52 protein-coding genes, 1 pseudogene and 2 riboswitches are annotated in these 56,294 nt (G+C 72.9%); of the genes and pseudogenes, 30 read left to right on the top strand and 23 right to left on the bottom strand.

All coding sequences use genetic code 11. From position 1 onward, the window contains the following. The first annotated feature begins 62 nt into the window (after positions 1–62). From V6V47_RS09770 to V6V47_RS09760, 3 genes and pseudogenes are all read left to right on the top strand, one after another. Positions 63–1,073: an ATP-binding cassette domain-containing protein gene (locus tag V6V47_RS09770; RefSeq protein ID WP_334627770.1), complete on the top strand. Its 1,011-nt coding sequence runs from the start codon at positions 63–65 to the stop codon at positions 1,071–1,073. Further along, positions 1,070–2,080, top strand: a pseudogene (locus tag V6V47_RS09765) (ABC transporter permease subunit); the annotation flags it as partial. The gene V6V47_RS09770 and the pseudogene V6V47_RS09765, both read left to right, overlap by 4 nt. A gap of 155 nt (positions 2,081–2,235) precedes the next feature. After that, positions 2,236–2,676: a DUF3263 domain-containing protein gene (locus V6V47_RS09760; protein ID WP_334627769.1), complete on the top strand. Its 441-nt coding sequence runs from the start codon at positions 2,236–2,238 to the stop codon at positions 2,674–2,676. A 9-nt stretch (positions 2,677–2,685) separates the two neighbouring features. Here V6V47_RS09760 and V6V47_RS09755 read toward each other — a convergent pair whose 3' ends face one another. Beyond that, entirely contained in the window at positions 2,686–2,901 is a 216-nt protein-coding gene (locus tag V6V47_RS09755; protein WP_334627768.1) for a hypothetical protein, read from the bottom strand. Between the two features lie 219 nt (positions 2,902–3,120). Between V6V47_RS09755 and V6V47_RS09750 the strand changes: the two genes are divergently transcribed. From V6V47_RS09750 to V6V47_RS09730, 5 genes are all read left to right on the top strand, one after another. Then, positions 3,121–3,789, top strand: a complete 669-nt coding sequence (locus tag V6V47_RS09750; RefSeq protein ID WP_334627767.1) for a hypothetical protein — start codon at positions 3,121–3,123, stop codon at positions 3,787–3,789. Beyond that, positions 3,786–4,181, top strand: coding sequence for a phage holin family protein (locus tag V6V47_RS09745; protein ID WP_334627766.1), 396 nt, complete (start codon positions 3,786–3,788; stop codon positions 4,179–4,181). The genes V6V47_RS09750 and V6V47_RS09745 overlap by 4 nt, the downstream gene beginning before the upstream one ends. A 22-nt stretch (positions 4,182–4,203) precedes the next feature. After that, positions 4,204–4,803 carry a DUF3618 domain-containing protein gene (locus tag V6V47_RS09740; protein ID WP_334627765.1) on the top strand — a complete coding sequence of 200 codons (600 nt, stop codon included), beginning with the start codon at positions 4,204–4,206 and terminating at the stop codon, positions 4,801–4,803. Continuing rightward, positions 4,772–5,674, top strand: a complete 903-nt coding sequence (locus tag V6V47_RS09735) for a hypothetical protein (RefSeq protein ID WP_334627764.1) — start codon at positions 4,772–4,774, stop codon at positions 5,672–5,674. Before V6V47_RS09740 ends, V6V47_RS09735 begins: the two co-directional genes overlap by 32 nt. 114 nt (positions 5,675–5,788) lie before the next feature. Next, positions 5,789–6,298 carry a GNAT family N-acetyltransferase gene (locus V6V47_RS09730; protein ID WP_334627763.1) on the top strand — a complete coding sequence of 170 codons (510 nt, stop codon included), beginning with the start codon at positions 5,789–5,791 and terminating at the stop codon, positions 6,296–6,298. A gap of 75 nt (positions 6,299–6,373) precedes the next feature. Here V6V47_RS09730 and V6V47_RS09725 read toward each other — a convergent pair whose 3' ends face one another. The 8 genes from V6V47_RS09725 to V6V47_RS09690 form a co-directional block, all read right to left on the bottom strand. After that, positions 6,374–7,300, bottom strand: a complete 927-nt coding sequence (locus V6V47_RS09725; RefSeq protein WP_334627762.1) for an SMP-30/gluconolactonase/LRE family protein — start codon at positions 7,298–7,300, stop codon at positions 6,374–6,376. A 115-nt stretch (positions 7,301–7,415) separates the two neighbouring features. Next, the gene (locus V6V47_RS09720) at positions 7,416–9,653 is read right to left on the bottom strand and encodes an AAA family ATPase (protein ID WP_334627761.1); all 2,238 of its coding nucleotides are present in this window, start codon (positions 9,651–9,653) and stop codon (positions 7,416–7,418) included. A gap of 35 nt (positions 9,654–9,688) precedes the next feature. Further along, positions 9,689–10,189, bottom strand: coding sequence for a hypothetical protein (locus V6V47_RS09715; protein WP_334627760.1), 501 nt, complete (start codon positions 10,187–10,189; stop codon positions 9,689–9,691). A gap of 38 nt (positions 10,190–10,227) precedes the next feature. Then, positions 10,228–10,986 (bottom strand): GTP-binding protein, encoded by a 759-nt coding sequence (locus V6V47_RS09710; RefSeq protein ID WP_334627759.1) that lies wholly within the window; start codon positions 10,984–10,986, stop codon positions 10,228–10,230. Beyond that, entirely contained in the window at positions 10,964–11,434 is a 471-nt protein-coding gene (locus V6V47_RS09705; protein WP_334627758.1) for a DUF742 domain-containing protein, read from the bottom strand. Before V6V47_RS09705 ends, V6V47_RS09710 begins: the two co-directional genes overlap by 23 nt. After that, entirely contained in the window at positions 11,431–11,904 is a 474-nt protein-coding gene (locus tag V6V47_RS09700) for a roadblock/LC7 domain-containing protein (RefSeq protein WP_334627757.1), read from the bottom strand. The genes V6V47_RS09705 and V6V47_RS09700 overlap by 4 nt, the downstream gene beginning before the upstream one ends. Beyond that, the gene (locus V6V47_RS09695; RefSeq protein WP_334627756.1) at positions 11,901–14,633 is read right to left on the bottom strand and encodes a sensor histidine kinase; all 2,733 of its coding nucleotides are present in this window, start codon (positions 14,631–14,633) and stop codon (positions 11,901–11,903) included. The genes V6V47_RS09700 and V6V47_RS09695 overlap by 4 nt, the downstream gene beginning before the upstream one ends. Further along, positions 14,620–15,813 carry a hypothetical protein gene (locus V6V47_RS09690; RefSeq protein WP_334627755.1) on the bottom strand — a complete coding sequence of 398 codons (1,194 nt, stop codon included), beginning with the start codon at positions 15,811–15,813 and terminating at the stop codon, positions 14,620–14,622. The genes V6V47_RS09695 and V6V47_RS09690 overlap by 14 nt, the downstream gene beginning before the upstream one ends. Positions 15,814–16,187: 374 nt before the next feature. Here V6V47_RS09690 and V6V47_RS09685 point away from each other — a divergent pair, with 374 nt between their 5' ends. Together V6V47_RS09685 and V6V47_RS09680 are read left to right on the top strand one after the other, a co-directional pair. Beyond that, positions 16,188–18,998: an alpha/beta fold hydrolase gene (locus tag V6V47_RS09685; RefSeq protein WP_334627754.1), complete on the top strand. Its 2,811-nt coding sequence runs from the start codon at positions 16,188–16,190 to the stop codon at positions 18,996–18,998. Next, positions 18,998–19,903 carry an ABC transporter permease gene (locus V6V47_RS09680; RefSeq protein WP_334627753.1) on the top strand — a complete coding sequence of 302 codons (906 nt, stop codon included), beginning with the start codon at positions 18,998–19,000 and terminating at the stop codon, positions 19,901–19,903. The genes V6V47_RS09685 and V6V47_RS09680 overlap by 1 nt, the downstream gene beginning before the upstream one ends. On the opposite strand, the gene V6V47_RS09675 is transcribed toward V6V47_RS09680, so the two are convergent. Next, positions 19,893–20,528: a DUF4232 domain-containing protein gene (locus tag V6V47_RS09675; protein ID WP_334627752.1), complete on the bottom strand. Its 636-nt coding sequence runs from the start codon at positions 20,526–20,528 to the stop codon at positions 19,893–19,895. The genes V6V47_RS09680 and V6V47_RS09675 overlap by 11 nt on opposite strands. 114 nt (positions 20,529–20,642) lie before the next feature. Here V6V47_RS09675 and V6V47_RS09670 point away from each other — a divergent pair, with 114 nt between their 5' ends. Together V6V47_RS09670 and V6V47_RS09665 are read left to right on the top strand one after the other, a co-directional pair. Then, entirely contained in the window at positions 20,643–21,140 is a 498-nt protein-coding gene (locus tag V6V47_RS09670) for a sigma factor-like helix-turn-helix DNA-binding protein (RefSeq protein ID WP_334627751.1), read from the top strand. Then, positions 21,137–21,736, top strand: coding sequence for a hypothetical protein (locus V6V47_RS09665; protein WP_334627750.1), 600 nt, complete (start codon positions 21,137–21,139; stop codon positions 21,734–21,736). Before V6V47_RS09670 ends, V6V47_RS09665 begins: the two co-directional genes overlap by 4 nt. A gap of 206 nt (positions 21,737–21,942) precedes the next feature. Here the strand turns inward: V6V47_RS09665 and V6V47_RS09660 are convergent, their stop codons facing one another. Next, entirely contained in the window at positions 21,943–22,251 is a 309-nt protein-coding gene (locus V6V47_RS09660; protein ID WP_334627749.1) for an ArsR/SmtB family transcription factor, read from the bottom strand. Positions 22,252–22,342: 91 nt separating this feature from the next. Between V6V47_RS09660 and V6V47_RS09655 the strand changes: the two genes are divergently transcribed. The 4 genes from V6V47_RS09655 to paaN all read left to right on the top strand — a co-directional run bounded on the left by V6V47_RS09655 (position 22,343) and on the right by paaN (position 27,805). Beyond that, a complete protein-coding gene (locus V6V47_RS09655) occupies positions 22,343–23,323 on the top strand; it encodes a DMT family transporter (RefSeq protein ID WP_334627748.1) in 981 nt (326 codons plus the stop codon). A gap of 20 nt (positions 23,324–23,343) precedes the next feature. Next, a riboswitch (SAM riboswitch) is annotated at positions 23,344–23,479 on the top strand. A gap of 10 nt (positions 23,480–23,489) precedes the next feature. Then, complete coding sequence (thrC, locus tag V6V47_RS09650; protein WP_334627747.1) at positions 23,490–24,776, top strand: threonine synthase; 1,287 nt, start codon at positions 23,490–23,492, stop codon at positions 24,774–24,776. A gap of 286 nt (positions 24,777–25,062) precedes the next feature. Further along, complete coding sequence (locus V6V47_RS09645; protein WP_334627746.1) at positions 25,063–26,082, top strand: GNAT family N-acetyltransferase; 1,020 nt, start codon at positions 25,063–25,065, stop codon at positions 26,080–26,082. Between the two features lie 49 nt (positions 26,083–26,131). Continuing rightward, positions 26,132–27,805, top strand: coding sequence for a phenylacetic acid degradation protein PaaN (gene paaN / locus V6V47_RS09640; protein WP_334627745.1), 1,674 nt, complete (start codon positions 26,132–26,134; stop codon positions 27,803–27,805). A gap of 83 nt (positions 27,806–27,888) precedes the next feature. Here paaN and V6V47_RS09635 read toward each other — a convergent pair whose 3' ends face one another. Then, on the bottom strand, positions 27,889–28,404 hold the full coding sequence (locus V6V47_RS09635; protein ID WP_334627744.1) for a GNAT family N-acetyltransferase: 516 nt from the start codon (positions 28,402–28,404) through the stop codon (positions 27,889–27,891). Between the two features lie 222 nt (positions 28,405–28,626). Here V6V47_RS09635 and V6V47_RS09630 point away from each other — a divergent pair, with 222 nt between their 5' ends. The 3 genes from V6V47_RS09630 (at position 28,627) to groL (ending at position 31,927) form a co-directional block, all read left to right on the top strand. Continuing rightward, on the top strand, positions 28,627–28,830 hold the full coding sequence (locus V6V47_RS09630; protein WP_334627743.1) for a cold-shock protein: 204 nt from the start codon (positions 28,627–28,629) through the stop codon (positions 28,828–28,830). A gap of 100 nt (positions 28,831–28,930) precedes the next feature. Next, positions 28,931–30,031 (top strand): hypothetical protein, encoded by a 1,101-nt coding sequence (locus V6V47_RS09625; RefSeq protein WP_334627742.1) that lies wholly within the window; start codon positions 28,931–28,933, stop codon positions 30,029–30,031. 273 nt (positions 30,032–30,304) lie between these two features. Continuing rightward, complete coding sequence (gene groL / locus V6V47_RS09620; protein ID WP_334627741.1) at positions 30,305–31,927, top strand: chaperonin GroEL; 1,623 nt, start codon at positions 30,305–30,307, stop codon at positions 31,925–31,927. A 56-nt stretch (positions 31,928–31,983) separates the two neighbouring features. Here the strand turns inward: groL and V6V47_RS09615 are convergent, their stop codons facing one another. The 3 genes from V6V47_RS09615 to V6V47_RS09605 all read right to left on the bottom strand — a co-directional run bounded on the left by V6V47_RS09615 (position 31,984) and on the right by V6V47_RS09605 (position 35,842). Next, on the bottom strand, positions 31,984–32,229 hold the full coding sequence (locus V6V47_RS09615; protein ID WP_334627740.1) for a hypothetical protein: 246 nt from the start codon (positions 32,227–32,229) through the stop codon (positions 31,984–31,986). Between the two features lie 79 nt (positions 32,230–32,308). Continuing rightward, complete coding sequence (locus tag V6V47_RS09610; protein WP_334627739.1) at positions 32,309–33,244, bottom strand: GNAT family N-acetyltransferase; 936 nt, start codon at positions 33,242–33,244, stop codon at positions 32,309–32,311. A gap of 48 nt (positions 33,245–33,292) precedes the next feature. Beyond that, positions 33,293–35,842, bottom strand: coding sequence for a S8 family serine peptidase (locus tag V6V47_RS09605; RefSeq protein WP_334627738.1), 2,550 nt, complete (start codon positions 35,840–35,842; stop codon positions 33,293–33,295). Positions 35,843–35,945: 103 nt separating this feature from the next. On the opposite strand from V6V47_RS09605, the gene V6V47_RS09600 reads away from it, so the two are divergent. Next, entirely contained in the window at positions 35,946–37,760 is a 1,815-nt protein-coding gene (locus V6V47_RS09600) for a glycerol-3-phosphate dehydrogenase/oxidase (RefSeq protein ID WP_334627944.1), read from the top strand. A gap of 125 nt (positions 37,761–37,885) precedes the next feature. Then, complete coding sequence (locus V6V47_RS09595) at positions 37,886–38,362, top strand: hypothetical protein (RefSeq protein ID WP_334627737.1); 477 nt, start codon at positions 37,886–37,888, stop codon at positions 38,360–38,362. A gap of 18 nt (positions 38,363–38,380) precedes the next feature. Here V6V47_RS09595 and V6V47_RS09590 read toward each other — a convergent pair whose 3' ends face one another. Then, on the bottom strand, positions 38,381–39,781 hold the full coding sequence (locus V6V47_RS09590) for an FAD-binding oxidoreductase (RefSeq protein ID WP_334627736.1): 1,401 nt from the start codon (positions 39,779–39,781) through the stop codon (positions 38,381–38,383). 68 nt (positions 39,782–39,849) lie between these two features. On the opposite strand from V6V47_RS09590, the gene V6V47_RS09585 reads away from it, so the two are divergent. Beyond that, positions 39,850–40,140: a DUF4031 domain-containing protein gene (locus V6V47_RS09585; RefSeq protein ID WP_334627735.1), complete on the top strand. Its 291-nt coding sequence runs from the start codon at positions 39,850–39,852 to the stop codon at positions 40,138–40,140. Here the strand turns inward: V6V47_RS09585 and V6V47_RS09580 are convergent. Continuing rightward, on the bottom strand, positions 40,106–40,768 hold the full coding sequence (locus V6V47_RS09580; protein ID WP_334627734.1) for an HD domain-containing protein: 663 nt from the start codon (positions 40,766–40,768) through the stop codon (positions 40,106–40,108). The genes V6V47_RS09585 and V6V47_RS09580 overlap by 35 nt on opposite strands. A gap of 139 nt (positions 40,769–40,907) precedes the next feature. Here V6V47_RS09580 and V6V47_RS09575 point away from each other — a divergent pair, with 139 nt between their 5' ends. After that, entirely contained in the window at positions 40,908–42,110 is a 1,203-nt protein-coding gene (locus tag V6V47_RS09575) for an FUSC family protein (RefSeq protein WP_334627943.1), read from the top strand. 80 nt (positions 42,111–42,190) lie between these two features. Here V6V47_RS09575 and V6V47_RS09570 read toward each other — a convergent pair whose 3' ends face one another. Continuing rightward, positions 42,191–43,465, bottom strand: coding sequence for an aminotransferase class V-fold PLP-dependent enzyme (locus V6V47_RS09570; RefSeq protein ID WP_442934206.1), 1,275 nt, complete (start codon positions 43,463–43,465; stop codon positions 42,191–42,193). A 46-nt stretch (positions 43,466–43,511) separates the two neighbouring features. Continuing rightward, positions 43,512–43,632: riboswitch (SAM riboswitch) on the bottom strand. Between the two features lie 23 nt (positions 43,633–43,655). On the opposite strand from V6V47_RS09570, the gene V6V47_RS09565 reads away from it, so the two are divergent. Further along, entirely contained in the window at positions 43,656–45,131 is a 1,476-nt protein-coding gene (locus V6V47_RS09565) for a PrsW family intramembrane metalloprotease (protein ID WP_334627733.1), read from the top strand. Between the two features lie 13 nt (positions 45,132–45,144). Here the strand turns inward: V6V47_RS09565 and V6V47_RS09560 are convergent, their stop codons facing one another. Then, on the bottom strand, positions 45,145–45,312 hold the full coding sequence (locus V6V47_RS09560) for a hypothetical protein (protein WP_334627732.1): 168 nt from the start codon (positions 45,310–45,312) through the stop codon (positions 45,145–45,147). A 90-nt stretch (positions 45,313–45,402) separates the two neighbouring features. Continuing rightward, positions 45,403–45,741, bottom strand: a complete 339-nt coding sequence (locus V6V47_RS09555; protein WP_334627731.1) for a GroES family chaperonin — start codon at positions 45,739–45,741, stop codon at positions 45,403–45,405. A gap of 155 nt (positions 45,742–45,896) precedes the next feature. On the opposite strand from V6V47_RS09555, the gene V6V47_RS09550 reads away from it, so the two are divergent. Then, the gene (locus V6V47_RS09550; protein WP_334627730.1) at positions 45,897–47,192 is read left to right on the top strand and encodes an AI-2E family transporter; all 1,296 of its coding nucleotides are present in this window, start codon (positions 45,897–45,899) and stop codon (positions 47,190–47,192) included. A gap of 197 nt (positions 47,193–47,389) precedes the next feature. On the opposite strand, the gene V6V47_RS09545 is transcribed toward V6V47_RS09550, so the two are convergent. Beyond that, the gene (locus tag V6V47_RS09545; RefSeq protein WP_334627729.1) at positions 47,390–49,594 is read right to left on the bottom strand and encodes an ATP-dependent DNA helicase; all 2,205 of its coding nucleotides are present in this window, start codon (positions 49,592–49,594) and stop codon (positions 47,390–47,392) included. 104 nt (positions 49,595–49,698) lie between these two features. Between V6V47_RS09545 and V6V47_RS09540 the strand changes: the two genes are divergently transcribed. Continuing rightward, positions 49,699–50,205 (top strand): DUF402 domain-containing protein, encoded by a 507-nt coding sequence (locus V6V47_RS09540; protein ID WP_334627728.1) that lies wholly within the window; start codon positions 49,699–49,701, stop codon positions 50,203–50,205. A gap of 10 nt (positions 50,206–50,215) precedes the next feature. Here the strand turns inward: V6V47_RS09540 and sigJ are convergent, their stop codons facing one another. After that, complete coding sequence (gene sigJ, locus V6V47_RS09535) at positions 50,216–51,181, bottom strand: RNA polymerase sigma factor SigJ (RefSeq protein ID WP_334627727.1); 966 nt, start codon at positions 51,179–51,181, stop codon at positions 50,216–50,218. A gap of 145 nt (positions 51,182–51,326) precedes the next feature. Between sigJ and V6V47_RS09530 the strand changes: the two genes are divergently transcribed. The 3 genes from V6V47_RS09530 to V6V47_RS09520 all read left to right on the top strand — a co-directional run bounded on the left by V6V47_RS09530 (position 51,327) and on the right by V6V47_RS09520 (position 54,040). After that, entirely contained in the window at positions 51,327–52,268 is a 942-nt protein-coding gene (locus V6V47_RS09530; RefSeq protein WP_334627726.1) for a PPK2 family polyphosphate kinase, read from the top strand. 127 nt (positions 52,269–52,395) lie between these two features. Then, positions 52,396–53,022 carry a DUF47 domain-containing protein gene (locus V6V47_RS09525; RefSeq protein ID WP_334627725.1) on the top strand — a complete coding sequence of 209 codons (627 nt, stop codon included), beginning with the start codon at positions 52,396–52,398 and terminating at the stop codon, positions 53,020–53,022. 10 nt (positions 53,023–53,032) lie between these two features. Beyond that, positions 53,033–54,040 carry an inorganic phosphate transporter gene (locus V6V47_RS09520; RefSeq protein WP_334627941.1) on the top strand — a complete coding sequence of 336 codons (1,008 nt, stop codon included), beginning with the start codon at positions 53,033–53,035 and terminating at the stop codon, positions 54,038–54,040. Between the two features lie 66 nt (positions 54,041–54,106). Here V6V47_RS09520 and V6V47_RS09515 read toward each other — a convergent pair whose 3' ends face one another. Next, positions 54,107–55,075, bottom strand: a complete 969-nt coding sequence (locus tag V6V47_RS09515; protein ID WP_334627724.1) for a Gfo/Idh/MocA family protein — start codon at positions 55,073–55,075, stop codon at positions 54,107–54,109. A gap of 299 nt (positions 55,076–55,374) precedes the next feature. Here V6V47_RS09515 and V6V47_RS09510 point away from each other — a divergent pair, with 299 nt between their 5' ends. Continuing rightward, positions 55,375–56,208, top strand: a complete 834-nt coding sequence (locus V6V47_RS09510) for an NUDIX hydrolase (RefSeq protein ID WP_334627723.1) — start codon at positions 55,375–55,377, stop codon at positions 56,206–56,208. The last annotated feature ends 86 nt before the right edge of the window (positions 56,209–56,294 follow it).

Raw genomic sequence — 56,294 nt, 5'->3', positions numbered from 1 at the left:
GCGAGCGGCTGTATACCGCGTATGGTGTCGCTGTTCACGCCCACCATCGGGGGAGGTGCAGCTTGCCGGCTGTCCTGGAGATCGAAGGTCTACGTAAGACGTACAAGAGTCGTCGACGCGGCACCCGCAACGCGCTCGACGGCTTCGACATGACGGTCGACGCGGGTCAGGTGCACGGCTTCCTGGGCCCCAACGGCTCCGGTAAGACCACCACGTTGCGTACGCTGCTCGGCCTGATCCGTCCGGACGGCGGCCGGATGACACTGCTCGGCCAGGAAGTGCCCGCCGCGCTGCCCACCGTCGCCGGTCAGGTCGGCGCGATCGTGGAGAGCCCACAGTTCTTCCCGCACTTCACCGCCCGCGACACGCTGTCCCTGCTGGCCGGGGCCGGCGAGGTGCCCGCGGCCCGGGTCGACGAGGTGCTCGAGCTGGTCGGGCTGCGCGACCGGTCCGATGAGCGGGTCAAGACGTACTCGCTGGGCATGAAGCAGCGGCTCGCCGTCGCCTCGGCCCTGCTCAAGAACCCGAGGCTGCTCATCCTCGACGAGCCGGCCAACGGCCTCGACCCGGGCGGCATCCGGGAGATGCGCACGCTGATGCGGACGCTCGCCGAATCCGGGATGACCGTGCTGCTGTCCAGCCACATCCTCGGCGAGATCCAGCTGATCTGCGACTCGGTCACGATCATCTCGCTGGGCCGGAGGGTCGCCTTCGGCCCGGTCGACGAGGTGCTCGCCCAGCACTCGACCAGCACGGTGCGGGTCCGGCTGGAGGCGGTCACCGACCTGCCGGCGGCCACCGACGCGCTCACCCGGGCCGGGATCCAGGTCAATGGTCAACCGGACCACCTGATGCTGGCCGGCGTCGACAAGCCGGCGACGGTGACCCGGCTCCTCGCCGAGCAGGGCCTCTACGTCAGCGAGCTGGCGCCGATCGCCGTCGACCTGGAGAGTGTCTTCCTCGAATTGACCGCCACCGCGCCGGTACCCGGCCAGCACCGGCAGGTCGACCAGTCCACGAAGGTTGGTGGCGCGGGTCAGTCCGGTGCCACCGGGGGAGGTTGGGGCGCGTGAGCCTCTTTCGTACGGAGCTGCGCCGGTTGGGCAAGCGGCGCTTCAGCCGCTACATGACGCTGCTCGGCCTGCTGGTGCTGGCCACGGTGGTGATCGGGGTGTTCTTCACGAATCAGAAGATCGACGCCGGTCAGCTCGCCCAGGCCGAGCGCCGGGCCGAGCAGCAGTACCAGCAGCAGATCGTCCGGACCGAGCAGGAGCGGGCCTCCTGCGAGCGGGCCAAGGCAACCAAGTCGGCAGACGCGGCCAACTACCCCGATGACTGCTCGATGATCACGCCGCCACCCCGGGAGTCGTTCGAGGCGCGCTGGTACCTGCCGTCGACGTTCAACTTCCGGGAGACGTTCGACGAGACGCTGATCCCGTTCGCGGCGGTCCTCGCCCTGGTCGGGTTCGTGGTCGGCGCGTCCTTCATCGGTGCGGAGTGGAGCACCGGCGGCATGATGAACCTGCTGCTCTGGCGGCCGAAGCGGCTCACCGTGCTGCTCGCGAAGCTGGCCGCGCTGCTCACCGGCACCCTGGCGGTGACACTGCCGGCCGCGGTGCTCTGGTTCGCCGGTTTCTGGGGGGTCGCCACCTTCCGGGGCACCACCGAGAAGATGACCTCCGGGGCCTGGCAGTCGTTCATGCTGACCGGCCTGCGCGGTGTGGCGCTGGTGCTGGTGCTCACCACCGTCGGCTTCGCGTTGGCCTCGCTGGGTCGGCACACCGCGATGGCCCTCGGTGGCGTGGTGGCGGTGATGGTGGTCGGCCAGTTCGGCCTGGGCATTCTGCTCGCGATGGCCAGCGTGCGGTTCGCCGAGGCGTGGCTGCTGCCCACGTACGCGTTGGCGTGGATGACGAAGAAGGTCACCCTGGAGGACTGGAACGCCTGCAATGCCACCTACTACGGCGAGTGCAAGCCGGCCACCCTGGACATCACCTGGCAGCAGTCGTCCGTACTGCTGTCGGTCGGGGTGGTGGTGATCCTCGGCGCGGCGCTCTGGGCGATGCGTCGGCGCGACATCCGCTGCGCGCGGCGGGGCGGCCGGCCCGGCCGCCGGGGTTCCCGGCGGTGCGGGGCCGGCCGCGCCGGCTGCTGCGAGCCGGGTCGACCCTGGCTAGGCTGGGGATCCCCCCGGTTGGCGTCGCCGGCCGGCCGCCCGCCCCTGCGAGGAGCGCCATGCCCGCCGACGCCACCCCGGCCGCCCCTGAGCCGTCCACTGACGCTCGCCCGGGCGCCGTTGCGGGTGGCGGCGGCCCGGCCGTCCCGTCTCCCCGGCCCGCGCCAGCCGTCGAGGCCACCGAGCACGTCGCTGCGGATCCCGACCAGGAATCCGCGACCGGCGGAACGGCCGTCGAGGCCCCGCCGGAGCTGACCGCCGAGACCGCGCCGGGGCTGACCGAGCGGGAACGGGCCATCCTGGTCTTCGAACAGCAGTGGTGGCGGCACGCCGGGGCCAAGGAACAAGCCGTCCGGGACACCTTCGGGGTCTCCTCGACCCGGTACTACCAGCTACTCAACGGCCTGCTCGACAATCCGGCGGCTCTCGCCGCTGCTCCCCTGCTGGTCGGCCGGCTCCGGCGGCTCCGCTCGTCGCGCGCCCGTAATCGTCGCCGCTGAGCGCTGGTGTCACTTCTTCTCGTACCCCTGTAGCCCGTTGCCGATGGCGAAGAAGGTCGGCGCCCACTCGCCGATGAAGATGCCCCACCGGTCCGCTCGTGCCACGCCGGCCTTCTCCAGGTGCCTGGAGAGGAACCAGCTGGTGAATGAGAGCCCGATGCTGACGAAACCGGCCACGTACATGTGCTCTGCCCTGAGCCCTGACTCGTGCAACCGCTTCAACATTCCGCGTTCCCCCTGTCGCGATGGACGGTTCCGCCCGCTCTCGACGCTACCGTCCGTAACGGTTCAGGCGCTGCCGGTTGACGCCTTCGGTGCCCGTGCTGCCGAGGGGTCTGCCTTCCGGGCCCGGCGGCCACGGCATGTCGGTCGGTCGGCCGGGTAGGCGGGAGGAGTTCCGGGGTCGCGAGGACGCGACCGATTGCCCAGCGGAGGGAGCGGAGCATGACGACAACGAACCAGAGTCAAGCACCGAACAGCACCGGGCAGCAGGCCCGGCAGGAGGCGTCCCGAGTCGGGCAGCAGGCCGCACAGGCCGGCGGTCAGGTCGCGCACGCCGCCGCCGAGCAGGGCGGGCAGGTCGCCGCCGAGGCGCGGCGACAGGCCCGGGAGTTGACCGGCCAGGCCAGCGGACAACTGCGGGATCAGGCGCAGACGCAGCAGCGGCGGGCCGCCGAAGGGCTGCGGGGCCTGGGTCGGGATCTCGGGTCGATGGCCGAGCGCGACGGCGACTCAGGGCTCGCCGGCCAGGCGGTACGCCGGGCGGCCGACGCCGCCCAGCAGGCAGCCGGCTGGCTCGACCAGCGGGAGCCCGGCGAGGTGTTCGACGAGGTACGCACGTACGCACGACGCCACCCGGGGACGTTCCTCGCCGGCGCGGCGGTGGCCGGTCTGCTGGTCGGGCGACTCACCCGTAACCTCACCGGATCCGGCAGCGACGGAGGTGGGGGCGCGGCGGCCGCGCCACCAGCACCGTCTGCCGCAGGGGGGCAGCCTTCGGCCGAGCTGTCGAACAGGACCGAGCGGCAGCCCTATGTCGGAGCGGCACGGCCAGAGAACGTTTCGCCGGCCGGCCGGCCGCAGCCGGACGTGCCCGGCGGGGTGGCACCATGAGTGCCCCCGAGAAGGAGCGGACCCAGACGTCGGTCGGCGAACTGATGGGCGACGTGACGCGGGACCTCTCCACGCTGGTGCGTAAGGAGGTCGAACTGGCCAAGGCCGAGTTGCGCGAAGAGGCGAGCCAGGTCGGCAAGGCCGGCGGCATGTTCGGCGCGGCGGGACTGGCCGGGTTCCTGACTGTCCTGTTCGTGTCGTACGCGGTGTGGTGGGGCCTGTCCAACGCGATGGACCAGGGTTGGGCGGCGCTGATCGTCGCTGTCCTCTGGGCCGCCGTCGCGGCTGGTCTGTTCCTCAACGCGCGGACCCAGATGCAACGGGCCCGAGCGGTGCTGCCCCGGACGAAGCAGACCGCCCGGGAATTGCCGGACGCCCTACGGGGTCGGTGAACGCTCCGGGAGGGAGCAGATCATGTCCAGTGATCCGGATCGGATCCGGCGGGAGATCGAGACGACCCGCGACGAGTTGAGCAATGACGTCGACGCCCTGGCCGACAAGGTCAACCCGCGTCGGATCGCCGGTGAACGCGTCGGGCAGGCCCGCGGCGCATTCACCCGAGCCAAGGAGAAGGTGATGGGCAACTCGAGTCACATGGGGCAACAGACCGGCCAGCGGATGTCGAACGCCGCCGGCTCGGTACGCGCCGAGACCCGTTCGCTCGGGCAGCAGTCTCTCGACCAGGCTCAGGGCAACCCGTTGGCCGTCGGCTTGGTCGCCTTCGGGGTCGGGATGCTGGCCGCCGCACTGGTTCCGCCGAGCGGGCGGGAGCGACAACTCGCTGGCCGGGCCCGAGGCATGGTGAGCGAGCACTCCGATGAGCTGCGTGCCCAGGCGAGCCAGGTCGGCCACCAGGTCCAGGACAACCTGCGCGAGCCCGCGCAGCAGGCGGCGCAGTCGGTGCGGTCCACCGCCGCGCAGGGCGCGTCCACGGTTCGTGACCAGGGCCGCTCGGCCGCCGGGCAGGTCCAGGGGCAGGCGCATGCGGCAGCCGACGACCTTCGGCAGCGGTGACCCGGCCGACGGGTCGGGGCTGGCGCCGGTGATGCGGGTCCACTCCGCGTCCGCGCCAGCCCCGGGCCGCCCGGTCAACGAGGACCTGGTCTTCCGGTTCGGTCCGCTGGTCGGTGTGTTGGACGGCGCGACCGTGCCGGAGGGCTTCGACACCGGCTGCGTGCACGGGCCGGAGTGGTACGTCCGGCACCTGGCCGCCCGGCTCGGCGTGGCCGAGGCGGCCCGTCCGTCGGCCCGGCTGACCAGCAACCTGGCCGCGGCCATCCTCGCCGTCCGCGCCGATCACGGCGACCAGTGCGACCTGGACCATCCCGGCACCCCGTCCAGCACCGTCTGCCTCCTGCGGGACTGCGGCGACCAGGTGGACTACCTGGTGCTCTGCGACAGCCCGCTGGTGCTGGACACCGGCGGCCAGGTCAGCGTGGTGAACGACGACCGGCTGGAGGTGGCGATGGCCGACCTGCGCCGGACGGTCGCCATGGTGCCGGCCGGTGCGGCGGACCGGGCCACCCGATTCCGGCACGCGGTGGGCGTACAGCGGGAGCGGATGAACCGTACGCACGGCTACTGGGTGGCGGCGGCCGACCCGGACGCGGCCTTCCACGCCGTGACCGGGACGGTGCCCCGCCGGGGGCCCACGGCACTGCGCCGGGCGGCGCTGCTCAGCGACGGCGCGTCCAGCGCCGTCGAACAGTTCGGGTTGACCGACTGGGCCGGTCTGCTGGACCTGCTCAGCGCCGACGGGCCGGGTGCGTTGCTCGACCGGGTCCGGGCGGCCGAGCGGGATCACCCTGACCGGCTTCGGCGGCACAAGCCCACCGACGACGCCTCGGTGGTGTTCTGCGACTTCGGGCCAGCGATCATCGGATGACGACGGAGCGTGAGGGAATGCCGGGCCGCCCGACCGGCCGGTACCGTCCGCCGGACCGTCAGTGAATCCGGGATGGGGTGGACTTGGGCCGATGGGGGCGGCAGACTGCGGCACGTGGCGGGTGCGGTCCGGTTGGAGCCGGTGGACGAGGACAACCTGGAGCCGTTGCTCTCCGTAGCGGCTGCCGAGGCGGAGCCGGGTGACGTGATGCCTCCGGTCGAAGCTCCCGCCGGCTGGTCGCTCGCCCGCCGGGAGGCGTTCCGGGAGTTCCACCGGGCGAGCTTCGGCGGCCTGGACGGCCCGACCGGCGCCCAGATGTACGCCATCCTCGTCGGCGCCGAGGTGCTGGGCATGGTCCGGATGACGCGCTGTGACGAGCCCGGCACGGTGGAGACCGGAATGTGGCTCGGCCGCTCCGCACGCGGGCAGGGGATCGGCGCGGCCGCCCTGCGGGAGCTGCTGAATGCGGCGGCCCGGGTCGGCATGCGGGCGGTGGTGGCCGAGACGACCCGGGACAACGTCGGCGCTGTCGCCGTGCTGGAGAAGTGCGGCGCGAAACTGCGCGAGGACGGCGGCAAGGTGTACGCCGAGATCTGCCTCGACTCGACGCCGCCGGCGCTCTGATATTCGCCGAAGCGGGCGCTGCCGCCGAGCGGCCGGCGATGACCGTACGGGCCACCGCCGGCCGACCGGCGACGGTCAGGCGCGCACCCGGACGATGTCGTAGTCGACGTCCGGGCCGGGTTCCACGTCGAACCGGCCGTTCACCACGTACAGCGCCGAGCCGAGCAGGTCACCGGTCGCCGGCACCCGCAGCTGCGGGCCGGTGATCTCCCGCTGCACCACACCGGCGGTGTACCGCGAGTTCAACTGGACCACCGCGATGACGCTGGTCAGGTTCCGGATCACGTAGAGGGTGTGACCACGCAGCACCAGCCCGTCGGCACGCTCCACGGAGTAACCACCGAGGTCGACCAGCCGGCTGCCGCCGGTGCGCGGATCGATGCGTACCAGTCGGCCGGGCAGCATCTGCGCGACCAGCAGGTCTCCGTCCGGCAGTGCCACGATCCCGTTGTGGTACGCGTCCGGCGTCGCGGCCGGACCGGTGAGCGGCAGCACCCGGAAGGCGGTGGCGGCCGGCAGTCGACCACCCGGGCCCAGCGGCACCACGTACAGCACCTGCCGAGCGGAGTCGGTGAAGTAGACCGCCCGATCGGTGATCACCAGGTCGTTGACCAGGCTGCCCGGCTCGTCGGTGAACTGGTAGTGGGCCAGCAGGGCACCGGTGCCCGCGTCGTACACGCTGGCGCCGCCGCCGGAGAAGTCGGCCGTCCACAGCCGGCCCCGCTGGTCGAGCTTGAGGCCGGCCTTGTCCTTGCCCGGTGTGCCCGGAATCAGCACCGAGCCGCGCCCGGTCCGTAAGTCGCCGCGCCATACCGCACCATCCAATATGGACCCGACGAACACCGTGGTGCCTCGGCCGATGGTCAGCCCCTCGGGGGTGAACCCGTTCGGCAGGGCGATCCGGGCCGGGAACGGCGCACCCGGGTGCGCCACCGCCGGTGACCCGACCAGGGAGGCCGCCGCCACCAACGGGACGACGAGGAGAGAGAACAGTTTGCGCAAGGGACACCGCCTGACGTCGTCGTGGATTTCTCCACTGAGGAATGTGACGTCAAGGGAACGCGGTGGGCCGCAGGGCAGGTTGGCGTTCAGGCGAAAACTGTCGATCACCATCCGGTCACGAACGGTCGGCGGCGTACCCGGCCAGCCAGGCGACCTGGGCCGGGTCCAGGGACGGCCGGACCCGCCCCCGCGCGGTGGCCACGTGCGCCGCCGTAACCGTGACCGCGGTCAGCGACTCCCGCATCGCGGCGAGGGCCGCCTCCCGCACCAGCGCGGCGCAGTCCGCCGCCGAGAAGCCGGTCAGCTCCCCGCCCAGTGCGGCCAGGTCGACGTCCGGCGCCAGCGGCACGTGCCGGGAGGAGGCCCGCAGGATCTCCGCTCGGGCCGACCCGTCCGGCGGCGGTACGTAGACGAGCCGTTCCAGCCGGCCCGGCCGCAGCAGCGCCGGATCGACCAGGTCGGGGCGGTTCGTCGCGCCCACCACCACCACGTTGCGCAGTGACTCCACCCCGTCCAACTCGGTGAGCAGCGCGGCGACGACCCGATCGGTGGTGCCCCCGTCCGTGGCCTGACCCCGCACCGGGGCCAGCGCGTCCACCTCGTCCAGGAAGATCAGCGTGGGTGCCGCCTCCCGGGCTCGGCGGAACAGCTCGCGGACCGCCCGCTCGCTCTCGCCCACCCACTTGGAGAGCAGCTCCGCGCCCTTCACCGAGAGCACGTTCGCCCGCCCCGTCCCGGCCAGCGCGGTGACCAGGTAGGTCTTGCCGCAGCCGGGCGGCCCGTAGAGCAACACACCGCGCGGCGGTTGCACGCCGAGCCGCGCGAAGGTGTCCGGGTAGGTGAGCGGCCACAGCACCGACTCGGTCAGCGTCTGCTTGACCTCGACCAGGTCACCCACGTCGTCCAGGGTCACCGAGGCCAGTTCCAGGGTGGAGGCCGCCATCGTGGTCGGCCGGACCACCTCCAGGGCGGCGGTGAAGTCGGCCATCGACACGGTGGGGGTCTCGGCCGCCTTCTGCCGCAGGGCCGCCCGTACCCCGGCCTCCCGGACCAGCGCCGCCAGGTCCGCCGCGACGAATCCGGGGGTACGCCCGGCAACCTCGTCGAGCCGGACGTCGTCAGCGAGCGGCACCTGCCGGGTCAGCACGGTGAGCTGCTCGCGGCGCAGCGCCGGGTCGGGCAGCGGGACGCTGATCCGCAGCGACAGCAGGTCCGGCGCGCGCAGGGCAGGGTCCACCGCCTCCGGCCGACCGGTCGTACAGACCACGGCGACTCCGGCTCGCACGCTCTCCGCGAGGACCTGGCGGAACACCGTCGCCACCGGGCCGGGCTCATCCGCCGGGGCCAGCGCCTCCACGTCGGTGACCAGCAGCACCGCCGGTCCGTCGGCGCGGGCGGCTGTCGCCACCGCCCGTAACCGGTCGGCGGCGGCCTGGTTGGCCAGCGCGGCGACCTCGGGTGCCCAGAGCGGATGCACGCGCGCGCCCACCCGGGCCGCGACCGCCCGTACCAGCGCAGACTTCCCCGAGCCGGCCGGACCGCCGAGCAGCACCCCCAGTGAGATGGTGGTGCCGAGCCGACCCAGCACCTCCCGGTGGTGGAAGCCGAGGTCGAGCAGTTCGGTCAGCTCCTCGGCCTGGGCCCGCAGGCCGGGCAGCTCGTCCACGTCCGGTGCGTCCTCGTCCGGCCGGCCCGTCGTGGGTGCCTTCTGCGTGGGGTCGGGCCCAGCGGCGTCCGTACCGGGCCGCTCGGGCCGGGCTTCGGCGGGGCCGTGGGTGGTCTGGCCGTGCTCCCAGCCGACCAACGTGTCCATGGTGACCAGCGCCCCGCCGACCGGCTCGACCGCGACAACCGTCAGCAGAGTGCTGGTCCAGGCGAACCCGATCGTGTTGGCGAGACTGCGCCGGGCGGCCTCGACCAGGCTGCGTACCGAGGCGTCCGGCAGCACGTCCTGCGGCAACAGGGAGACGTCGTCGCCGGTGGTGACCACCTTGCCCAGCAGGGCGAGCCGGAGCATCTCCGGGCTGACCGCCGCGACCACCTCCACCGGCCCGGTCAGGGTGACCCGACCCGCCGGAGTCAACGGCAGCGGCGTCACCCGCACCTGACCGCCGTCCCGGACACCGAGGTTGCCCAGCGTCAGGTCGTCGGCGTACAGCAGGGCGCCGCTCGTGCCCCACTCGGCCGCCGCCACGATCCCGGCCGTCTCCCGGCGGCCGGAGAGCCGTACCGGATCGCCGGGGCGCAGCCCCAGCGCGGTCAACACCTCCGGGTGCAGCCGCACGATGCCTCGTCGCGCGTCCAGCGCCGCCGGCCGCAGGCTCGCCGTCAGGGTCAGGTCGGGTTGCGCCACCGTCCGACCGTAGCCGCCGACCGCCAGTCGTGCGGTCAGCGCCGGGGATCCAACTCGTCCAGCAGCGACGGGTCGCGCCGGATCAGCTCGGCCAACCGGGCCGCCGGGTCCGGGCTCAACCCGTCCGGGCCGGGGGCCCAGCCCGGCACGGTCCGACCGGACAGCGGCCAGGTCGGCGGTGCTTCCACCGGGGTCGCGGCGGGCTCCGGGCCGACCGTGACGTCCGTGCCGTCCCAGCAGATCCGCAGCGGGTACGTCCGCCCGGCGTGCTCGACGCGGACGGTCACCGCCAGCCCCGGATGGCCGGCGACGACCTGACGGACCGCCTCAGCGACCTCCTCGACGGGGCCCAGCCCGGCCAGGTCGTCGGGGGTGTCCCGCCCGGCGTGGCGGGCGTCATGCCGCCCGGGGCCAGCATTGCGGGGTTCGGCGTGGCCGACATCGGGCCGAGCCAGCTCCACCGTGTCGTCCCGTCGGCGCAGCGCCTCCTCGCGCCGGGCCAGCCGGGCCAGCGACTCGTCCAGGTCACCTCTCACCAGATCACCCCTTCCCGCCACGGCCGGAGCCGGTCGGCTCAGGCCCTCCTGTCCCGGGTGGCCCGCGCCAGCGCTCGGTCCAGGACGACCAGCAGGGCATCCCGCACCGAGAGCCGGTCCCGGGCGTCGAACTGCACCAGCGGCACGTGGTCACCGATGGCCAGCGCCCACCGGATCTCGCCGAGCTCCAGGGCCAGCCGCCCGTCGAAGGCGTTGACCCCCACCACGAAGGGCAGCCCGGCCTGCTCGAAGAAGTCGATCGCCGCGAAGCAGTCGTCCAGTCGGGAGCTGTCCACCACGACCAGCGCGCCGAGCGCACCCCGGGCCAGGTCGTCCCACATGAAGCCGAACCGGGCCTGGCCCGGCGTACCGAACAGGTAGAGCTTCAGGCTGCGGTCGATGGTCACGCAGCCGAAGTCCATGGCCACCGTGGTGGTGGTCTTGGTCGACCGGGCACCCGGGTCGTCCACGCCGATCCCGGCGGTGGTCATCTCGGCCTCGGTGGTCAGCGGAGCGATCTCCGAGATCGCACCGACCGTTGTGGTCTTGCCCACCCCGAACCCGCCGGCGACCAGGATCTTGACCGGGATCGGTGGCGCGCTCGGCGACCGGCCCGTCGGCGTGCCGCCCCCGGTGCCGGCGGGCGGCCGGTACGGCGGTGGTGGCGCGGTCGGTTCACCGGTCCGCCCGGAGGCGGTACCGGCGCCCGACGGCACACCGTAGCGGGCGGCGGCGCTGTTGCCGGCGAGCCCGCCGAGCGGGGCGACCGGCCATTCAGGAGATCGCACGGAGTCCATCAATCACTCGCAGGATGAGGTTCGGGTCGTAGGCGTCGTCGGCGTCGATGACGTGCACGTCCAGGTGCCCGGCGGCACGCAGATCGCCGACCAGCACCCGGGTCACACCGAAGTGCAGCCGGGTCCGGGCCGAGAGCTCGGCCACCGAGATCGGCTCGGCGCAGAGCGCGATGATCGCTTGCAGCTCCGGTGCCAGGACCGCCGGTGCGACGGCCCACCGGCCGCCGTCCGGGCGGACGGTCACCTGCGTCTCCAGCCCGATCGCCGGATCCGCGCCGGCCACCCGCCCCGAGGTGAGCACGAACGGTCGGGGACCGGCCGGCTCGGACTCGGGAGGGGTCGATGCCGCCGGCGTTCCGCCTCCGGTCGAGGGGGGCGTACGCAGATAGGGGCGGATCCGGACCTCGGGTTCCGGGTCCGGTTCCTCGCCGGCGACGTCGGGGGTCACTGCTGGACGGCGTTCTTCAGCTCGGCGATCAGCCGCGGGGTGAGGGCACCGCCCGCCCGCCCGGCGAAGAGCGTCATCTCGTACGCGACGGTGCCCAGGTTGGCCGACCGGTCGGCGACGACCCCGAGCACGGATCCGCTGCTGATCGCGCTGATCAACAGGTAGCCGTCGGCCATGTCGACGATCACCCGGTTCAAACCGCCGAGCGCGTACCAGCTGGCCGCACCGCCGGCGAGGCTGGTCATGCCGGAGACCACGGCGGCCAACCGCTCCGCGTTGGACCGGTCCTTGATCGCCGACATGGCCATCAGCAGCCCGTCCGAGGAGACCGCGATCGCTTCCAGGACCCCGGCGGTGCTGGACGTGAAGGAGTCCAGCAGCCAGTTGAACGTGCGGGCCTCCGGGCTGAGGTCCCCGCCGGTGCCGGACTGGCTCTGGTCGATGTTGTCGTGCAGGAAGGGGCTGGTCACCGTGATGATCCTTCTTCGTTCCGGTGGTCTGGGCTGACTTCGCGGAGAGCGCGGGCGACGCCCGCCTCGAACTCGTTGATGAGGTTGCGGACCTCGGCCGGATCGCCCAGGTGCGGGCTGGCGGGTTGCCGGGGTGGGCTGACGGTGAGGTTCGCCCCGGGCACCCGCTGGCTCAGTCGAGGTTGGCTGCCGGCGGCACCGAAGCCGGCGGTGTCCGGCATCGTCGGACCTCGGCCGCCCGGGGTGGCCGGTAGGTCGACGGTCAGGCTCGGGTCCACCACCGCGGGTTCGTAGTTGGCCACCGGATCGGTGGCGCTCGACATCGACCAACGCCCGACGGGTGCGCCGGGATTTGGCGGCCGGCTCAGTTCAGCCCGGCGTACACCGGACTGGAACGCTTCGACCAGCGCGCGAGCCGCGGCGGGGTCGGCGCCGGTGGCGTCCACCGGCGCGACCGGCGCGGTGGCGGCGGGCAGGCTGGCGCCGGGCACCCGTTGCCGGACCCGTGGCCCGGTCGGGCTGCCGGCGTCGGCGATGCCCGGCTTCTCCTCGGCGGCCCCGCGAGTCGGCCGGCGCGGCAGGCCCGCCTCGGTGGTCGGGAGGTCGAGCGGCACGGTCGACGGCGCGGAGTGGGCCCCGACCGCTGTGCTGACCTCGGTGTCGACCAACTCGCCGGTGCCGAACGCGTCCCAGGGCTCGCCGAAGTCCAGGCTGCGCCTGGCCCGGCTGAACAGCTCCGAGTCGAAGGTGGGGGATGGCGCGGTGGCGACCGCGGCGAGGGGTGGCGCACTGCGACCGGCCTCGATCGCGGCCGGCGAGCGACGGTCCCGGTCCGGCACCGTGGCCCGGGCCACCGTGGCCCCGACCCGGTCGGCGCGGCGCACCACCAGCGACGCCGGCGGGATCTCCAACCGGGCGGTCACCCCGCCACCGGCGGTGGCGGCGAGGTTCACCGTCCACCCGTGTCGGCGGGCCAACCGACCCACCACGAAGAGGCCGAGCACCTCGGTCGGCGCCAGGTCGAGCCGTTCCCGGCGGGTCAGCCGGGCGTTCTCCTCGGCCAGCCGTTGCTCGTTCATGCCGATGCCGTTGTCGACCACGGCGAGGCGGGCGCCGAGCCCGGACGCCTCGCCGGTCACCAGCACCCGGGTGTGCGGCGGGGAGGAGACGGTGGCGTTCTCCATCAGCTCGGCCAGCGCCAGGACGAGGTCGCCGACCACCGCCGGAGCTGCCGAGATGCCCGTCGGCACCTGCACGTCCACCCGGGTGTAGTCCTCGATCTCGCCGAGCGCGAGCCGGACCACGTCGGCCAGCGGCACCGGCGCGGTGTGCGCGTCGGCCCCGGCCGAGCCGGAGAGCACCACGAGGCTGCCGGCGTTGCGGCGCAGCCGGCTGGAGATGTGGTCGAGCCGGTACAGGTGCTCCAGCCGACCCGGGTCGGCCTCCTGCTGCTCCAGCCGGTCGATCAGGGCGATCTGCCGGCCCACCAGGTTCTGGGTACGCCGCCCGACGTGGCCGAACATCTGCGCCACGTTGCGCCGGCCGGCGACCTGCCGCTCGACGAGCCGGGCCGCCGTGCTCTGCACCCGGTCGAAGGCCCGGGCCAGGTCACCGATCTCGTCTCGGGCCCGGATGTCCACCGGATCCAACCGGACCGGCTGCACGCTCTCCGCCTCGTCGTCGGCGACCCGGACCAGCTCGGCCTCGGCGACCCGGGCGACCCGGTCCGCGGAGTGGGTGAGCCGGGTCAGCGGCCGGGCCACCGTGCGGGCGATCACCGCGCTGAGCAGCACGACCACCGCCAGGATCAGCGCCGCCAGACCACCGACCAGGTACGCGGCGGTCAGCGCACGCTGCTGTTCGGCGGTCACCTCGGCGAGTACGTCGGCGACCAGCTTCTTCTCCACGAACTGGCCCAGTCGGATCATCGAGCGGACGGACGGGAAGAGCGCGTCCATCGGCACTGCACGGATCGCCGCGGCCGGGTCCCGGGCGCTGGTCTGCAGGAAGTCGGCGCTCGTACGGGCGGCCACCGCCGCGTCGTTGAGCTGCGCGATCTTCAGTTGCTCGGGCGTGATCAGGCTGCGGTAGCGCTGGTTGTCCACCTCGAGGGCGGCGATGCAGGCCACGTACGCGGCGCTGGCCTGCGGGCTGTCGGTCGCCTTCACGAGCACGATCAGCGTGGCGCAGGCACCCAATCCTTCGTCGGCGCGCAGCAGCCCGTCCAGGGCCAGCACCTGGCGGCCCGACAGGGTCTCGGTGTCCACGCTGAACGCCAGCCGCAGTGACTCGATCATCGCCTTGTTGACCGGGCCGAACGCCTCGATGACCTGCGTCGGGCTCGCGGAGCGGGCCAGTACGGCGGTCCGCAGGTCGATGAGGCTGGACACCCCGTCGAGGGCGTGATCGATCCGGTCGGTCAGCGCGTCGCTGCTCCCGGCCCGCAGGTCGGCCACCCGGTCGTCCACGTCGGCGGTCTTCCGGACCAGCTCGGCGCGTTCCACCCGGCCGAGCAGGAAGCCGATCGAGAGGATGCGCTCCTGCTGGAGGTCCTGGACGAGGCTGCCGACCCGGCTGGCGACCCGTACCCGTTCGGCGATGTCGTCGGCGCGCTGCGCCGCGGCGACCCGGTCCAGGACCACGGGGACGGCGAGGCCGGCCATGCTGAGCAGCGGGATCATCACGAGGAGCGCGAGCTTGCCGCGGATCCGGAGCCTACCGAGCAGCATCGAACTGCCCCCACTGGGCGACGTCCGGGTCGCTGGTCGCGCCGACCGGTTGCAGCGACCGGGGGTCGTCGGTCCGGCTCGCGCCGGATGTCGGCTGCCACAGGTCACCTGGCGGTCGGGTGTCGAGGCCGCTGGCCAGCGGCGCGGGCCCGGCGGCCCGACGACGGGCGCGGCGGCCGGCGCTGACCAGCAGCGCGGTGAGCCACCCCAGCAGCAGTACGGCGGCCACCCCCGCCCCGGTGATCAGCCAGCGCGTCCGGTCCAGCCCGTCGATGCGTTCGACCAGCAGGGCGTCCAACTCGCCGAGGATGACCGGCTGGAGGTGCTTGGCGGCGTTGTGCGCATTGAGGCCGGTGGCGGCCAGTTGACCCGGGTCCAACGCCTCGGCGCCGCCAGCCGGAGCGGAGTACGCGGCCAACGCCTCCACCGAGCGCTGGTAGATGTCCAGCGGGGTCAGCACGTTCGCGCCCAGGTCGGTGCTCTCCGAGCTGTCCACGGCGGCGCGCAGGTTGTCGACCAGGTCGGTCGCGGGGCCGAGGGCGGCCACGCGCAGGCTGGTCAACTGGACCAGGCTGCGGGTTCGCTCGGTGGCGGGCCGGCGACTGGCGAGGGTGCCCAGGTCGGCGAGCCGGCCGGCGGCCACCATCGCCTCGGGCAGTTCCTGCCCGACGCTGTCCTGCAGGAAGAACGAGTCGGCGCCCGCGTCGCGCACCAGCCCGGAGCTCTCCCGGACCTTGCGGTGCAGGGCCAGCAGAAGGTCGGTGACCTCGCTGTACGCGGTGAATGCGGACTCCGCGTCGGCCGGCCGCCGGTCGCGCAGCGCCTCCAGCTTGGCCCGCAGCCCGGCCCAGCGTTCCTGGCTGCGCAGTTCGACACCGATCCGGGCGTCCACCGCGGCGGCCTCGTCGACCGCCCGGGTGAGCGTCTCGCCGGAGATGGAGCGGCCGGCGACCGCGGCGGACTGGGCGTCCACCAGGGCATCGGTGACCGGGGCGAGTGCGCGCAGGTACTGCACACCGAGTCGTTCCCGGACGGCCAGGTCCCGGTCGTCGTCGACCTGCCGCCAGCTCTGGGTGAAGAGCAGGCCCACCGGTGCCAGCAGAGCCGCGATGAGCAACAGCGGCAGTAGCCGGCCCAGCATGGACGGCCGTCGACGGACCCGCGGCGCGGGACTTGTCATGGTGTCTCTCCTCCGGCGTCGGGCGGGGGATCGGCGCGGTGGCGAGGTTCGCCGACGAGTCCCATGCACCGGACCGGAAAACTAACTGACCCGCCCGGGGCCGTGCCGTCGTCAGCGAGTCGGGTTTGCGTCAGTTCGAGCGATGTCACTGTTCGTCCGACTTCCGTGCACGCTCCGTCCCATCGGTGGGAGTGACATCGAGTGATTGAGAGGCATTTCCACCGAAGATCGGAATTCACGGGATCCGAAGTCAACTCGCTGGGCCGCGACGGACCATGAGCGGTCGCAGCCGCCCACGCGCCGATCGGAGCAACCGGACGAACGTACGGCGGATCTCAGGCAATGCTCAGGCTGCGGCCCGTACCGTGTGCCGCATGAGATCGCCGTCGCCGGCCGCGTGGTTCCGGCGTGCCCTGCCCACCCGCCGTCGCGTGATCGCCGCATCGGCGGTCGTCGTGCTGCTGGCGGCCGCCGTGACCTGGGCGGTGTGGCCACGGGGAACGGGCGTACGGACCGAGACCGCGATGCTCACCGTCCGCTCCGGGCCGGCTGGTGACCAGCCGGTGGACCTGGACACGACGTTCTATCTGCCGACGGACGCGTCGCCCGGGCACAAGGTCCCGGCGGTGCTGCTGGCGCACGGGTTCGGCGGCACCAAGGAGTCGGTGCGGTCCGACGCGGAGGAGTTCGCGGGGCGCGGCTACGCGGTGCTCACCTGGACCGCCCGAGGCTTCGGCCGTAGCGGCGGCGAGATCCACCTGGACAGCCCGGACTACGAGGTGCGCGACGCGTCCCGGCTGCTCGACTGGCTGGCCGCCCGGCCGGAGGTACGCACCGATGCCGCCGGAGACCCGAAGGTTGGTGTGGTCGGCGGCTCGTACGGCGGCGGGTTGGCGCTGCTGCTGGCGGCACAGGACCAGCGGGTGGACGCGATCGTCCCGATGATCACCTGGAACGACCTGTCCCGGGCGTTCCTGCCCGAGAGCACCGGCGGGGCACCGACCGAGGGCGTGTTCAAGAAGGGCTGGGCCGGCCTGTTCTTTGGCGGGGCCGGCAACGCGGGCACCGGTCTCGGCGCCGCGCCCGGAGGTAACGCCCCGGCCGGCACCACCTCCGCTGGGATCGTCTCGGCCGGTGCCGCCGACCCGTCCTGCGGCCGGTTCGCCGCCGACGTGTGCGCCGCGTACCTGCGGATCGCCACGGCCGGGCGGGCCGACCAGGCCGCCGTGGACCTGCTGCGGCGGTCCAGCCCGGCTGGCGTACTGGACCGGATCAAGGCTCCCACCCTGCTGGTGCAGGGCGAGGCGGACACCCTCTTTCCGCTCGGCGAGGCGGACGCCAACGCGCGCGGCATCGCCGCTACCGGCACGCCGGTACGGGTCGCCTGGTTCACCGGCGGGCACGACGGCGGCGCGGGGCCCCGCTCGGATTCGGACCGGGTGAAGTTCCTGACCGTGCAGTGGCTCGACCACTACGTCAAGGGCGAGGGCGCCGCACCGGGCGACGACTTCACCTGGTCGCGGATCGCCGGCTTCGACGCGCTCGACCGGGGCCTGGTGGCCACCGGCTACCGGGACACCGACTACCCGGGCCTGAACGGCGATGCGCGTCGGAACGTCGCGGTCACCGGCCCGGCCCAGCCGATCGCCAATCCACCGAACGGCAACCCGGCCGCCATCTCCTCGGTGCCGTTCGCCGGCGGGCTCGCCTCGCTGCTGGACGGGGTCGCCGGTGACATTCCCGGCCAACACGCGCGGTTCGAGTCGGCACCGCTGACCGAGGCGGTGGACGTGGCCGGCTCGCCCACCGTCACCGTGCGGGCCGCGTCGCCGAGCGGCGAGGCGGTGCTGTTCGTCAAGCTCTACGACGTCGACCCGGACGGTTCCGCCACGCTGCCGAATGGTCTGGTCGCCCCGGTCCGGCTCACCGGTCTGCCGCAGCGGGTGCAGGACGCCCGCCCGGTCACCGTGACGCTGCCGGGAATCGTCCGCCGGGTCGAGGCCGGGCACCGGCTGCGGCTGGTGGTGGCCAGCGCCGATCAGGCGTACACCACACCGGCGCAGCCCACCGTCTACACGGTGGCGGTGGACGGCGCGGTCAGCCTGCCCACGGTCAATGGCGAGCCGATCCCCACCGCGGCGACGGTCTGGCGCTGGGTGCTCGCCGGCCTGCTCGCGGCCATCGCGATCGGCCTCGTCGTGGTCGTGGCCGTGGTCCGCCGCCGGCACCGTCGGCAGGATCGCTCCGTGCATCCGGAGTACGCGGGCACGCCGCTGGCCGTGCGCCGGCTGCGCAAGGAGTACGCGGACGGCTTCGTCGCGGTGTCGAACGTGGACTTCGAGGTGCACCCCGGTCAGGTGGTGGGCCTGCTCGGGCCGAACGGCGCCGGCAAGACCACCACGCTGCGGGTGCTGATGGGGCTGACCCAGCCGACCGCCGGGGAGATCTACGTCTTCGGTCGTCGGCTGGTGCCCGGCTCGCCGGTGCTCTCCCGGATCGGCGCGCTGGTCGAGGGGCCGGGGTTCCTGCCGCACCTCTCCGGTCTGGACAACTTGAAGGCGTACTGGCGGGCCACCGGGCGGCCGGCGGCGGACGCCCACTTCGACACGGCACTCGAGATCGCCGGGCTGGGCGACTCGGTGCACCGGAAGATCAAGAACTACAGCCACGGTATGCGCCAGCGACTGGCGATCGCCCAGGCCATGCTCGGCCTGCCGGAGCTGCTGGTGCTCGACGAGCCGACCGACGGCCTCGACCCGCCGCAGATCGCCGAGATGCGCCGGGTGCTCCAGCGGTACGCCACGGACGGCCGAGCGGTGCTGGTCTCCAGTCACCTGCTGGCCGAGGTGGAGCAGACCTGCACGCACGCCGTGGTGGTGAACAAGGGCCGGATCGTGGCGTCCGGGCCGGTGGAGGAGATCGTGGGCGAGTCGCCGAGCGTGCTCTTCGACGTCACCGACCCGGTGGCAGCGCGGGTGGTGCTGGACCGGCTGCACGGGGTCCGGGTGCTGCCGGAGAGCGACGGGCAGTTGGTCGTCGACACCAACGGCACGGCCCGCAGCGAGGTGGTGGCCGAGCTGGTACGCGCCGGCATCGGCGTGGACCGGGTGGTGCCGAGGCGGCGCCTGGAGGATGCGTTCCTCGCCCTGGTGGGCGAGAACTCTCGGGGAAGCGGTGACCGGTGATGACTGGCTCTTCCGTCGAGGCGCCCGTGGGTGCCAACGGCCCGACCGATCCGGCGGGTGCGGCTCGCGGCTACCGGCCGTCGGCGACTCTGCCGTTCGGCGCGGAGTTCCGGCGGCAGGCGTCCCGGCGGCGGACCCAACTGGCGCTCGGGTTCATGGTGCTGCTGCCGCTGATCATCCTGGTCGCCTTCCAGTTCAACTCCGGCCGTGACGACGACAACGGCAACAACGAGTTCGCCAGCCTGGTCGACCTGGCCACCTCCGGCGGGCTCAACTTCACCCTCTTCTCGATCTTCGTGTCGGCGTCCTTCCTGCTGGTGGTCGTCGTCGCGCTCTTCTGCGGTGACACGGTGGCCAGCGAGGCGAGCTGGGGCAGCCTGCGCTACCTGCTGGCGATCCCGGTGCCCCGGGCCCGGCTGCTCACCGTGAAGCTGGTGGTCGCCCTCGCGTACTCCGGTCTGGCTCTGCTGTTGCTGGCCGGCACCGCGCTGGCGGCCGGCACCCTGCGGTACGGCTGGTCACCGCTGCGCAGCACGGTCGCCGCAGAGTTGGAGCCGGGGGAGGGGCTGCTCCGGCTGCTGGCCGTGCTCGGCTACCTGGCGGTCGTACTGCTGGTGGTTGCCGGCTTGGCGTTCCTGCTGTCGGTGACGACGGACGCCGCACTGGGCGCGGTGGGCGGCGCGGTGTTGCTCTGGATCCTGTCCAGCATCCTGGACCAGATCACCGCCCTCGGCGCGGTGCGTGACTTCCTGCCGACCCATTTCAGCACCGCCTGGCTGGGGCTGCTCTCCACGCCGGTGCAGACCGATGACGTGGTACGCGGCTGCATTTCGGCGATCAGCTACGCGACGCTCTTCTGGGGGCTGGCGTTCTGGCGCTTCACCCGCAAGGACGTCACCTCGTAGCTGCCGGGTCCTGTCTCTTCCACGCGCTGACGCCGATTCGGCCGGTGTTGCCCACGTCGACCGGGCCGTCCGGCTCGACCTCCTGGGCCGGCTCTCCGGCGGCCGGAGCGACCAGCAGGTAGGCGCCGTTGACCGCCGGAACGGTGGGATCGGTAACCAGGTTGCGCCAGAGCACGGCGGCGCCAGCCCGCTCACCCGGCTGCAGCACGAACTCCCGGGGTGGCTGGTCGAACCCGGACGTGATCTCCTTCGCCCCGTTCAGCACCTGGAGGGTGATCGACGCTCCGTCCTCGTCCAACATCCGCAGCGCCGGGTAACCGTGCAGCGGGTAGGGGCGGTTGCCGCAGTTGACCAGCTCCAGGCCGAGCGCGCGTAATCCCATGGCGGCGTTCGACCCGGTGGACCGGATCCGGACGCCCGACTCCGGGCACAGGATCTTCGGACCACCGCTCGCCGTCGGCGTCGGCGGCGTTGGCGTTGGCGTTGGCATGTTTGCGGGCCTCGGGCCGTCACCCCCGGCCCGGCTCGGGTGATGCTCGTCCAAGGAGGTGCAGGCGCCCAGCAGGAGGGTCACCGTGAGCGCCGTGCTGGCGCTCCACCATCGTGCCGTGCCAACCGAAGCCATCCGCCGATCCTGACTGATGCCCGTTCGTCCCGTGGCCCCGACCCCATGGATGGTTGCTCCGTGCGAATCTGAGCCGTGGGTAAGCGGCCCGGCGGGCTCAGGCGTGTACGAGATGTGGGACGTGAGCAAGCACAGTTCGCAGAGTTCTACCGGGTGCACCGCACCGCCTGCGTCAGGGCGGTAGCGGCCGGCACGGGTGATCCTCAGGGCGCCGAAGACCTGGTGGCGGAGGCGTTCACCAGGGCATGGGTGTCCTGGCGGAAGGTCAGTCAACACCCGGCTCCCCAGGCCTGGGTGGTGCGTACCGCCCTGAACGTGCGGGTGTCGGCGTGGCGACGACGTCGTCGCGAGGTCACCCTCGCCGACGGTCACGACGTGCTGGTCGGCCCGGACGTGGGTGGCGTGGACGCCACGCTGATGGCAGCGCTTCGGCGGCTGCCCGCCCGCCAACGCGAGGTGATCGCGCTGCGGGCGTTCCTGGACCTGGACACCCAGACCACCGCCCAGATGCTCGGCATCGCGGCGGGAACTGTCACCGCGCACCTGTCCCGGGCCGTCGCGGCGCTGCGCGGCCAGCTTGTGCCCGCCGAGACCCAGGAGGTCGTGCAGTGAGAGACCAAGACGTGCTCCGCGCGGTGTCGGACGGCCTCTCCGGCCTGGACATGGCGAAGCCGGTCGAGGAGATCATCTCTGCGGGCACCTCGCGTCGTCGGCGACGGGTGGCCGCAGTGACCATGGCCGGGGTGGCGCTCGTCGGCGGCGGGCTGGCTGTGGGCGTACCGGCGCTCACCAGCCCCGGGCCCGTCACGGCGCCGACCGCACAACGGTCGGCCAGCGTCGCCCCGGTGCCGGCGACTCTGCCCCCGGCGCACCTGGTCGCCTTCACCGTGGTGCGCAACCCCGATGCCACGGTGACCCTCACGTTCTCGCGGGAGCAGCTCGCAGACCCGGGCGAGGTCCGCAGGGCGCTCGCCGAAGCCGGCGTGCCGGCGGAGGTCAGGGTCAACTCGATCTGCTTCTCTTCCCACCCCGCCCCGCCCGGCCTGGATCGGGTACTGTCCGCCAGCGAGAGCGCCGTCCTGGTGATCACCCCGTCCGCTCTGCCGAAGGGCGCGGTGGTGAGCATCGGTTACCACGACCCTTCGCGTAGTGGGCCGGTGGCGTTCGGTCTCGCCTGGAGAGATCGGCTGACCTGCCGCAAGATGTGATCGTTGCCCACTACCGAAACTGCACCGCGCGGGGTTTCCGGTAGGAGCACCACAACTCCATGATCGACCGGTCTGGGGTCCCCGGCCTGCGCGATCTTGCAGTTGTTGTCTCAACATAAGGGGCATTCCGTGCAATCCGGCGACCTAAAGTGCAAGATCGCGGGGGTGCGGCGGGAGTCTCGGTGTGGCGGCCAGCCCGGCCCGGTTCAGGCGGGCGGGGTGGGGGCCGTGAGTACGGCGTTCAGTAGGCCTGGGTAGAGCCGGTCCAGCTCGTCGCGGCGCAGCCGCACGTAGCGGGTGGTGCCGGCGGCCCGGGTGCGGGTCAGGCCGGCCTCGCGCAGCACTTTCAGGTGGTGGCTGCGGGTCGCCTTGGAGACGCCGAACTCGAAGCTGCCGCAGGCGGACTCCCCGCCCTCGGCGAGCGCCCGCACGATCTGCAGCCGGACGTCGTCGGCGAGCGCGGCCAGCACGGCGGTGACCGGAACGTCGGGTAGGTCGGGTTCGTGCAGCTCCATGTGAGCAGTGTAACCCTTGTTCGACAATCGTCGAACATCCCCCTAGGGTCAGGAGCGCTGGTTCGAAGATACTCGAACATTGGAGCTGACGATGCGATCCCGCGCCGCCGCCTTTCCACTGCTCGCCGTGCTCAGTTGGGGACTGATGTTCCCGATCCTGGCCAGCGCGCTGACCCGCGTCGACCCGCTCAACCTGACCACCGCCCGCTATCTGCTGGCCGCCGTCATCCTGGTCGCCCTCCTGCTGCTCCGGGAGGGCACCGCCGCGTTGCGCTCCGGCGGGCGGGCCGTCGAGCTCGTGGTGCTCGGCGTGGTCGGCTTCGCCGGCTTCAACCTGCTCACCAACCTGGCGCTCGAGCACGCCGCCCCGCAACAGGTCTCCCTCTTCGTGGCCACCACCCCGGTGATCACCCAACTGGTCCGTTGGGCGCGTGACGGCGTACGGCCGAAGCCGCTCCTGCTGGCCCTGTCGCTGGTGGCGCTCCTCGGCGTTGGCCTGGTGATCACCCGCGGGAGCCTGGCCGGGCTCGGTCAGTTCGGCCTCGGCGGGCTGATGATGATCGGCGCGGTGCTCGGATGGGCGATCTACACCCACGGCGCCAGCCGGTTCGGCGCCTGGTCGCCGCTGCGCTACACGACGCTGACCGCGCTCGCCGGCACGGCCGCCATGCTGGCTGGGAGCATCCTGGCCGACGGCATCGGCTGGCAGCACGCGCCGGCCGCCGCCGACCTCGTGGCGGTCGCCCCGCAACTGGCGTACGCCGTGATCGTGGCCGCCGTGATCGCGGTGCTGGCCTGGAACACCGGCGTGCAGCGCCTCGGCGCCGCCAACGCCGCCCTCTTCATGAACCTGGTCCCGGTGACCACCTTCGCGGTGCAGATCGCCCGCGGCTACCGGCCCGAGCCGGTAGAGCTGATCGGTGCGGCGGTCACCATCGCCGCCCTGGTCGCCGCGAACCTCGCCACCCGGGCTCGTACCCCGTCTCCCTGGCGGCCCGAAGCGACCGCGGTCGTCGACCAGGTCGCGGTGGTCGACCCGGTCGCGGTAGCCACGACGCGCGGCGTTGCCTAGACTCGACCGCACAACTGAATACCTCATCCAGAGGGGCTGAGGGATACGGCCCGACGACGCCCCGGCAACCACCCCGCGCGCTCACCGCTGAGCGACCCGCGGGGCAGGTGCCAATTCCGTCCCCGCCGCACGGTGCGATGCGGGGAAAGATGAGAGGACTCTCGACATGACGTCGTCGCTCGTCGCCTCCGGGATCGACACCACGGCCAGCCCCGCTCGCGCCCTGGTCTGCCGCGCCTGTTCGGCCCGCTATCCACTCGCCGCCCAGCACGCCTGTTACGAGTGTTTCGGCCCGCTGGAGGTCGACTACGACACGGCGGCCCTGGCCACCGTCACCCGCGAGCAGATCGAGGCCGGTCCGAACAACATCTGGCGGTACGCGGCGCTGCTGCCCGCCGGCCAGGACCCGGCCACCCGGGTCACCCTCGACCCGGGGCTCACCCCGCTGGTGGCGGCCCCGCACCTCGCCGCCGAGCTGGGCATCACCGCGCCGCTCTGGGTCAAGGACGACAGCGCCAACCCGACCCACTCCTTCAAGGACCGGGTCGTCTCGGTGGCGCTCACCGCGGCCCGGGCGCTCGGCTTCACCCGGTTCGCCTGTGCCTCCACCGGCAACCTGGCCAACTCGGTGGCCGCGCACGCCGCCCGCGCCGGGGTGCCCTCGGTGGTCTTCATCCCCAGTGACCTGGAGCAAGGCAAGGTCATCACCACCGCGGTCTACGGCGGCGAGCTGGTCGCCATCGACGGCTCGTACGACGACGTCAACCGGCTCTGCGGTGAGCTGGTGGAGACCGACGAATTCGAGGACACGGCGTTCGTCAACGTCAACGTCCGGCCGTACTACGCAGAGGGCTCCAAGACCCTCGGCTACGAGGTGGTCGAGCAGCTCGGCTGGCGGATCCCCGCCCAGGTGGTCATCCCGATGGCCAGCGGCGAGCTGCTCACCAAGATTGACAAGGCGTTCTCCGAGCTGGTCGAGATCGGTCTGGTCGATGCCCCGGAGGGCGGCTGGAAGGTCTTCGGCGCCCAGTCGGCCGGCTGCAACCCGATCGCCACGGCCCTGCACGCCGAGACCGACACGATCACCCCGGTCAAGCCGACCGGCATCGCCAAGTCGCTCAACATCGGTGACCCGGCGGCCGGTCTCTACGCCCTGGAGGCGGTCCGCCGGACCGACGGCTGGATGGAGTACGCCGACGACGACGAGATCCGCGCCGGCATCCGCCAGCTCGCCCGAACCACCGGCGTCTTCGCCGAGACCGCTGGGGGGGTCACCGTGGCGGTTCTGCGCAAGCTGGTCGAGTCCGGGCGGCTCGACCCGACGGCGGAGACCGTGGTGTTCAACACCGGCGAGGGTCTGAAGACCATTGACGCCGTCGCCGGTGAGGTCGGCCCGACCCACCGCATCAAGCCCTCGCTCCGCGCCGCACGCGACGCCGGCCTCCTCGGCTGACCGCACTCCGCGGGGGATGGGGGATCGTACGGTCGGGGGATCCGGGCGATCCGGCGGGTAACTGGATTTTTGCTGTGCGTATGGAAAACCCGCCGCTTTGGACTTGACGGCCGCAACGGGACGGCGCAAGATGCTCCGTGCGGGAGGGCATTTCGCCGAAGACTTTTGAAGTTCATACGACCCAGCGCCGAAGGCGTTGTGCGAGTGTCCCTCCCGACCACGTCCGATAGGGCCAGCGGAGTTATTCGCTGGCCCTATCGCTTTGTCGAGGTGCACGCTCGGCAGCATGAGCATCACCATCGCGTCGTTCACCGGCGCCGACCGGGCCGCTGTCGACGAGGCGTACCGGATCGGCGCGGCGGCCAACGACGTCGACGTGCCAGACTTCCCGCCCTTCTGCCGCCGACGCTTCGACGCGTTCTTCCACACGCCGATGCCGGGCAACGAACGGCTCTGGGCGTTGGCGCGGCTGAACGGCGTACCGGCCGGCTATCTCGCACTGGACCTGCCGCAACTCGACAACACCGACAACGCCATCGCCGAGTTGGTGGTGCACCCCGAGCTGCGGCGGCGCGGCGTCGGCCGGGCGTTGCACGCGTACGGGGTGCGGCTGCTGCGCGAGCACGGTCGCAAGCGGGTGGTCGGCATGGCCGTCTCCGCGCTGCCCGACGGGCCGGCCCGAAGCGTGGCGGGCGACGCCTTCGCCTCCGCGACGGGCGCCCAGCCCGCGCTCGCCGAGGTGCGCCGCCGGCTGGACGTGGCCGAGATCGACCGGACCGCACTGCGGGTGGCGCTGGCGGAGGCCCGTCCGCGGGCCGAGGGCTACCAGTCGGTCTGCTGGCGCGACACCACCCCGCCGGAGTACGTGGCGGACATCGCCTACCTGGATGGCCGCCTGCTGATGGACGCGCCCATGGGGGACGTGCAGTGGGAACCCGAGCAGGTGGATGCCGAGCGCGTCCGCGGCAACGAACGGGCGCTGGACGCCCGGGGGCGGCGGCGCTACCACCTCGGAATGCGGCACGAGGCGTCCGGTCGGCTGGTCGCCTGGACCTTCCTGGACGTGGGCGCCTCGGCCGACTGGCACGCGTTCCAGCAGATCACCATCGTCGACCCGGATCACCGTGGGCACCGGCTGGGCCTGATCGCCAAGGCGGAGAACCTGCACCACCTGCTCACCCACGAGCCGGCCGTACGCGTCATCGACACCTTCAACGCGGCCAGCAACAGCCACATGGTCGCGATCAACGAGCAGGTGGGCTTCCGCCCCGTGGACGCCTGGACCGACTGGCAGCTCACCCTGTGACGGCTATCGGCGCTACTGCTCGGCGGCCGGGCTCAGGCATGATGGCGGCATGACGGAGACCCCGCATCCCCTGTACGACAGGCACGCCGACACCCTCAACCGTGCGCTGACCGCGATCACGGAGCGGGGCTACTGGTCCGCCTACCCCGAGTCCCCCAGCCCCCGGGTGTACGGCGAGACCGCCGCCGCCGACGGCAAGGCCGCCTTCGAGGCGTACCTGGGCGGCGACTTCCCGCTCGACCAGCCCGGCACCGGTGACCGGATCGCCACCGAGATCAGCCCGTTCGGCGTGGCCCTCGGGGTGCGCTACCCCCACCCCGGCGTCGACGAGCTGGTCGCCGTCGCCACTGCCGCGCTGCCGGCCTGGCGCGACGCCGGGCCGCAGGCGCGGGTGGGCGTCTGCCTGGAGATCCTGGACCGGCTGCACAAGCACATCTTCGAGCTGGCCAACGCGGTGCAGTTCACCAGTGGGCAGGCGTTCGTGATGGCCTTCCAGGCCGGCGGCGCGCACGCGCTGGACCGGGCGCTGGAGTCGCTGGCGTACGCGTACGCCGAGATGACCCGGCACCCGGGGACGGCCGGCTGGGAGAAGGCCGCCGGCAAGGGCGACCCGCTGCGGATGACCAAGACGTTCCACGTGGTGCCCCGTGGGGTGGCGCTGGTGATCGGCTGCAACACGTTCCCGACCTGGAACTCGTACCCCGGGTTGTTCGCCTCGCTGGTCACCGGCAACCCGGTGATCGTCAAGCCGCACCCCCGTGCCGTGCTGCCGCTGGCCGTCACGGTGAAGTACGCGCGGGAGGTGCTCGCCGAGGCCGGCTTCGACCCCAACCTGATCACGCTGGCCGCCGAGGCACCGGGCGAGAAGCTCGCGAGTGACCTGGCGCTGCACCGGTCCGTGAAGATCGTCGACTTCACCGGCTCCACCGAGTACGGCGACTGGTTGGAGACCCACGCCCGCCAGGCATCGGTCTACACCGAGAAGGCCGGGCTCAACACGGTGGTGATCGACTCCACCGACGACTTCGCGGGCATGTGCCGCAACCTGGGCTTCACGCTGACCCTCTACAGCGGCCAGATGTGCACCACCTCGCAGAACATCCTCATCCCGAGCGGCGGCATCGAGACCGACCAGGGGCACAAGAGCTTCGACGAGGTCGCCGGTGGGATCGCCGCTGCGGTCGGCAAGCTGACCGCCGATCCGGCCCGGGGCGTGGAGCTGACCGGCGCGATCGTCAACGACGGGGTGCTGGAGCGGCTGGCCGAGGTGACCAAGGTGGGCGAGCCGGTGCTGGAGTCGCGGACCGTGGCGCACCCGGCGTACGCCGACGCGGTGGTGCGTACCCCGACCATCGTGAAGCTGGCCGCACACGACGCCGAGACCTACGGCCGGGAGTGGTTCGGGCCGATCTCGTTCGCCATCGCCACCGAGTCCACGTCGCACAGCCTGGAGCTGCTGCGCCGGACGGTCGGCGAGAAGGGTGCGCTCACCGCGGGCGTGTACTCCACCGACGAGGCGGTGCTCGACGCGACCGAGGCGGTTGCGGTCGAGGTTGGGGTGCACCTGTCCTGCAACCTGACCGGCGGGGTCTTCGTGAACCAGTCGGCGGCCTTCTCCGACTTCCACGGCAGCGGCGCGAACGCGGCAGCCAACTCGGCGCTGACCGACGGCGCCTACGTAGCCAACCGGTTCCGGATCGTGCAGTCCCGGCGGCACGTCTGACAGCGCGGTGATCAAGAGGTTTGCGTCAGGAACGGTGTTCTCCTTGACGCAAACCTCTTGATCACCGGACCTGGGCTCGGGTTCTAGGCGGGTCTGCGCATTTGTAGTTCGGTCAGGGCTGGGATGGTGGGGTGTGGGACGCGGACGTTGGTGTCGGTGAAGCCCAGCCGCTGGTAGGCCCGGTAGGCGCGGTCGTTGCCGACCACCACCTCCAGCAGCAGCTCCGGGCGGCCGCAGGCCCGCGACCAGGCGGCCACCTCGTCGATCAGCTCGGCGAGTAGACCGCTGCCCCGCCAGGCGGGCGTGACGTAGACGGCGTAGATCACGGTCAGCCCCGGCTCGTGCGGGTTGACCGTGCCGCCGGCGTGCCCGACGAACCGTCCGCCGGGATCCGCCACGAACTGGGCGGTCGACGTGCCACGCGAGGTGTACGCGACCCGGGCCGCGTACTCGGCGTGCGGGCGGGCGGCCGCGTCGGCGATCGTCTCCAGGAAGGCCAGCGGGGCGTCCGCGAGCATCTCCAGCCGTAGCGCCCTCATCCGGGCTGCGTCCACCGGGCGTACCCGACGGATCGGCGCCCGTCGCGTCGCGCTCTTCATGTCGCATACCTATCACAGCGATGGTGGACAATGCGGTGGCACCCGGCCCAACTCCGAAAATATGCCCGATTTGCGGTCGTGCATGGCCGTGACTCCTCGTGTAGCGTGCGATTTCGGTCACTCGTTTCAGTGGTCTTCATCGATTGCTGAAGCAGTCGTCCGGGGCGCCCGGCCGTGCCGTGCGCTGGGCAGGGATCGCCGCGCAGAGTGAGGATGTGCACCGTGGCACAGGGCACCGTGAAATGGTTCAACGCCGAAAAGGGTTACGGCTTCATCGCCGTCGACGGCGGGCAGGACGTGTTCGTCCACTTCTCCGCGATCGAGATGGACGGCTACAAGGCGCTGGACGACGGTCAGCGCGTCGAGTTCGAGGTTGCCCAGGGCCAGAAGGGCCCACAGGCGGAGCGCGTACGCCTCATCGCCTGAGCGTTTCCCCGCCCGTTCGGGTCGCCCTGGGCCGGGGCAGCGGTCCGGTCCCGTACCCGGGAAGATCGTGAGCCGTTCCAGCCGATGCTGAGGAGGGTTCATGACCGACCAGCCGCCCCCGCCCACTCCTCCCCCCGGGCCGGGGGAGCAGGGCCCGTCCGACCCGACCGCACCCGGCTACGGCCCGCCGCCCGGCTGGGACCCCGGGCAGGCTGGGTGGGGTCCGCCCGGCCAGCCGCCGCAAGGGTGGGTGTTCCCGCCCACCGGCGGCTATCCGCCCGGGTCCGGTCCGTACGGCGGGCAGCCGTGGTATCCGGGTGCGCAGCTCGGCTGGTACCCGCCGGGTCACGGGTTCGATCCGACCGACGCCCTGGTGACTCCGCCCGGCGCCGGCCTGGGCGGCTGGTTCGAGCGGTGCTCGGGTGCGCTGCGCCGGGGTTGGCGGCTGCTGGTGCCCATCATGCTGCTCACGCAGGTGTTGCCGGCGGCGGTGGTGGCCGTGATCCAGCTCGGTCTGGATCCGACGGCCGGCTGGGCGCCGGAGGCCGGGGTGAACTCCTCCGCTGACCTGCCCGACTCGTTCGTCGCCGACGTCGCGACCCTCGTCGCCGTGCTGATCGGCGGCAGCCTGCTCCTGGGGTTGGTGCAGGCGCTCGGGTGGGCCGCCGGCAGTTGGGTGATCACGCGGCAGGCGGTCGGCGAGCAGGTCGACCTCGGCTCGGCGCTGCGCTACGGCCTGCGGCGGGCGCTCGGGTTGTGGGGCTGGAGCCTGCTGATCGGTCTGATCATCGGCGTGGGTGTCTGCTTCTGCGTGCTGCCGGGCATCTACCTGGCGTTCGCGCTGAGCATGGCCGGGCCGGTCTACCTCTTCGAACGGCAGAACCCGATCGGCCGGTCGTTCCGGATGTTCCACGACCGGCTCGGGCTGCTGCTCGGCCGGGTGGCGCTGGTGGCCGGGGCGGTGATCGTCGGCACGATCGTTCCCACGGTGCTGGAGGGGGTGGGCTCCGCGCCGTTCGGTACGGACCCGCTGGCGTCGCCGGGCACCGCGGTCGGTGTGGTGGTGGTGACCGGGGTCACCGCGGTGCTGACCCTGCCGGCGCACCTCGCCCAGTTGATCGGTCTGCTGGTCACGTACGCCGAGCAGCGGGCCCATGAGGCGCCGGTGAACAGTGCCGGGCTGGCGGCGGAACTCGGCTGACCGGGGTCATCGTGCTTGCACTCGGCAGGGGAGAGTGCTAAACAAGTCATTGGCACTCGCATACCGCGAGTGCCAATGGTCGGGACGGTGGGGCCAGGGTCGCGCCGGCGTGGAGACGCCGGGGTGGCACATGGCCGGTCGTCGCGGGCTATCCGGCCCGGCCGAAGGACGTCGTCGTCGCCAGGTGGCGACGTCCCAAGGTGCGTACACCAGGCGGCCCATCCGGGACACAACACTCGGGTGGCCCGTGAGTGTCCAGGAGGACAACGCCGTATGGCCAAGATGATCGCGTTCGACGAAGAGGCGCGCCGCGGCCTCGAGCGGGGCATGAACCAGCTCGCCGACGCCGTAAAGGTGACCCTCGGCCCCAAGGGCCGCAACGTCGTGCTCGAGAAGAAGTGGGGTGCCCCCACCATCACCAACGATGGTGTGAGCATCGCCAAGGAGATCGAGCTCGAGGACCCGTACGAGAAGATCGGCGCTGAGCTGGTCAAGGAGGTCGCCAAGAAGACCGACGACGTTGCCGGTGACGGCACGACGACGGCGACTGTCCTGGCCCAGGCCCTGGTTCGCGAGGGCCTGCGCAACGTGGCCGCTGGCGCCAACCCGATGGCCCTGAAGCGGGGCATCGAGGCCGCGGTCGCGAGCGTCTCGGAGGAGCTGTCCAAGCTCGCCAAGGACGTCGAGACCAAGGAGCAGATCGCCTCCACCGCCTCCATCTCCGCTGGCGACAGCACCGTCGGCGAGATCATCGCCGAGGCGATGGACAAGGTCGGCAAGGAAGGCGTCATCACCGTCGAGGAGAGCAACACCTTCGGGCTGGAGCTGGAGCTCACCGAGGGTATGCGCTTCGACAAGGGCTACATCTCGGCCTACTTCATGACCGACCCGGAGCGCATGGAGGCCGTCTTCGACGACCCCTACCTCCTGATCGTCAACAGCAAGATCTCGTCGGTCAAGGACCTGCTCCCGATCCTCGAGAAGGTCATGCAGTCGGGCAAGCCGCTGCTGATCATCTCCGAGGACATCGAGGGCGAGGCCCTGGCCACCCTGGTCGTCAACAAGGTCCGGGGCACCTTCAAGTCCGTCGCCGTCAAGGCGCCGGGCTTCGGTGACCGCCGCAAGGCCATGCTCGCCGACATCGCCATCCTCACCGGTGGTCAGGTCATCAGCGAGGAGGTCGGCCTCAAGCTGGACGCCGTCAGCCTCGACATGCTGGGCCGCGCCCGCAAGGTCGTGGTGACCAAGGACGAGACCACCATCGTCGATGGTGCCGGCGACGCCGACCAGATCCAGGGTCGGGTCAACCAGATCCGGGCCGAGATCGACAAGAGCGACTCCGACTACGACCGCGAGAAGCTGCAGGAGCGGCTGGCCAAGCTGGCCGGTGGCGTTGCGGTGATCAAGGTCGGCGCGGCCACCGAGGTCGAGCTCAAGGAGCGCAAGCACCGCATCGAGGACGCCGTTCGCAACGCGAAGGCGGCCGTCGAGGAGGGCATCGTCCCGGGTGGTGGCGTCGCGCTGGTTCAGGCCGGCAAGACCGCCTTCGACAAGCTCGACCTGGTCGGCGACGAGGCGACCGGCGCGAACATCGTCAAGGTCGCGCTCGACGCCCCGCTGCGGCAGATCGCCGTCAACGCCGGCCTCGAGGGCGGCGTCGTGGTGGAGAAGGTCCGTAACCTCGAAGCGGGTCACGGTCTGAACGCCGCCAACGGCGAGTACGTCGACCTGCTGGCCGCGGGCATCATCGACCCGGCCAAGGTGACCCGGTCGGCGCTGCAGAACGCCGCTTCCATCGCGGCGCTCTTCCTCACCACCGAGGCCGTCGTGGCGGACAAGCCGGAGAAGACCCCGGCCGCCCCGGCTGGCCCGGGTGGCGGGGACATGGACTTCTGAGTCCAGTTCCGACACAGAACGGGGCGGGCCGCTGACGCGGTCCGCCCCGTTCGTCGTCAGGTGGGTAGCGGGCGCTGGTTGCGCCGCTTCTGCGCCCGGCCGTACGGCGGAATCAGCTGGATCGGTGCGTCCACCATCTCCTGCGGCTCCTCGACCAGCGCCCCGCCGTCAGTGGTCATCTCCGCCAACTGCTCGGCGTCGCCGTAGTCGAGCCGGTCGAACGGCAGTTGCCCGGGGAGTTCGCCGACCGGTTTCCAGGTGACGGGCGGGCCGTCCTCGGTCTGGTCGTCATCGGTGGTCATGGCTGCCTCCTCTACCAAAACGGTAGGGGGCGTCGATGGCCCACGCGGGCGAATGGATCAATATCCCATTTGCCCGTTATTACGCCGGAAGGGTCCGCCGGTACAGGAAGAAGACCCGCTCGATCCGGGCGCCCGCGCTGCCCGAGTAGAACGGCACCGGCCCGACCCAGCCGATCTGCGCCCGGTCGAGCCCGGTCGCCCGCTGGTCACGCAGGCAGCGACGCAGCAACACCCCACCGATGCCAGACCCCTCGGCTGCCGGCGCGGTGCCCATCGGCCCGAACCAGCTCGGCCGGGACGACCCGTAGGCGGCGAAGCCGAGCAGCTCGCCGTCGCGCTCCGCCAGGTGACAACCGGCCTCGGGGGAGCGGCCCACGGATTCGGCCAGCTCGCCGTCCCAGGTGCCGCTGAAGGTGGAACGGGCGAACGCCTCCAGCGCCGGCAGATCCACCGGCTCCGCCCGACGTACCGTGACGCCCTGGTCGGCCAGGCGCTGTTCCGCGGCCTCGGTGGACCGCAGCGCGGGCGACCCGTCGTACGACAGGTCAGCCGTCATGTTCCAGGCCGTCCGGTCCTGCTGGTAGCCGAGCGCCAGGGCGGCGCAGACCGCCGGCGTGTAGCGCACGTCGATGCCCGGCCAGGCGTAGTACGGCGGGTTGCCGGCCAACAGCACCTCGGCCGCCCCCTGCTCGGCGAGCACCCGCTCGGCCCGCGCCAGCAACGTCCGGCCGACTCCCTGGCGGCGCTGCTCCGGCAGCACCGCGACCAGGTCCACGTGCCCGAGACCCGGGTCGCTCGACGACACCGAGCACAGCAGCACGCCGACCAGCTCCGCCCCCCGGTACGCGCCCAGCCCGACCACCGGCCGGTTGGCGGCGGCCCGCGGCCAGAGCGCGTCCACCACGGGCCCCGCCTCGGTGGCGTCCTCCGGCAGGTCGAGCGCCCGCTCGCACAGCCGCACCACGGCAGGCAGCAGGTCGAGGGTCAACTCGGTGACGGTGATCTTGGCGTCCATGGTCGCCGACCATAGATCACCGGGTACCCGTCCCGGCAAGACCCGCCCTCAGGAACGGGCGGCCCGGACGGCGGCGTAGGCGTCCACCTGGCCGGCGCCGGTGACGTTCGCCGGGCCGCCACAGGCGTCGGACGGGTTGCGGGAGCGGTACGTCGGCTCGGCGGGCGTTGCGGTGTCCCGCAGGATCTGCCGGGTCCGCGCCAGGTCGCCGACCAGCGCCGGGTTCGCCGACCACATGAGCGCGACCACCCCGGCCACCTGCGGGGTGGCCATCGAGGTGCCGTCGAGCGCGGCGTAACCGCCGCCCGGCATGGCCGAGACGACACCGACGCCCGGCGCCAACACGTCCGGCTTGCCCGCTCCGCCCGGCACCGGCCCCCGCGAGGAGAACTCGGCGACCCGCCGCTGCGCGTCCACCGCACCGACGGTCAGCACGTCCGGGTACGGCGCGGGAGCGTCGTCGATCGACCCGCACCACGGGCCGGTGTTGCCGGCGGCGGCGACCACGAAGATCCCGGCGGCGTCCAGCGCGGCGGTGGCCGGCCGCAGTGCGCGATCGTCGCAGCCCTCGATCGGCGGGCAGCCCCAGGAGTTCGTCAGCACCTGCGGGGCGCGTGCCGGCCGACCGTCGGTGAAGGGGTCACCCCCGGTCGGGAAGGGGGCCAGCATGAACTGGAGGCAGTCCAGGTAGTGCGCCGGGCTGCCCAGGTTGCGGTCCAGGTTGACGCAGCCCACCCACTGCGCATCCGGTGCCACCCCGATGCCGCCCCGGCCCACCGCGCTGCCCACCGTGTGGGTGCCGTGCCCGCCCTGGTCGGTCGGGGCCCGGGTGCCGTCCCACGGGTCGTACCAGGAGTCGTCCCCGCCGCGGAACCCGGCCCGCAGCGCCGGATGGGTGCCGTCCACCCCCGAATCCGAGCTGCCCACCACGACGCCCGAGCCGGTGACACCGAGCTGCGACCAGACCCGGTCGGCGCCGAGCTGACGGATGTTCCACTCCGCGCCGGTGGGGGCGGGCGTGTCGCCCCGGCTCTGCCCGGCTGGCGCCGGCAGTGGCCGCAGGCGTTGGCTGACCAGCACCCGGTCCACCTCCGGTCGGCGGGCGAGCCAGGCCCGTACCGCCGGGCCGCCGTCCACCTCGACCGCGTTCACCAGGTAGTAGGGCACCGGGTCGAGCCGCAGCCGGGTCAGCTCCCGGCGGAGGTCGGCCTGGCTCCGGTCGGCCGTCGCCACCAGCCGCCGGTAGACCTCCGTCGCGCGGGCGTCCCGCCCGGCCCGGCCCGGTACGCCGGCCGGCAGGCCCGTCAGGTCGGCCTGCTCGCGCAGCACCACCAGCAGTCGATCGCCGTGCAGGCCGGGCTGGCCGGGCCCGACGTCGACCACGCCCACCGCGACCAGCAGCACCGCCGCGCTCAGCGCGGCCACCCACCGCCTGGGGGTACGCGCCGACGGACGGGCCAGCAGCACCGCGTACCCGATGGCGACCAGGACCGCGACGGCGAGTCCGGCGACGGCGGCGGCCCCCACCCAGAACGGCACGTCCCGGGTGCCGACCAGCAGCAGGCTGATCTCCTCCGGGTCGGTCCAGGCCAGCGGGCCGAGTGCGGCCAGCCCCAACAGCCAGCCCGTCGCGGCCCGGCCGGCGCGGGCGGAGTCGCTCTCCCGGGCCGGCATGGTCGTCGTCTGGGCGAGTGCGTTCGACGCCTCTCCGCCGGTCGGACGCCAGGTCGCGGCCCACAGGGCGGCCACCGCGTAACCCACCGGCGGCAGGGTCAGCAGGGCGGGCAGTTGCGCGCCGGACTGGCCGGTGCCGGCGGCGAGCAGCAGGAGCGCCACCCCGGCTACCAGGCCGCCGACCAGCACCAGACGGGCCGGCCGGGGCGGTCGACCGATCGCGAAGCGGGACCAGAAGGCGGCATCCAGCAGCGTCGCGGCCAGCAGCCCGAGCGCGGCTGCCGCCAGCACCGTGAGCGCGGTCTCCAGCAGCCCGCCGAGCGCGCCCAGCCAGGCCCAGGGGAGCAGCAGCGCCAACCCGGCGGCGACCGCGAGCAGTGGCACCGGGCCGGGCCGGAACAGTCCCCGCCCCCGTCCGGCCGGCCGGGGGCCGCTGGCGGTCTCGCCGCCGGGCACCGCGCCGTCTCCGCCGGTCGCCGCCGACCGGCGGGCCCACCAGCGCAGGACGAGCGTGCTGAGGGCGGCCGTGCCGGCAAGCGCGGCGAGGTACGCCTCGTGGTGCACCGGCGGCACGACCCGCAGCGCGGTGAGCACCCCGAGCACGAGCACCCCACCCAGCCATGCCCGCCCGGTGGCCCGGACCGCGGCCGAGCGGGGCACCAGGGCCAGCAGCAGCGTGGGCGTGCCCACGAGCACGACGGTGGCCAGGCCCAGCACCGGCCAGAGCCAACCGACCCGGTCCCGCCCGAAGCCCAGCAGCACCTGGTCGGCGACCCAGCCGCCGGCCTGGGTGCCCACGATGATCGCCAGCGTCCAGCCGCCGGTCAGCACGGCGGCGACCACCGACCAGGGGTTGACCCCACCAGGAGGTGACGGCTGCCGGTGCGGTGGTTGACCAGCGGGTGACGGAGGGCCGACCTGCATGCCTCGCACAGTACGGGTCGGGCGCCGCACCACCGGACCGGGCGGGCGCGCATGTCGACATGCCGGCCGCGACGGTTACGGTGGACGGGTGCGCGACCCCAACATCTCCCGCTCTGTCGCTGGGCAACTCTCGCCGGTCCGCCGTGCGGCCGACCTGCGCCAGCTCCGTGCCGAACGTTTCGACGTACTGGTGATCGGGGGTGGGGTCACCGGTGCCGGTGCCGCCCTGGACGCGGCGTCCCGGGGCCTGAAGGTGGCCCTGGTCGAGGCGCGTGATCTCGCCTCCGGCACCTCCAGCCGGTCCAGCAAGCTTATCCACGGCGGCCTGCGCTACCTGGAGCAGTTGGAGTTCCATCTGGTCCACGAGGCGCTCACCGAACGCGGCCTGCTGGCCACCCGGCTCGCGCCGCACCTGGTCCGGCCGGTGCCGTTCCTGGTGCCGCTGCCGGCCGGCCGAGGTCTGCGGGACCTGCCCGCCCGGATCTTCCGCCGCGCGTACTACGGCGCCGGCGTGGCCACCTACGACGCGTTCGCCGGGGCCGTCGGCGGCGGCCGGGGCATGCCGCTGCACCGGCACCTCACCCGGGAAGGGGCCCGACGGATCTTCCCGAGCCTGCGGGCCGACGCGCTGGCCGGAGCGATCCGCTACTACGACGGGCAGGTCGACGACGCCCGGCTGGTCGTCACGCTGGCCCGCACCGCCGCCAGCCTCGGTGCCACGGTGGTGAGCAGCGCCCGCGCCGTCGGGCTGATCCGGCAGGCGCGTGAGGTGACCGGCGTCCGGGTCCGCGACCTGGAGGCCCCCGCCGGCTCCCCGGACGCGGAGTTCGAGGTCCAGGCCCGCACCGTGATCGGCGCCACCGGCGTGTGGAGCGACGACATGTCGCGGATGCTCAACGACGTGGGTCTGCGGCCCGGCATCCGGGTACGCGCCTCCAAGGGCGTGCACCTGGTGGTGCCCCGCTCGGCGATCACCGGCGAGACCGGGCTCATCCTGCGGACGGCCACCTCGGTGCTCTTCGTCATCCCGTGGGGCGGGCACTGGATCATCGGCACCACGGACACGGACTGGCGACTGGACCGGTCCCATCCCGCCGCCTCGGCCAGCGACATCGATTACCTGCTGCAGCAGGTCAACGTCGTGCTCGACCGTCCGCTGACCACGGCCGACATCGAGGGCGTCTACGCCGGGCTGCGACCGCTGCTGGCCGGCGAGGCCGACTCCACCTCGAAGCTCTCCCGCGAGCACGCGGTCTTCGAGCCGATGCTCGGGCTGCTGCTGGTTGCTGGCGGCAAGTACACGACGTACCGGGTGATGGCCTCCGACGTGGTCGACCGGGCCGCCCGCCGGCTGGGCGGCGCCCGCCAGTCGCGTACCGCCGACCTGCCGCTGCTCGGCGCCGACGGGTACCAGGCGATGTGGCGGGACCGGGCCGACCTGGCGCGCCGGCACGGCGTACCGGTGGGTGTGGTCGAGCACCTGCTGGAGCGGTACGGCACCCTCACCCTGGAGCTGCTGGCGCTGATCAACGCCGATCCACTGCTCGCCTCCCCGCTGGCGGGCGCCCCGGAGTACCTGGCCGCGGAGGTCACCTACGCCGCGCGGGCCGAGGGCGCGCTGCACCTGGAGGACGTGCTGACCCGGCGGACCCGGATCTCCTTCGAGACCAGCCACCGGGGCTTGGAGTCGGCGGAGCACACGGCCGAGCTGATGGGGGCGGTGCTGGGCTGGGACGCGGCCACCCGTGCCCGTGAGGTCGAGCACTACCGCGCCCGGGTGGAGGCGGAGCGGCAGTCCCAGTTGATGCCGGACGACGCCGCGGCGGACGCGGCCCGGCTGGGCGCCCCGGATGTACGCGGCTACGCGGCCGACCGGGGCGACGATGATCCGGCGAAGTTGCCGACGTCCTCCCGGTAAAACGTTACCGAAGAGTAACCATCAATACCGGCCCGGTTGGTGGTACCGGACGCTACCTACGGTGGGGTAGGTTTCCGCGCGTGCTGTTCCGCGCGCCCTCACGCCTACTGACTCCCCTCCTCGCCGTGGCGCTCGCGAGCGCCCTGAGCGGTTGTTCGCTGTTCGACCGGGACGGTGAGACACCGGCGCCGCCACCGGCCGCCGGGGGGCAGGCGCTCGAGGTCCCGGCCACGGTCGGCGCGGGCCAGGTGAGCCTGATCCAGCGCGTGGGCGCCGACGGCCCGCTGCGGACGTTGAGCGTCGAGCGGGACGGCGCGTGGAAGTGCGACGACTGCGCCGGCGACGGCGTCGCCTCCCGTGGCACGCTCGCCGCCGAACAGACCGAACGCCTCCAGGTGCTGCTCGCCGACCCGAAGCTGCCCGAGGAGACCGATCAGGTCCGGCACTACCGGACGACCTGCATCGACGCGCTGACGTCCAGCCTGCTCACCGTCGCCGGTCTGATCACCACGCAGGACTGCCCGGGTGAGGAGCGCCCGCCGGTCGCCGGTGAGATCCTCCTGTTGCTCACCCAGGCGACCCCCGCCGAGGTCGTCGGCTGACCCGTCGATCGGGTCGGGTCAGAGCACCTTGCCGGGGTTGAGCAGGCCGTCCGGGTCCAGCGCCGACTTGATCGCGTGGTGCACCCGGACGCCGACCGGGCCGATCTCCCGGGCCAGCCAGTCCCGCTTGAGCAGCCCCACGCCGTGCTCGCCGGTGCAGGTGCCGCCCAGCTCCAGGCCGAGCCGCATGATCTCGTCGAACGCCCGCCGACCCCGCTCGAGGCTCGCCGGGTCGGCGCGGTCGACCACGATGTTCGGGTGCATGTTGCCGTCCCCGGCGTGCCCCACCACGCCAATCGGCACGTCGCAGTCCACCGCGATCCGGGCCACCCCGTCCAGGAGCGCCGCGAGCGAGCCGCGCGGCACCGCCACGTCGTCGATCACCAGACCACCGTTGCCGCCCGGGTACGCGTCGGCGGCGAACTTCTCCATCGCCGGGTGGGCCAGTCGCCGGGCCTGCAGCAGCGCGGCCGCCTCCACCGCGTCGGTCGCCGCGTAGACCTCGTCCGCACCGGCCGCCTCGCACACCTCGGCCAGCCCGGCCAGGTCGTCGGCGGCCCGGGTGCCGGTGTCCGCAGCGGCCAGCAACAGGGCCTGCGCGTCGGTCCGCAACCCCATCGGCTGGTACGCCTCGATCGCCCGCAGGTGGGTCTGGTCGAGCAGCTCCAGCAGGCTGGGGGTGAGCCCTCGGGCGGCGATCTCGGCGACCGCCGCGCCGGCCGCCGCGGTGGAACCGAAGACCGCCACCAGGGTCAGCGACTCGGCCGGGGCGGGTCGCAGCGCGACGGTCACCTCGGTGATCACCCCGAGAGTGCCCTCCGAGCCGACGAAGAGCCGGGTCAGGTCGTAGCCGGCGACCCCCTTGGCGGTACGTCGGCCGGTGCGCAGCACCTCGCCGGAGGCGAGCACGACCTCCAGGCCGAGCACGTACTCCGTGGTCACGCCGTACTTGACGCAGCACATGCCGCCCGCGTTGGTGGCCACGTTGCCGCCGATGGTGGAGGACTCCCAGGAGCCGGGGTCCGGCGGGTACCAGAGCCCCTGCTTGGCCACCGCGGCCGCCAGTGCCGCGTTGACCACCCCGGGCTGGACCACGGCGATCCGGCTCACCGGGTCGATCTCGCGGATCTCGTCCATCGCGACGGTGCTGAGCACCACCGCGCCGTCCACCGCGTTCGCCGCGCCGGCCAGCCCGGTCCGCGCGCCCTGCGGCACCACCGGTACGCCGTGCCGCGCCGCCGCCCGCACCACCGCCGCGACCTGCTCGGTGGTGCGCGGACGGGTGACCACGAGCGGGGTGCCGGCGGCGCAGAGGTCGGCCTCGTCCCGCTGGTGCATACGCAGCAGGTCCGGGTCGGTGAGCACGGCGTTCTCGCCCAGCGCGGCCCGCAGGTCGTCGAGGAGTGGGGTGGAGGCCATGCAGCAGAGGCTAGGTCGCTGACCACCGATCATCAACATGATCAACTTGGCGGGTTAGCTTGGGCGTCATGCTCTACCTGGACCGGCCTGCCTGGCCGTGGCGCGGTCGGCTCTGGTCGCACCTGATCAGCGACCTCTCGTACGCCGAACTGCACGCCTTCGCGGAGACGCTGGGCGCGCCCCGGCGCGGCTTCGACCGGGACCACTACGACATTCCCGCCGACCGGTTCGCGGCGGCGGTGTGGCTCGGGGCCCGCGTGGTGCCCAGCCGCGAGCTGGTCCGACTGCTCCGCGACGCTGGCCTACGCCGCCCCAAGCACCTGGTCAGCCCACGCCCGTCGGCGGCTCCCCAGCGGTGAGCGTGGCCAGCTCGCGGCGCAGGTTGGCGCGGGCCGGCTGCTCCCACCGCTCGGCCAGCGGCGGCAGCCGGAACAGGGCGGGCAGCGCCAGCAGCCCGTTGAGCACCGCGGCCCGACCGACCCGGAAGGCCTGCTCCGGCACGTGCGCGTACTCCCGTCGAATGGCCGCCGCGTAGCGGTCGTAGCCGGCCTTCGGCGCGGCCAGCACGGCGAGGTCCGCGTCGCAGAGCAGAGCGCCGTCGCGGTCGCCCGGCCCCACCGCGTGGCCGGCGGTGAGCAGCACAAGCCGGGACACCTCGGCCGCCGCGGCCGCTGGCACCCCCAACCCGTCGAGCACGCTCTCGGCCAGCGTGGCGCTGTCCCGTTCGTTGGCGTCGCCGGCGGCCCGTGGGTCGTAGACCGCGTCGTGACACCACGCCGCCAGCCGGACCAGGTCGGCCCGGTCGGCCAGCCCGGCGTGCCGGTCCACCACGTCGAGTACGGCGGTCAGGTGGGTCACCGTGTGGTATTGCCGATGCGGCTCCCGCCACCGGGTGAGCAGCCGCTCCCCGGCCCGGGTCGCGTTCGCGTCGGGCCGCGCCCCGGCATCGCGGGCGGCCGTCCGCCAGCGGTCCAGCAGATCGGTCACCGCCCGAGTCTGCCGTATCCGACCGGAGCGTGCGGAACGGGAGGATTCAGCGGGCGTGCCACGGGTAGTCGCGCCCATGGCCGTGGATCGGGACAAACGACCCGCGCTGGTGCGACGTACCGCGCTGCGCGAGGGACTGGTGGACGTCGACGGCGCGCGGATCGCCGAGGCCACCGAGCAGCTGCGGCATCGGAGCCGGGCCACCCTGCAGGACCGGCTGCACCGGGTCCGGATGGCCGGTGGGTTGGCCGTGCAGGCCGGGCTGGCCGCCGGGCTGGCGTACCTGATCTCGCACAAGGTGCTCGGCAACCCACAGCCGGTCTTCGCGCCGATCTCCGCGGTCGGCACCCTGGCCGCCTCGGTGGGCCAGCGGTTCCGTCGGACCGTGGAGCTGATCGCCGGGGTGGGAATCGGGGTGGGTATCGGCGACTTCCTGATCTACCTGGTCGGCACCGGCGCATGGCAGCTCGGCCTGGTGGTCACGGTCGCGATCCTGGTCACCATCTTCGCCGGGGCCAGCGTGGCCATCGTCATCCAGGCGGCGGCCACGGCTGTCCTGATCGTCACGCTGAGTCCGTCCACCCAGGACCTGGAGATCCCGCGCTTCGTCGACGCGTTCCTCGGCGGTGGCGTCGCGCTGCTGGTGACGGCGGTGCTGCTGCCGTTGAATCCGCTCCGGGTGATCAACCGGGCCGCCCGGCCGGCACTGGACCTGCTCGCCACCCAGCTCGACGCGACCGCCGAGGGGCTACGCACGCGGGACCGCGCCAGCGTCCAGCGGGCGTTGGAGCGGCTGCGCAACAACAAGACCGAGCTGCAGACGTTCTCCGAGGCGATCGAGGGGGCGAAGGAGACCGCCACCCTCTCCCCGGCCCGCTGGCACCGACGCAGCGAGCTGATCCACTACGTGGCCGCCGCCGACCCGATCGATCGGGCGATGCGCAACACCGGCACGCTGATTCGTCGGTCTGTCACGCTGATCGAGGACGAGGAGCCGGTGCCGGACCCGATGCCGGACGCGATCGCCCACCTCGCCGAGGCGGTCCGGCTGCTCAAGCACGAGTTCGCGGTCGGCGAGGAACCGCAGCAGGCCCGGGAACGGTCCCTGCGCGGGGTCAGTGAGGCCGGCCGGGCGTACGGCGCGGGGGTGGGTTTCTCGGGCAGCGTGGTGATCGCCCAGGTCCGGACCACGGCAAGTGACCTGCTGGTGGCCTCCGGCGTCGAGCAGGAGGAGGCCAACCGGTGCATCCGTACCGCCTTCGGGGAGCAGGAGCGGCCGGTCGGTGAACCGGCGGAGCCGGGCGACACGGCGAAGCCCCCCACCGCCCCGCCGGTCGGCTGACCGAGCCGCCCGGCGAGCGCGGCGCCGCAGCCCGGCACGGCGAGCGCGGCGCCGCAGTCCGGCGCGGCGAGCGCGAAGCCTCAGCCCAGCGCGGCGAGTGCGGCGAGCAGCCGGTCCACCTGGGCGGCGGTGCTGCCCAGGCCGATGCTGGCGCGCAGTGCGGTGGGCGGCAGGTCCCGCCGGCCGGAGCGCCCCGCCGCCTCGGCGAGCAGCCGCCGGGCCAGCGGATGTGCGCAGAACAGCCCGTCCCGGACGCCGATCCGGTGCTCGGCGGCCAGCCGGGCGGCCACCTCGGCGGAATCCTGCCCGGCGACCACGAACGACACGATGCCGACCCGGGGCGCGTCCGGGCCGAAGGTGCGCAGCTCCACCACGTGCGGCAGGGCGGCGATGCCGGCGCGGAGGCGGGCCAGCAACGCCTGCTCGCGGGCGGCCAGCGCGGCCCGGTCCGCCTCGGTCAGCGCCGTGCACACCGCCGCCAGGGCCACCGCCCCGAACAGGTTCGGGGTGCCGCCCTCGTGTCGTGCCGGGCCGGTCGCCCAGGTCACGTCGTGGGTGGCGGGGCCGACATGGCTGGTGGCGCCGCCACCGGCCAGGTACGGCGGAGCCGCGTCCAGCCAGTCCGCGCGGCCGATCAGCACACCCGCGCCGAACGGCGCGTACAGCTTGTGGCCGGAGACGGCCACGTAGTCCACGTCGAGCGCCAGCAGATCGACCGGTACGTGCGGGGCGAGCTGTGCGGCGTCGAGGGCGATCCGGGCGCCGTGCCGGTGCGCCACCCGGGCCAGCTCTGCGACCGGCCATTGCTCGCCGGTCACGTTGCTCGCTCCGGTCACCGCGACCAGCACCGGCAGCGCCGGATTGCTGGCCCGGCGCAGCTCGGTGAGGGCGGCGGCGAGGGCGCGTACCGCCCCGTCGGGGTCGGCGGGCACCGGCAGCCGGACCGAGCCCCGTGGCCAGGGCAGCAGGTTGGCGTGGTGCTCACCGGCGAAGGTGACCACCGTCGTGCCGGCGGGCAGCGACCGGGCCAGCAGGTTGAGCGCGTCGGTGGTGTTGCGGGTGAAGATCACTTCGTCGTCGGCGCGGGCCCCGAAGAAGTCGCCGACCGTCTGCCGGGCCCGCTCGTACGCCAGCGTGCAGCGCCGCGACAGCGCTCCCGCGCCGCGATGCACGCTGGCGTACCAGGGCAGCAGCTCGGCCACCGCGTCGGCGGCGGCCCGCGCGCACGGCGCGGTGGCCGCGTAGTCCAGGTTGATCTCGCCCGGCACACCGAGTACGTCGAGCGGCCCCGACGGAGCCGGGGTGGGCGCGGGCGCGGTGATGGTGGGCAACGAGGGTACGAGGGTGACGGGCACGCCGGAACCTCCCGGGTCAGGGACCCCGGGTGTGGCATCGGGACGGGGTCCGCGCTTGCCCAGCACGCCGATCGGGCTGGGCCCGGTCATCACCCGGGGCACCCCACCGCGAACTCGACGAGGGTTGCCGGCCAGCAAGCCGGGGCTGAACGCTGGCACTCGTGACCTGGACGCAGCATAGCGGCTGCCGATGCGACCGGACCAGCCGGCGGCGGATGGCTACGCTGACCGCATGGTCGACACCCCGCCCGGTGCATCCCTGCCGTCGTCGCCGCCCGCGCCCGCCGATCCGGCCGCCGTCGTGGCGCCCCAGATGCCGGTACGCAGCAAGGGCTGGCGGTTCCTGGTGCTGGGATCGGTGGCGCTGTTCATCGCCGCGTGCGCGGGCTACATGGTCTTCAAGCTCAACCAGTCGCTCGGGCTGGAGGCGCTGCTGATCGGCCTGGCCGCGGCCGTCCTGCCGGTGCCGGTGCTGGTCGCCTGCTTCCTCTGGCTGGACCGGTACGAGCCGGAGCCGCTCAAGTATCTGATCTTCTGCTTCGCCTGGGGTGCGTTCGTCTCGACCGCCGCCGCCCTCACCGTCAACGAGTTCGCCGCCGACCGCTTCGCCGACTGGGGGCTGCCGTCCGCGCTCACCGGCGTGCTGGTGGCGCCGTTCATCGAAGAGCTGACCAAGGCCCTCGGCCCGATCCTGTTGCTGGTGTTCCGCCGCCGGGAGTGGTCCGGGATCACCGACGGCCTGGTCTACTGCGGGCTCTCCGCGGTCGGCTTCGCCATGGTGGAGAACATCCTCTACCTGGGCGGGTACGGCTACGCGGCCGGTGCCGACCGGTACGGTCCGGCGACGGGCACCCAGCAGGTCATCGCCATCTTCATCGTCCGGATCCTGCTGTTCGGGTTCGCCCATCCGCTCTTCACCTCGATGACCGGTGTGGGGCTGGGTATCGCGGCCCGGACGGCCGACCGGCGGGTCCGGGTGTTCGCCCCGGTCGCCGGACTGCTGCTGGCGATGATGCTGCACGGCACCTGGAACCTGCTGCCCACGTTGACCCAGGCCACCGGCCAGGCGGTGATCATGCTGTACGGCTTCCTCGGCGTGATGGTGCCCATCTTCTTCGGCACGGTGGGGCTGGCCGTGTGGCTGCGCGCCTGGGAGGGGCGACTCACCGAGCGCACGCTGCCCGACTACGTCCGCGCCGGCTGGTTGAGCCCGCCCGAGGTGGCCGCGCTGAGCAGCTTGGGCCGCCGGCACGCGGCCCGCAGTTGGGCGCGTCGGGTGGCCGGGGACGCCGGGGTGAAGGCGATGCGCGGGTACCAGTTCGCCGCGACCCGACTGGCCCTGCTGCGGGACGGGACGCTGCGCGGCCTGGACCGCAAGCCCGCCGATCAGGCGCGGACCGCCCGGGAGGAGTGGGAGCTGCTGCAGGCGATCAGCGCGTACCGGTCGTTCTTCGTGGGTCGAGACCCGCAGGCCCCGGTCGGGGTCTGGGACGGCAGCCAGTACCACCTGCGTTTCCCGGACGGCTCGCAGCGGGTGGTGGCCGCGCCGGACGAGCCGGTGGTGCCGATCCCGGTGGTGCTGGCCGCGCCGCCGCCGGTGGGCTACGCCCCGCCCGGCTGGCCTGGCCTTCGGCCGGCGGCGCCCTGGCCGCCCGGTCACCCCTGATCGGCGCGCCGGGTCAGGTCATCAGGGTGGTGAGGAAGTCACCGAGCCCCTGTGCCAGCGCCATCAGCGCGGCCCCGATCCCCTTGAAGATCTGCGCGGCGCCGTCCGGCCGGAAGGCCATGAAGTAGATCAGGAACGCGACACTGCCCCAGGTCAGCAGCTTCTTCACGAATACCGGCATCGTCCCTCCCCAGGGCAACGGTCGCCGGCTGGCTTCCCCCCGTACGGCCCGGCAAACGACGCTCGGTGCGCGGCCGGGGGAGGGGACGCGTCAGAGGTAGAGGCCGGTGGAGTTGTTGTCGACCCGCTCGGCGGCCACGGCGTGCACGTCCCGCTCCCGCAGCAGCACATACCCGCGGCCGTGCAGTTCGACCTCGGAGCGGTCGTCCGGGTCGAACAGCACCCGGTCACCGGAGACGATGGCGCGGACGTTCGGCCCCACCCCGACGGCGGTGGCCCACGCGAGGCGCTTGCCGACGGCGGCGGTCGCCGGGATGACGATGCCGGCGGTGGAGCGGCGCTCGCCCTCGCTGCCCTCCATTCGCACCAGCACCCGGTCGTGCAGCAGGCGGATCGGCAGGCCGGCGTCGAGATCCTGGTCGGCGGTCACCTCGGAGACGCTACCGTGTCGCCGGAGGCCGCCCGCCGGTGGTTACACCTGAGGTCACCGGGGCAATGTGTGGCGCACGGGCCCTACGGTGTCACGAACGGACGTATGCTGTCCGACCTGTCGCCGTGGGCGGATCGTTCTGCCAGGAGGTGCGCTTGAGCCGCTTCGAGCGGGTACGCGGGCGGCTTCGCCGCGCCTACCAGTCACGACGGGCATCGGCGGTCGCCGGCCAGAGCGCCGCGAGCGACGCGCCGGAGCCGGCCCAGGTGGCCTCGCCCGCCGCGCCGGGGCCGGTCGCCCCACCGACGGCCACGGTCGTGGGCGCGGAGCCGTCGACGGCGCACATCTCGACCTCCAGCCAGGACGACGCCGACGTGCCGCACGGCCTGCGGATCGCCGCCGCCTGGTGCTGGCGGCTGATCGTGATCGGCGTGGTGGCCTGGGCGCTGCTCCAGATCGTCGGCACGATCAAGATCGTGATCATCCCGCTGGCCATCGCCCTGCTGCTCTCGGCGCTGCTTGCGCCGGCGGTGGGCTGGCTCCTGCGGGCCCGACTGCCTCGGTCGCTGGCGACCGCGGTGGTGCTGGTCGGCGGGCTGGCGGCGGTGATCGGCACCCTCACCCTGGTGGTGAACGAGTTCATCCGGGGGGTGCCGGAGCTGAGCGACAAGTCCACCCAGGGCGTCCGGCAGATCCAGAACTGGCTGCGCACGGGTCCGCTGCACCTCTCCGACACCCAGCTCGATCGCTACATCGACGAGGCGCAGGCCTGGATCAACGACAACACCGCGAAGTTCACCAGTGGCGCGCTCAGCACCGCGGCCACGCTGGCCGAGGTGCTGACCGGTGCGCTGCTCGTGCTGTTCGCCACGTTCTTCTTCCTTCGCGACGGCAGCCGGATCTGGCGCTTCGTGGTCCGGCTGCTGCCGGTGGCCGCCCGGTGGAAGGTCGACGACGCCGGCCGGGCCTCCTGGCACACGCTGGTCGCATACGTCCGGGCGACCGTGCTGGTGGCCTTCATCGACGCCGTCGGCATCGGCATCTTCCTGGTCATCTTCGACGTCCCGTTCGCCTTCCCGCTGGCCGCGCTGGTCTTCCTCGGCGCGTTCATCCCGATCGTCGGTGCAGCGCTCTCCGGCGGCGTGGCGGTGCTGGTGGCCCTGGTCGACAGCGGCCCGGTCACCGCGCTGATCATCCTGGGTGTGGTGATCGGTGTGCAGCAGGTGGAGGGGCACATCCTCCAGCCGCTGATCATGGGACGGGCGGTGGCCATCCACCCGCTCGCGGTGATCATCGGGATCGCGTCCGGGGTGGTGCTCGCCGGGATCACCGGCGCGCTGGTCTCCGTACCGTTGATCGCGGTGCTCAACACCGCCGTCCGCCGGCTGGCGGCCCGGACCGTCCCGGACACTCCGCCCGACGCCGTGGTCGTCGCCTCGCAAGCACCCTGACCCCCGCGCCGCCCCCGGCCCCGCGCCGCCGGGCGGCCCGCGCCGCCGGGCCCAAGATCGACACAACTACCTGGAAATAGTGGCCTCCGCGCTGGCGGAGGCCACTATTTCCTTGTCGTTGCGCGGATCGTGCCCTGCGCGGTGGCGCGGATCGTGCCCTGCGCGGTGGCGCGGATCTTGCCCTGCGTGGTGGCGCGTCAGGTGGCGGCCAGGCGTTGCAGGGCGCCGCGGGCCACCTCGGGACGGGTCGTGTACCAGAAAGGCGGCAGCGAGCGACGCAGGAAGGGCCCGTAGCCGCGGGCGGTCTCCAGCCGCGAGTCGAGCACCGCGACCACCCCCCGGTCGCCGGTCGCCCGGATCAGCCGGCCCACCCCCTGAGCCAACCGGACCGCCGCGATCGGCACGCTGACCGCAGCGAAGCCGGAGCCGCCGCCCGCGTCCACCGCCGCGGCACGGGCCGCCGCCAGCGGCTCGTCCGGTCGGGGGAAGGGCAGCCGGTCGATGACGACGAGCTGACAGGCGTCACCCGGCACGTCCACCCCCTGCCAGAGCGACATCACCCCGAACAGGCAGCTGGCCCGCTCCTCGCGGAACCGGCGGACCAGCAGCGGCAGCGCCTCCTCACCCTGGAGCAGCACCGGCAGGTCGGTCCGCGCACGCAGCAGCTCCGCCGCCTGCTGCGCGGCCCGCCGGGAGGAGAAGAGCCCGAGGGTACGGCCACCGAGCGCCTCGACCAGCCCCAGCAGCTCCTCCCCGGCAGCCTCGGGCAAGCCGGAGACACTGGGCCGGGGCAGGTGCGCCGCGACGTACAGGATGCCCTGCCGGGCGTAGTCGAACGGCGAACCGACGTCCAGTGACCGCCATCCCGGGCCCTCGGTCGCCGGCACGACGACGCCCGCCGTGGCATCTCCGGCCAATCGGCGACCCGGTGCCTCGGCGGCCGGACGGCCCGGGCCGGTACGCGCTGCCTGCGCGGCGGCGGCCGGAGACGGTGGAGCGGGCGGCGGCGCGTCCAGCCCGAGGGCGCGCGCCACCGTGTCGAACCGGCCGCCCAGCGCCAGGGTCGCCGAGGTGGCGACCACGGTGCGCTCGTCGTAGAGGTGGTTGGCGAGGGTGCCGGCCACCGACAGCGGGGCGACCACCAGGGCACGCCGGCTGCCGCTGTCGTTCTTCTCCACCCAGGCCACGTCGTGGTCGGCCTCCTCCAGCAACCGCTGCGCGGTGGTGGACAGCTCGTCCAGCACCGCCTTGGCCTGCTGCTTGCGGACCGGGTCGGGATCGTCGGACTTGACCTCGCCGATCGCGTCCAGCGCGGCCCGGGTGGCCGAGTCGAGCAGGGTGCACGCCTCGCGCAACGGCGTCGGCAGCCCGGCGGTGATCCGGCCGGCCGGGGCCTCGGCCAGCCCGACCGCGAGGGCGTCACCGGCCGCGGTGAGCGACTCGGCGATCTCCGGGCGCAGCAGTGGACGCGCCCGCCGCGCGGACCGGTCGACCTGCTCCGGCACCAGCTCGGCCTGGGCCGCCGAGGAGACCCGGTCGGCCAGCTCGTGCGCCTCGTCGACGATGAGCAGCTTGTGCGGCGGCACGATGTGCCGGTCGGCCAGCATGTCGACCGCGAGCAGGCTGTGGTTGGTCACCACGATGTCGGCTTCCCGGGCCCGCGCCCGGGACGCCTCGGCGAAGCACTCCGCACCGAACGAGCAGCGGGTTGCGCCGACACACTCGCGGGACGGCATCGACACGAGCCGCCAGGCCTGGTCGTCGACGCCCGGGTCCAACTCGTCGCGGTCGCCGGTGGCGGTCTTGTCGGCCCAGTCGCGCAGCCGCTCCACCTGCTTGCCCAGCCGGCCCGCCTCGCCGAGCCATTTCGTCCCGCCACCGGGGCGGGCGGCCGGGGCGTCGAAGAGGGTGTCCTCCGGCTCCTCCTCGGTGGAGTTGTCCAGCCGGGCCAGGCAGAGGTAGTGGTGGCGGCCCTTGAGCACCGCGAACGTGGGCCGCCGGCCGAGCAGCGGCTCGACCGCGTCGGCCAACCGGGGCAGGTCGTGGTCGACCAGCTGGGACTGCAACGCCAGCGTGGCGGTCGAGACCACCACCGGACCGTCCACGGTGAGCGCCGGCGCGAGATAGGCCAGCGACTTGCCGGTGCCGGTGCCCGCCTGGACGAGCAGGTGCTCGCCGTTGGTCACACAATCCTCGATGGCGGTGGTCATCTCCTGCTGGCCCGGCCGCGCCGCGCCGCCGGGCACCGCCCCGACCGCGGCGGCGAGCAGCTCCGCTCCACTGGGCCGGGCACCCCGCCGCCGCTTCCCGGCGCGGGCCGACGGGGTGGCGGAACCGGTGGCGGTGCGGGGCGGAGTCACCGTGCGACGGTACCCGTCCGGGCGGACACCGACCGCGCCCATCCACCCGCGTGGCGGGTCGCCGGTCCGGGGCGGTCGGTCCGGCCCGTGCCGTCCCGTTACGGCCGCACTACGAGCAGTGGGCAGTATCGGTTAGGGTGCGAATCATGCCGAGCGACATGGTCCGAGTGATCTACCGCAAGTACGACGGCAGCGCCCACCGCGACTACCCCGCCCGCCGGCTCGCGGAGGACGACCTGGGCATCTGGTTGGGCGTCCACACCGGCACCGAATCGGTCTACCACGGCCGCCCATCGGTGGAGAAGATCCCGTTCGTCCTGCTGGTGCCGCACCAGGGCTGGTGGACGGGGATGTTCAACCCGCCCCCACGGACCAGCGAGGTCTACTGCGACATCGCCACCCCGGCCCGCTGGGAGTCCGACGACACGGTCCACCTGATCGACCTCGACCTCGACGTGGTCCGCCGCCGCACCACCGGCCTGGTCGAGCTGCTCGACGAGGACGAGTTCGCCGAGCACCGCGTCCGGTACGGCTACCCGGAGGACGTGGTGGTCCAGGCCGAGGCGGCGGCCCGCTCGCTGTACGACGCGCTCGGCGACGGCACCGAGCCGTTCGCCACCTCGTACCGCAAATGGTTGGCCCTGGTGGTCTGAGCCGGCTCGCTCACCAGCGCGGCGGCCACGTCTCGTCGTCGCCCAACGGCGGCAGGTCGGCGACCTTCTCCGGGTTGAGCTGGTTGAAGATGCCGGTGACCCGGCCCTGGTCGACGGCGAACGCGGTGACCATGCGGAGTGGCCGACCGTCGGCGTACACCGTCTCGATCTGCAGGCCGAGCACCCCGTCGACCAGCACCGGCCGCGCCCGCACCGCGTTGGTGTAGCGGCCGGCCCGGCCGAACAGGCCGAGCGCGAAGCGACCCACCGCGTCCGCGCCGACCACCGGTCGACGGGCCGCCGGGAAGTGCCCGTTGGAGTCGCCGATGAAGACCACGTCCGGCGCGAGCACGCGGAGCAGCGCGTCCAACTCGCCGGACTCGGTGGCGGCGACGAACGCGGCGATCACCCGGCGCTGTTCGGCCGGTTGGGCGGTGTGCCGAGGCAGATCCGGTGCGCTGACCGCCCTTCGCGCCCGGGAGGCGAGCTGCCGGGCGGCCACCTCGGTGGTGCCGAGCACCTCGGCGACCCGGGCGAACGGCACCGCGAACACGTCGTGCAACACGAACGCGACGCGCTGCTCCGGCGCGAGCTGCTCCAGCACCACGAGCAGCGCCGTGCCCACCTGGTCGGAGCGCACCGCCCGCTCCGCCGGGTCGGGGGCGTACCCGTCGGTCGGCGGTACGGCGTCCAGCGGACTCACGATCGGCTCCGGCAGCCACTGGCCCCGGTACGCCTCCCGGCGAACCCGGGCCGAGCGGAGCACGTCCAGACAGATCCGGGCGCAGGTGGTGGTCAGCCATGCGGACAGCTCGCGGATCTCGGCGCGGGCCGCCGGGTCGGCGAGCGCACCGGCGTAGCGCAGCCACGTCTCCTGCACCGCGTCCTCGGCCTCGCTGCGGCTGCCCAGCATCCGGTGGGCCACCGCGAGCAGGCGGCCCCGTTCGGCCTCGAACTCCGTCGCCAGGTCCCGCACGACCCACCACCCCTCCCGGCCGGCACCGCGTCCCGGCGTACATCCTCCCGCCAACCGGACGCGTCGCGCCGCCCCGGGTGGGTCCGTCCGCCCGTCGGGCGGCGCTCAGCGGGCGGATGGCCGGCCGGTGGGTGATGATCCGGGGATGAGCGCACCCCAGGAAGCGCAGATCGTGGCACCGCACGGCGGATCCGCACGGGAGTTGCTGCGGGTCACCGCACCGGTCGACCTCGGCGCGATCGACCCCCGGTCCATGCCCGGCCTCCCGTCGACGAAGGTGACCGGCGGGCAGCGCAAGGAGTGGGCCCGCGCGCAGGTGGAGTTGATGGGCGAGGAGTTGGGCCGGCAGCAGGAGATGCTCTTCGCGATGGCCAAGGCCGACTCGGACCGGCCGGCGCAACGGGTGCTGCTGGTGCTCCAGGCGATGGACTGCGGCGGCAAGGACGGCACGATCAAGCGGGTGGCCGGCGCGATGAACCCGCTGGGTCTGCACATCCGCTCGTTCGGTCCGCCGACACCGCAGGAGCTGCGGCACGACTTCCTCTGGCGGATCCGTCGCGCGCTGCCGCCGCCCGGGTACGTCGGGATGTTCAACCGCTCGCACTACGAGGACGTGCTGATCGCCCGGGTCGGCTCGCTGGTGCCGGAGGCGACCTGGCGGGCCCGCTACGACGAGATCAACACCTTCGAGCGAGAGCTGGCCGGGGACGGGGTGACCCTGGTGAAGGTGATGCTGCACATCTCGTACGCCGAGCAGGGCGAGCGCCTGCTGGAGCGTCTGACCGACCCGCACAAGCACTGGAAGTACAACCCCGGGGACGTCGATGCCCGGGCCCGCTGGGACGACTACCAGGCGGCGTACGCCGAGGCGCTGAGCAGGTGTGGGACGGACGCCGCGCCCTGGTTCGTGGTGCCGGCGGACCGCAAGTGGTACCGGGACTGGGCGGTGGCCCACCTGCTGCGAGAGACGTTCGACACGCTCGATCTGGGGTATCCGCCTGCCGATTTCGACGTGGCGCACGAGCGGGAACGGTTGCGTGGTGGGGGAGTGGGGGCGGATGGGGCGCCCGAGATGAACAGCAGGTGAACGATCAGTGAATGCGGCTTGGCCAGGGGTGGGCCGGCGAATTCGTGGTTCTGCCGTTTCCTAGCATTCCCCTGCAGGCGTCTCCCGGGCGCCGCCACCCTTCCACCAACGCGACGAGGTCTGTGCTGTGAAGTTTTCCTTCCGCCCCACCGAGGGCGCCTTCTACGAGCTCTTCACCAGGGCCGCGCAGAACCTGGTCCGGGGCACCGCGCTGCTGAACGAGCTGGCCCTGCCCGGCGTGGACGTGCAGTCGGTCAGCGAGCGGCTGACCGAGGTCGAGCACGACAGCGACCAGATCACCCACGAGCTGTACAAGAAGATCAACTCTACCTTCATCACGCCGTTCGACCGGGAGGACATCTACCGGCTGGGCTCGCTGCTGGACGACGTCATGGACCACCTGGAGGCGGTCGGCGACCTGCTCTACCTGTACGGGCTCACCGAGCTCCCGGCACTGCCCCGCGAGCTGCACGAGATGGTCAACGTGCTCGACCAGCAGGCCAAGCTGACCGCCGACGCGATGCCCCGGTTGCAGTCGATGAAGGATCTCGAGGACTACTGGATCGAGTGCAACCGGCTGGAGAACGAGGGTGACCGGATCAACCGGCAGCTGCTTGTCCGCCTCTTCTCCGGCGAGTACGACGCCTTGACGGTGCTGAAGATGAAGGAGGTCGCCGACGAGCTGGAGGCCGCCTGCGACGCCTTCGAGCACGTGGCCAACACGGTCGAGACCATCGCGGTCAAGGAGTCCTGAACCGGTGACCCTGACCCCCGAACTCATCGCCGTGCTGGCGGTGATCGTCGCCGCCATGGCGTTCGACTACACGAACGGCTTCCATGACGCGGCGAACGCGATCGCCACCAGCGTCTCGACCCGGGCGCTGACGCCAAGGATCGCCCTGCTGCTGGCCGCGGTCGGCAACTTCATCGGTGCGCACTTCGGCGCCGGGGTCGCCAAGACCGTCGGTGACGGCCTGGTGACGCTCCCGACCGGGGTGGCCAGCCTCGGGGTGGTCTTCGCCGGAGTGCTCGGTGCGATCGCCTGGAACCTCGTCACCTGGTATTTCGGTCTGCCGTCGTCCTCCTCGCACGCCCTCTTCGGCGGCCTGGTCGGTGCGACCCTGCTGGCCAGCGGTGGCGTGGTGCAGTGGGCCACCATCGGCGAGAAGGTCCTCCTGCCGATGGTGCTGTCCCCGATCGTCGGTCTCACCCTGGGCTACCTGCTGATGCTGGCCATCCTCTGGCTCTTCCGGAAGGGGCAGCCGGGCAAGCTCAACCGGGGCTTCCGCTGGGCGCAGACCCTCTCGGCGGCGGCCATGTCGGTCGGCCACGGCATGCAGGACGCCGCGAAGACCATGGGCATCATCGTGCTGGCGCTCTACACCGGTGGCTTCCAGAGCGACAAGACGCACATCCCTGGCTGGGTGTTCTGGACCTCCGCGACGATGCTGGCGCTCGGCACCTACTCGGGTGGTTGGCGGATCATCCGGACCCTGGGTCGCAAGATCATCGACCTTGGGCCGCCGGAGGGCTTCGCCGCCGAGACGGTCGCCAGCGCGGTGCTCTACTTCAACGCCCTGGTGCTCAAGGCGCCGATCTCCACCACCCACACGATCACCTCGGCGATCATGGGCGTGGGCGCGACCAAGCGGCTCTCCGCCGTGCGCTGGAACGTCGCCGGCAACATCGTGCTGGCCTGGATCATCACGTTCCCGGCCGCCGCGCTGATCGCCTGCATCGCCTACCTGCTGGTGCGCCCGCTCTTCGGCTGACCGCACCCAGCACGTCGACGGCCCCGGCCACCGCATGTCTGCGGCGGCCGGGGCCGTTCGTTCGTCTCACTCGTACCGGACGCCGATCTGCTCGCGTACCGCGTCCAGCAGCGCCATCACCTCGAGCGTGGTGGCGTGCGACACCAGTGGGCTCTCGGTCAGACCGGCGGCCAGGCAGCGCTGCACCTCGATCGCCTCGTACTGGTAGCCGTTGCCGGCTCCCTCACCATCGATCGTCTCCGGCTCGGCGCCGTCTCGATGCAGGGTCAGCGACCCGGGCCGGAAGAACGGCTCCGGCAGGTCGATCCGGCCCGTGCTGCCGGTGATCGAGGCGGAGACGTTGCTCGACCCGAGGATGCCGCAGCTCAGGGTGGCCAGCGCGCCGCTGTCGTAGCCGAACAGGATGCCGGTGTTCTCGTCCGTCCCCTCCGGGCCGAGCTGCGCCCAGGACCGGATGTGCTGCGGAACGCCGAGCAGCAGGTGGGCCAGGCTGATCGGGTAGACCCCCAGGTCGAGCAGAGCGCCCCCACCCAGCGCCGCGGCGCGCATCCGGTGCTCCGGCGGGAACGGCCCGGCAACCCCGAAATCCGCGCGTACGCCGCTCACGGTGCCGATCGCCCCGTCCGCGATCAGCTCGACTACCCGCAGGATCGTCGGGTTGGTCCGCATCCACATGGCCTCCATCAGGAAGACCCCGGCGGCGCGGGCAGTGTCCACCAACTCGGTGCTGGTGGCCAGGTCGAGGGTGAACGGCTTCTCCAGCAGCACCGCCCGCCCGGCGGTCAGACAGGTCATCGCCGCCTCGTGGTGCGCGGCGTGCGGCGTGGCCACGTAGATCGCGTCGACCTCGGGATCGGCGGCCAGCTCCACCCACGAGCCGTACGCGCGCTCCGCCCCGTACGTCTCGGCGAAGCGCCGCGCGCTCTCGACCGAGCGGGAGCCGACCGCGACCAGCTCGGCGTCCGGCACCAGCCGGAGGTCTTCGGCGAAACGGCTGGCGATGTGGCCGGTGGCCAGGATGCCCCAACGAGTCATGGTCGGCACGCTAGCCGAGCGAGGTGAATTACCTACCCGCCGGCCCGACGGCCGCGTGCTGCGGCCCGCCGGCCCCGCCGGCCGCGTGCTGTGGCCCGCCGGCCGCGTGCTGTGGCCCGCCGGCCGCGTGGTGTGGCCCGCTGGCCGCGTGGTGTGGCCCGCTGGCCGCGTGCTGTGGCCCGCGTGATCAACACGAGGTCGGCGATGTCGCGGTATTCCCCGCGCCGGATGCCCCGACATCGCCGATGTCGAGTCGATCACGAAGCTCGGCCCGCGCCTTCGGGAACTAGGCTCGCGTCATGACGATCGACAGTGACGGCTTCGCCGCCCCGGCCGCCCTGGTCGAGCACGCCCGGCGGTTCCAGGCCGAGGGTGGCGTCCCGGCGGTGCCCCGGGTCGCGGCCACCGTGCTGCTGCTCCGCCCTGCGGGCGTCGACTTCGAGGTGTACGTCATCCGCCGGGTCGCCGCGATGACCTTCGGCGGGATGTACGCCTTCCCCGGCGGCGGGGTGGATCCCTCCGACTCGGCTGCCCACCTCCAGTGGGCCGGCCCGCCACCGAGCGACTGGGCTGGGCGACTCGGCGTGGGCCCGGCTGCCGCCCAGGCGGTGGTCTGCGCCGCCGCCCGGGAGGTCTTCGAGGAGGCCGGCGTGCTGCTGGCCGGCCCGGACCCGGCGACCGTGGTGGGCGACGTCAGCGGTGACGACTGGGAGGCGGCCCGGCAGGACCTGGAGGGGCGTCGAGTGGGCTTCGCGGCGCTGCTCGCCGACCGGCGGTTGACGCTGCGATCGGACCTGCTGCTGCCATGGAGCCGGTGGATCACCCCGGAGTTCGAGCCGCGCCGCTTCGACACGTACTTCTTCGTCGCCCTGCTGCCGGCGGGCCAGCGGACCCGGGACGTCTCCGGCGAGGCCGACCACACCATGTGGATCCGCCCGGCGGACGCGCTGGCCCGGGCCGAGGCGGGCGAGCTGCGGATGCTGCCGCCGACCCTGGTCGCCCTGGCCCAGGTGGCGGCGGCCGGCGACCTGGCCGGCGTGGCGCGGGCCGCAGCCGACCGGGACGCCGCCACCCCGATCACCCCGCGCCTGGACCTGCCCCCGGACGGCGAACCCCGCTTCGTGCTCACCTAAACGCCGCCCCGCCTCCCGCCCTGCCCCGCGGCCCCCGCCCCCGCCCCCGCCGCCCTTGCCTCCGCCCGCCCCTGCCGTCCCGCCCC

Origin of the sequence: Micromonospora sp. CPCC 205539 (genome assembly GCF_036906815.1) — a bacterium.
Classification (GTDB): Bacteria; Actinomycetota; Actinomycetes; order Mycobacteriales; family Micromonosporaceae; genus Micromonospora.
The sequence above is the reverse complement of the archived record's forward strand: the minus strand, read 5'-3'. Positions and strand labels throughout refer to the sequence as shown.

Coding starts and splice junctions, on each gene's coding strand:
- V6V47_RS09760 (WP_334627769.1), top strand. CDS start 2,236: ATGCCCGCCGACGCCACCCCGGCCGCCCCTGAGCCGTCCACTGACGCT.
- V6V47_RS09755 (WP_334627768.1), bottom strand. CDS start 2,901: ATGTTGAAGCGGTTGCACGAGTCAGGGCTCAGGGCAGAGCACATGTAC.
- V6V47_RS09750 (WP_334627767.1), top strand. CDS start 3,121: ATGACGACAACGAACCAGAGTCAAGCACCGAACAGCACCGGGCAGCAG.
- V6V47_RS09745 (WP_334627766.1), top strand. CDS start 3,786: ATGAGTGCCCCCGAGAAGGAGCGGACCCAGACGTCGGTCGGCGAACTG.
- V6V47_RS09740 (WP_334627765.1), top strand. CDS start 4,204: ATGTCCAGTGATCCGGATCGGATCCGGCGGGAGATCGAGACGACCCGC.
- V6V47_RS09735 (WP_334627764.1), top strand. CDS start 4,772: ATGCGGCAGCCGACGACCTTCGGCAGCGGTGACCCGGCCGACGGGTCG.
- V6V47_RS09710 (WP_334627759.1), bottom strand. CDS start 10,986: ATGGACTCCGTGCGATCTCCTGAATGGCCGGTCGCCCCGCTCGGCGGG.
- V6V47_RS09695 (WP_334627756.1), bottom strand. CDS start 14,633: ATGCTGCTCGGTAGGCTCCGGATCCGCGGCAAGCTCGCGCTCCTCGTG.
- V6V47_RS09690 (WP_334627755.1), bottom strand. CDS start 15,813: ATGACAAGTCCCGCGCCGCGGGTCCGTCGACGGCCGTCCATGCTGGGC.
- V6V47_RS09685 (WP_334627754.1), top strand. CDS start 16,188: ATGAGATCGCCGTCGCCGGCCGCGTGGTTCCGGCGTGCCCTGCCCACC.
- V6V47_RS09680 (WP_334627753.1), top strand. CDS start 18,998: ATGACTGGCTCTTCCGTCGAGGCGCCCGTGGGTGCCAACGGCCCGACC.
- V6V47_RS09675 (WP_334627752.1), bottom strand. CDS start 20,528: ATGGCTTCGGTTGGCACGGCACGATGGTGGAGCGCCAGCACGGCGCTC.
- V6V47_RS09660 (WP_334627749.1), bottom strand. CDS start 22,251: ATGGAGCTGCACGAACCCGACCTACCCGACGTTCCGGTCACCGCCGTG.
- V6V47_RS09655 (WP_334627748.1), top strand. CDS start 22,343: ATGCGATCCCGCGCCGCCGCCTTTCCACTGCTCGCCGTGCTCAGTTGG.
- thrC (WP_334627747.1), top strand. CDS start 23,490: ATGACGTCGTCGCTCGTCGCCTCCGGGATCGACACCACGGCCAGCCCC.
- V6V47_RS09645 (WP_334627746.1), top strand. CDS start 25,063: ATGAGCATCACCATCGCGTCGTTCACCGGCGCCGACCGGGCCGCTGTC.
- paaN (WP_334627745.1), top strand. CDS start 26,132: ATGACGGAGACCCCGCATCCCCTGTACGACAGGCACGCCGACACCCTC.
- V6V47_RS09635 (WP_334627744.1), bottom strand. CDS start 28,404: ATGAAGAGCGCGACGCGACGGGCGCCGATCCGTCGGGTACGCCCGGTG.
- V6V47_RS09625 (WP_334627742.1), top strand. CDS start 28,931: ATGACCGACCAGCCGCCCCCGCCCACTCCTCCCCCCGGGCCGGGGGAG.
- groL (WP_334627741.1), top strand. CDS start 30,305: ATGGCCAAGATGATCGCGTTCGACGAAGAGGCGCGCCGCGGCCTCGAG.
- V6V47_RS09615 (WP_334627740.1), bottom strand. CDS start 32,229: ATGACCACCGATGACGACCAGACCGAGGACGGCCCGCCCGTCACCTGG.
- V6V47_RS09610 (WP_334627739.1), bottom strand. CDS start 33,244: ATGGACGCCAAGATCACCGTCACCGAGTTGACCCTCGACCTGCTGCCT.
- V6V47_RS09605 (WP_334627738.1), bottom strand. CDS start 35,842: ATGCAGGTCGGCCCTCCGTCACCCGCTGGTCAACCACCGCACCGGCAG.
- V6V47_RS09590 (WP_334627736.1), bottom strand. CDS start 39,781: ATGGCCTCCACCCCACTCCTCGACGACCTGCGGGCCGCGCTGGGCGAG.
- V6V47_RS09585 (WP_334627735.1), top strand. CDS start 39,850: ATGCTCTACCTGGACCGGCCTGCCTGGCCGTGGCGCGGTCGGCTCTGG.
- V6V47_RS09565 (WP_334627733.1), top strand. CDS start 43,656: ATGCGACCGGACCAGCCGGCGGCGGATGGCTACGCTGACCGCATGGTC.
- V6V47_RS09560 (WP_334627732.1), bottom strand. CDS start 45,312: ATGCCGGTATTCGTGAAGAAGCTGCTGACCTGGGGCAGTGTCGCGTTC.
- V6V47_RS09545 (WP_334627729.1), bottom strand. CDS start 49,594: ATGGGCGCGGTCGGTGTCCGCCCGGACGGGTACCGTCGCACGGTGACT.
- V6V47_RS09540 (WP_334627728.1), top strand. CDS start 49,699: ATGCCGAGCGACATGGTCCGAGTGATCTACCGCAAGTACGACGGCAGC.
- V6V47_RS09530 (WP_334627726.1), top strand. CDS start 51,327: ATGAGCGCACCCCAGGAAGCGCAGATCGTGGCACCGCACGGCGGATCC.
- V6V47_RS09515 (WP_334627724.1), bottom strand. CDS start 55,075: ATGACTCGTTGGGGCATCCTGGCCACCGGCCACATCGCCAGCCGTTTC.
- V6V47_RS09510 (WP_334627723.1), top strand. CDS start 55,375: ATGACGATCGACAGTGACGGCTTCGCCGCCCCGGCCGCCCTGGTCGAG.